The organism is Serratia sp. HNCC26DJ244, from assembly GCF_057180565.1.
Window position 1 is genome coordinate 57,672 of the sequence record NZ_JBXUGO010000016.1, and the last position, 47,746, is coordinate 105,417.

General features: G+C 50.0%; 38 protein-coding genes and 1 pseudogene (1 of these 39 running past the window's edge). 16 read left to right on the top strand and 23 right to left on the bottom strand.

The annotated features are described in order from the left end of the window. A protein-coding gene (locus tag AC2A06_RS13385) for an MdfA family multidrug efflux MFS transporter (protein WP_484380615.1) crosses the window boundary here: on the top strand, positions 1-981 show its 3' portion. 249 nt of this gene lie to the left of the window's left edge; the window shows 981 of its 1,230 coding nt (coding positions 250-1,230); its start codon lies beyond the left edge, outside the window; the stop codon is at positions 979-981. Between the two features lie 37 nt (positions 982-1,018). Here the strand turns inward: AC2A06_RS13385 and exaC are convergent, their stop codons facing one another. The 7 genes from exaC to fdnG all read right to left on the bottom strand — a co-directional run bounded on the left by exaC (position 1,019) and on the right by fdnG (position 11,670). Next, positions 1,019-2,557, bottom strand: coding sequence for an acetaldehyde dehydrogenase ExaC (gene exaC / locus AC2A06_RS13390; RefSeq protein WP_023489568.1), 1,539 nt, complete (start codon positions 2,555-2,557; stop codon positions 1,019-1,021). A 278-nt stretch (positions 2,558-2,835) separates the two neighbouring features. Continuing rightward, the gene (gene selB, locus AC2A06_RS13395; RefSeq protein WP_484380616.1) at positions 2,836-4,677 is read right to left on the bottom strand and encodes a selenocysteine-specific translation elongation factor; all 1,842 of its coding nucleotides are present in this window, start codon (positions 4,675-4,677) and stop codon (positions 2,836-2,838) included. Next, complete coding sequence (selA, locus tag AC2A06_RS13400; protein ID WP_484380617.1) at positions 4,674-6,065, bottom strand: L-seryl-tRNA(Sec) selenium transferase; 1,392 nt, start codon at positions 6,063-6,065, stop codon at positions 4,674-4,676. Before selA ends, selB begins: the two co-directional genes overlap by 4 nt. 84 nt (positions 6,066-6,149) lie before the next feature. Then, positions 6,150-7,079 carry a formate dehydrogenase accessory protein FdhE gene (gene fdhE, locus AC2A06_RS13405; RefSeq protein WP_023489571.1) on the bottom strand — a complete coding sequence of 310 codons (930 nt, stop codon included), beginning with the start codon at positions 7,077-7,079 and terminating at the stop codon, positions 6,150-6,152. Then, a complete protein-coding gene (gene fdoI, locus AC2A06_RS13410; RefSeq protein WP_484380618.1) occupies positions 7,076-7,714 on the bottom strand; it encodes a formate dehydrogenase cytochrome b556 subunit in 639 nt (212 codons plus the stop codon). Before fdoI ends, fdhE begins: the two co-directional genes overlap by 4 nt. Continuing rightward, entirely contained in the window at positions 7,711-8,610 is a 900-nt protein-coding gene (gene fdxH, locus AC2A06_RS13415; protein ID WP_484380619.1) for a formate dehydrogenase subunit beta, read from the bottom strand. Before fdxH ends, fdoI begins: the two co-directional genes overlap by 4 nt. A 12-nt stretch (positions 8,611-8,622) precedes the next feature. Next, positions 8,623-11,670, bottom strand: coding sequence for a formate dehydrogenase-N subunit alpha (gene fdnG / locus AC2A06_RS13420; protein ID WP_484380620.1), 3,048 nt, complete (start codon positions 11,668-11,670; stop codon positions 8,623-8,625). Positions 11,671-11,881: 211 nt separating this feature from the next. On the opposite strand from fdnG, the gene fdhD reads away from it, so the two are divergent. Further along, entirely contained in the window at positions 11,882-12,658 is a 777-nt protein-coding gene (gene fdhD / locus AC2A06_RS13425; protein WP_484380633.1) for a formate dehydrogenase accessory sulfurtransferase FdhD, read from the top strand. Between the two features lie 35 nt (positions 12,659-12,693). Then, the gene (gene yiiM / locus AC2A06_RS13430) at positions 12,694-13,386 is read left to right on the top strand and encodes a 6-hydroxyaminopurine reductase (RefSeq protein ID WP_484380621.1); all 693 of its coding nucleotides are present in this window, start codon (positions 12,694-12,696) and stop codon (positions 13,384-13,386) included. Between the two features lie 37 nt (positions 13,387-13,423). Here yiiM and AC2A06_RS13435 read toward each other — a convergent pair whose 3' ends face one another. After that, the gene (locus tag AC2A06_RS13435) at positions 13,424-13,786 is read right to left on the bottom strand and encodes a YibL family ribosome-associated protein (RefSeq protein WP_484380634.1); all 363 of its coding nucleotides are present in this window, start codon (positions 13,784-13,786) and stop codon (positions 13,424-13,426) included. 54 nt (positions 13,787-13,840) lie between these two features. Continuing rightward, on the bottom strand, positions 13,841-15,568 hold the full coding sequence (gene ligB, locus AC2A06_RS13440) for an NAD-dependent DNA ligase LigB (protein WP_484380622.1): 1,728 nt from the start codon (positions 15,566-15,568) through the stop codon (positions 13,841-13,843). A 358-nt stretch (positions 15,569-15,926) separates the two neighbouring features. Here ligB and gmk point away from each other — a divergent pair, with 358 nt between their 5' ends. The 5 genes from gmk to recG are packed head-to-tail and all read left to right on the top strand — an operon-like array spanning position 15,927 to position 21,792. Next, complete coding sequence (gene gmk / locus AC2A06_RS13445; RefSeq protein ID WP_473196483.1) at positions 15,927-16,550, top strand: guanylate kinase; 624 nt, start codon at positions 15,927-15,929, stop codon at positions 16,548-16,550. A 54-nt stretch (positions 16,551-16,604) separates the two neighbouring features. Beyond that, complete coding sequence (rpoZ, locus tag AC2A06_RS13450; RefSeq protein ID WP_023490388.1) at positions 16,605-16,880, top strand: DNA-directed RNA polymerase subunit omega; 276 nt, start codon at positions 16,605-16,607, stop codon at positions 16,878-16,880. A gap of 18 nt (positions 16,881-16,898) precedes the next feature. Continuing rightward, positions 16,899-19,010: a bifunctional GTP diphosphokinase/guanosine-3',5'-bis pyrophosphate 3'-pyrophosphohydrolase gene (gene spoT, locus AC2A06_RS13455; RefSeq protein ID WP_023490389.1), complete on the top strand. Its 2,112-nt coding sequence runs from the start codon at positions 16,899-16,901 to the stop codon at positions 19,008-19,010. Between the two features lie 5 nt (positions 19,011-19,015). After that, complete coding sequence (gene trmH / locus AC2A06_RS13460; RefSeq protein ID WP_473196482.1) at positions 19,016-19,714, top strand: tRNA (guanosine(18)-2'-O)-methyltransferase TrmH; 699 nt, start codon at positions 19,016-19,018, stop codon at positions 19,712-19,714. Next, positions 19,711-21,792, top strand: a complete 2,082-nt coding sequence (gene recG, locus AC2A06_RS13465; RefSeq protein WP_484380635.1) for an ATP-dependent DNA helicase RecG — start codon at positions 19,711-19,713, stop codon at positions 21,790-21,792. Before trmH ends, recG begins: the two co-directional genes overlap by 4 nt. A gap of 308 nt (positions 21,793-22,100) precedes the next feature. Here the strand turns inward: recG and AC2A06_RS13470 are convergent. Both AC2A06_RS13470 and AC2A06_RS13475 read right to left on the bottom strand, forming a co-directional pair. Further along, positions 22,101-23,762 (bottom strand): annotated as a pseudogene (locus AC2A06_RS13470) (AsmA family protein); the annotation flags it as partial. A 140-nt stretch (positions 23,763-23,902) separates the two neighbouring features. Further along, entirely contained in the window at positions 23,903-25,297 is a 1,395-nt protein-coding gene (locus tag AC2A06_RS13475; RefSeq protein ID WP_023490393.1) for a uracil-xanthine permease family protein, read from the bottom strand. Positions 25,298-25,534: 237 nt separating this feature from the next. On the opposite strand from AC2A06_RS13475, the gene gltS reads away from it, so the two are divergent. Next, a complete protein-coding gene (gene gltS, locus AC2A06_RS13480) occupies positions 25,535-26,746 on the top strand; it encodes a sodium/glutamate symporter (RefSeq protein WP_484380623.1) in 1,212 nt (403 codons plus the stop codon). Between the two features lie 80 nt (positions 26,747-26,826). On the opposite strand, the gene fabY is transcribed toward gltS, so the two are convergent. From fabY to typA, 5 genes are all read right to left on the bottom strand, one after another. Continuing rightward, a complete protein-coding gene (gene fabY, locus AC2A06_RS13485; RefSeq protein ID WP_484380636.1) occupies positions 26,827-27,768 on the bottom strand; it encodes a fatty acid biosynthesis protein FabY in 942 nt (313 codons plus the stop codon). 23 nt (positions 27,769-27,791) lie between these two features. Further along, positions 27,792-28,229: a D-aminoacyl-tRNA deacylase gene (gene dtd / locus AC2A06_RS13490; RefSeq protein ID WP_023490396.1), complete on the bottom strand. Its 438-nt coding sequence runs from the start codon at positions 28,227-28,229 to the stop codon at positions 27,792-27,794. A 17-nt stretch (positions 28,230-28,246) separates the two neighbouring features. Further along, on the bottom strand, positions 28,247-29,119 hold the full coding sequence (locus AC2A06_RS13495; RefSeq protein ID WP_484380624.1) for a virulence factor BrkB family protein: 873 nt from the start codon (positions 29,117-29,119) through the stop codon (positions 28,247-28,249). 190 nt (positions 29,120-29,309) lie between these two features. Then, a complete protein-coding gene (yihX, locus tag AC2A06_RS13500) occupies positions 29,310-29,900 on the bottom strand; it encodes a glucose-1-phosphatase (RefSeq protein ID WP_484380625.1) in 591 nt (196 codons plus the stop codon). Positions 29,901-30,042: 142 nt separating this feature from the next. Beyond that, on the bottom strand, positions 30,043-31,866 hold the full coding sequence (gene typA / locus AC2A06_RS13505) for a ribosome-dependent GTPase TypA (protein ID WP_023492695.1): 1,824 nt from the start codon (positions 31,864-31,866) through the stop codon (positions 30,043-30,045). Between the two features lie 370 nt (positions 31,867-32,236). Here typA and glnA point away from each other — a divergent pair, with 370 nt between their 5' ends. The 4 genes from glnA (at position 32,237) to AC2A06_RS13525 (ending at position 36,725) form a co-directional block, all read left to right on the top strand. Continuing rightward, on the top strand, positions 32,237-33,646 hold the full coding sequence (gene glnA, locus AC2A06_RS13510) for a glutamate--ammonia ligase (RefSeq protein ID WP_037386753.1): 1,410 nt from the start codon (positions 32,237-32,239) through the stop codon (positions 33,644-33,646). Positions 33,647-33,998: 352 nt separating this feature from the next. Beyond that, positions 33,999-35,048, top strand: coding sequence for a nitrogen regulation protein NR(II) (gene glnL / locus AC2A06_RS13515; protein ID WP_484380626.1), 1,050 nt, complete (start codon positions 33,999-34,001; stop codon positions 35,046-35,048). An 8-nt stretch (positions 35,049-35,056) separates the two neighbouring features. Continuing rightward, positions 35,057-36,469 (top strand): nitrogen regulation protein NR(I), encoded by a 1,413-nt coding sequence (gene glnG / locus AC2A06_RS13520; RefSeq protein ID WP_484380627.1) that lies wholly within the window; start codon positions 35,057-35,059, stop codon positions 36,467-36,469. A gap of 133 nt (positions 36,470-36,602) precedes the next feature. Next, positions 36,603-36,725 carry a YshB family small membrane protein gene (locus AC2A06_RS13525; RefSeq protein WP_023489863.1) on the top strand — a complete coding sequence of 41 codons (123 nt, stop codon included), beginning with the start codon at positions 36,603-36,605 and terminating at the stop codon, positions 36,723-36,725. Between the two features lie 93 nt (positions 36,726-36,818). Here AC2A06_RS13525 and hemN read toward each other — a convergent pair whose 3' ends face one another. Then, the gene (gene hemN, locus AC2A06_RS13530) at positions 36,819-38,192 is read right to left on the bottom strand and encodes an oxygen-independent coproporphyrinogen III oxidase (protein ID WP_484380628.1); all 1,374 of its coding nucleotides are present in this window, start codon (positions 38,190-38,192) and stop codon (positions 36,819-36,821) included. Between the two features lie 182 nt (positions 38,193-38,374). After that, positions 38,375-38,899, bottom strand: coding sequence for a Der GTPase-activating protein YihI (gene yihI, locus AC2A06_RS13535; RefSeq protein WP_484380629.1), 525 nt, complete (start codon positions 38,897-38,899; stop codon positions 38,375-38,377). 946 nt (positions 38,900-39,845) lie between these two features. On the opposite strand from yihI, the gene yihA reads away from it, so the two are divergent. Continuing rightward, positions 39,846-40,493 (top strand): ribosome biogenesis GTP-binding protein YihA/YsxC, encoded by a 648-nt coding sequence (gene yihA / locus AC2A06_RS13540; protein ID WP_023492840.1) that lies wholly within the window; start codon positions 39,846-39,848, stop codon positions 40,491-40,493. A gap of 157 nt (positions 40,494-40,650) precedes the next feature. Here the strand turns inward: yihA and spfP are convergent, their stop codons facing one another. From spfP to AC2A06_RS13565, 5 genes are all read right to left on the bottom strand, one after another. Continuing rightward, a complete protein-coding gene (gene spfP / locus AC2A06_RS13545; protein WP_071892919.1) occupies positions 40,651-40,698 on the bottom strand; it encodes a small protein SpfP in 48 nt (15 codons plus the stop codon). A gap of 298 nt (positions 40,699-40,996) precedes the next feature. Beyond that, on the bottom strand, positions 40,997-43,789 hold the full coding sequence (gene polA / locus AC2A06_RS13550) for a DNA polymerase I (RefSeq protein WP_484380630.1): 2,793 nt from the start codon (positions 43,787-43,789) through the stop codon (positions 40,997-40,999). A gap of 594 nt (positions 43,790-44,383) precedes the next feature. After that, positions 44,384-45,007 carry a thiol:disulfide interchange protein DsbA gene (gene dsbA / locus AC2A06_RS13555; protein ID WP_037384400.1) on the bottom strand — a complete coding sequence of 208 codons (624 nt, stop codon included), beginning with the start codon at positions 45,005-45,007 and terminating at the stop codon, positions 44,384-44,386. A 29-nt stretch (positions 45,008-45,036) separates the two neighbouring features. Beyond that, complete coding sequence (locus tag AC2A06_RS13560; RefSeq protein WP_484380631.1) at positions 45,037-46,023, bottom strand: serine/threonine protein kinase; 987 nt, start codon at positions 46,021-46,023, stop codon at positions 45,037-45,039. 193 nt (positions 46,024-46,216) lie between these two features. Continuing rightward, a complete protein-coding gene (locus AC2A06_RS13565; RefSeq protein WP_037384405.1) occupies positions 46,217-46,486 on the bottom strand; it encodes a YihD family protein in 270 nt (89 codons plus the stop codon). A 154-nt stretch (positions 46,487-46,640) separates the two neighbouring features. Here AC2A06_RS13565 and mobA point away from each other — a divergent pair, with 154 nt between their 5' ends. Together mobA and mobB are read left to right on the top strand one after the other, a co-directional pair. Continuing rightward, positions 46,641-47,231 carry a molybdenum cofactor guanylyltransferase MobA gene (gene mobA / locus AC2A06_RS13570; protein WP_484380632.1) on the top strand — a complete coding sequence of 197 codons (591 nt, stop codon included), beginning with the start codon at positions 46,641-46,643 and terminating at the stop codon, positions 47,229-47,231. Further along, on the top strand, positions 47,231-47,746 hold a 516-nt coding region (mobB, locus tag AC2A06_RS13575), incomplete at its 3' end, for a molybdopterin-guanine dinucleotide biosynthesis protein MobB (protein WP_037384391.1). The genes mobA and mobB, both read left to right, overlap by 1 nt.

Consider the following 47,746-nt stretch of genomic DNA (forward strand, 5'->3'; position numbering starts at 1 on the left):
GTAATGTTGGCTGGGATAGCGTTCTTTATCGTTGCCTGCCTGGCTATTTTGCTGGTCACCAACATCGAGCAGTTTCTTATTATGCGCTTCCTGCAAGGGATTGGGCTGTGCTTTATTGGTGCCGTCGGCTATGCCGCCATTCAGGAGTCATTTGAAGAGTCGGTCTGTATCAAAATCACCGCGCTAATGGCCAATGTGGCCTTGATAGCCCCGTTACTTGGGCCGTTAGCCGGTGCAGCATGGATCGATATCGCCCCTTGGCAAAGCATGTTTGTGCTCTTTGCCATCTTGGCGGCCATTGCCTTTGTTGGCTTGTGGAAAGCCATGCCGGAAACCGCCACCCTACGGGGAGAACGCTTTTCTGCCGCCAACCTGTGGCGCGATTATCGCCAAATCCTGGCAAATCGCCGTTTTCTCTGCGGTTCACTGGCGATTGGTTTTGCCAGTTTGCCGCTGTTGACCTGGATTGCGCAGTCGCCAGTGATCCTGATCAGTGGTGAGTCGCTTTCCACCTTAAACTATGCACTATTACAGATCCCGATATTTGGCGCGCTGATCCTCGGTAACCTGACCCTGGCACGGTTGGCAGGCAAATACAGTATTGAACAACCGATTAAACTCGGTGCCTGGCCGATGCTAGTAGGGTTGTTGATTGCCGCATCAGCGACACTGTTTTCTGCTCATAGCTATCTCTGGATGACCGCCGGACTGAGCTTTTATGCATACGGTATTGGCCTGGCTAATGCCGGATTATACCGCCTGACGCTCTTCTCCAGTGATATCAGTAAAGGGGCGGTGTCCGCCGCGATGGGAATGTTGAGTATGGCAATATTCACCATCGGCATCGAACTGGCTAAATTCGCTTATGTCTGGGGAGGGAACGGGCTATTTAACCTGTTTAATCTGCTCAGCGGTTTATGCTGGTTGCTGCTGGTTGTGCTGTTCCTCAAGAAACACCATGGGAGTAGTACCGCTGTCTAAGCGAACACAGGGGCACGCGGTGCCCCTGCCCTCTAGATTAAAACAGACCGAGTGGTTTTTCGGAGTAACTCACTAGCAAACATTTAGTCTGCTGATAGTGTTCCAGCATCATCTTGTGGGTTTCACGGCCAATTCCTGACTGTTTATAACCCCCAAATGCCGCATGTGCCGGATAGGCGTGATAACAGTTAGTCCAGACACGCCCGGCCTGGATATTGCGCCCCATATGGTAGGCAATATTACCATTACGGCTCCATACCCCAGCCCCCAGGCCGTAGTCAGTATCGTTTGCCAGCGCCAGCGCTTCATCCATATCCTTAAACGTGGTCACGGCCAATACCGGGCCAAAAATCTCCTCTTGGAATACCCGCATACTGTTTTTGCCGAACAAAATCGTCGGCTCCAGGTAATAGCCGGCACCCAGCCCGCCATCCAGTACTTTACGGCGGCCACCGGTTAGCACCTTCGCCCCCTCTTGTTTGCCAATATCAATATAATTAAGGATGGTCTTCATCTGCCCTTCAGAGACTTGCGCCCCCATCTGAGTAGCGGCATCCAGCGGGTTACCGGTACGGATGCTCTCTACGCGTTTGATCGCCCGCTCCATAAAGCGCTCATAGATCGATTCCTGCACCAAAGCACGGCTCGGGCAAGTACAAACCTCCCCCTGATTGAAGGCAAACAGCGCGAATCCTTCCAGCGCCTTATCAAAATAGGCATCTTCTTTATCCATCACGTCGGCAAAGAAAATGTTAGGGGATTTGCCCCCCAGCTCTAACGTCACGGGGATGATATTCTGGGTCGCATAGCCCATAATTTGGCGCCCCACCTCCGTGGAACCGGTAAAGGCGACTTTGGCGATACGTTTAGAGGTTGCCAGATACTCGCCGATCTCGCCTCCGGCCCCATTGACCACGTTGATCACGCCCGGCGGTAAAATATCCTGAATCAGTTCCATTAACACCAGCACCGACAGTGGGGTCAGTTTGGCCGGTTTAAGCACAATGCAGTTACCTGCCGCCAACGCCGGGGCCATCTTCCAACAAGCCATCAGCAGCGGGAAGTTCCAAGGGATAATTTGCGCCACTACCCCAAGTGGCTCATGGAAATGGTACGCGACCGTTTCAGAATCTATCTCACTGATGCCGCCCTCCTGCGCACGCACACAGGCAGCAAAATAGCGGAAATGGTCAATCGCCAGCGGCACATCGGCATTCTCGGTTTCGCGAATCGGTTTCCCGTTGTCCCAGGTTTCTGCGGTGGCCAGCAAATGGAGGTTCTGCTCCATACGGTCAGCCACCCGGTTGAGTAAATTAGCGCGCCCCTGTACCGACATTTTACCCCAGGCTGCTTTGGCATCGTGAGCCGCATCCAGTGCCAATTCAATATCTTGCGCAGAAGAGCTTGCCACCTCACACAATGGCTGCCCGGTGACCGGTGTCAGGTTGGTGTAATACTCACCCTGCACGGGTGCTACCCAGGCCCCCCCGATAAAGTTGTCATAACGTTTTTTTAATTTCAGCGGGGAACCGGTATTTTCAGGTGTGATGTGACTTGTCTTCGTGGTATCTGCCATTTCTATCTCCTTAATACGCAGCAATGACCTTACCGCCCACAGACAGTAAGCTCGTTCACGGCCAATTGACCGCTAATTGAATGTGCATACCCAAGCTCATTCCGGTTGCAGGCAGTAAAGGTACCGATACCCTGCAACCTGGATGACGAAGGGAAATATAAAAAGCAGAATTTGGGAGAAGATCTCTATCTTAAGGATAGGTGAAGAGCGCCCAACATGACGAAATTAGCATCAAAGGCGCGAAGAAGGTCACAATTTAAATTCGCTGCCGGATGGGTTCACCCGCCAAACAAACCGCTATCGCGCAGTAAATGCTGATCCCCTTTGCGGCGCGTAAAACCACTGCGATCGAAGAATTCCAACACCTGGATCGCCAGCTTACGCCCCACGCCCAATTGATCACGGAAATCAGCGGCGGTGGCCCCACCTTGAGCAGTATTCAGCTCACGAATCAAGGCGGCAAACTGTTCAATACGTTGGCTTGGATAGTAGCGGTCCACCACCACGGCGGCCACATAGCCAAGCTGGGCCGCTTTACGTAATGTAGTGCGGATCTGGCTCTCATCTTCACCCAATGAGGATGCCAAATCCCGCACCCACCAAGGGTCTTCACCCAGCAGGGGGACAATTCGGGCCCAAAGTGCTTGCTGCTCACTACTGAACGCTAAACCATGCTCAGGGAGATGCAACCAACCACGCGTATTACGCAGCGCACCCGCAGCCAGCAACCGATCAATAATCATAAATACCAGCGCTTCATCCAGCGTCGGTAATGCCATACGGCGCAAGCGGGCACGCCCCAAACCTAATTGGTCACTATGTTGTTGATGGTATTCAGCCAATACCTGCAACAATTTCTGTTCTTTTTCCTGCACAATGGCAGGAGCCAACGCCATTTGACCGGCGATCAACAATTCTGAATTCACCAACAACCCGCGTAAGCCGTCATCAGTCAATTGCCGAGCCCAGGCGAAGGCAGCCAAATCCAACGCCCCACCAGGCAGACACAAACGCAATACTTGCTCATCGCTTGGCGCTTGGGCCAGTTCAGCCAGCCAAGCCAGATACGCGGGCTGGCGTTTGCCCCGTTTAGGGGATGAGAGCAACAACACCCGAGCCGCAGCCAAGGTTTGCCGGGCACCGATATCACGCAGTACCAGACGATCGTTTTCCACCAGCCAGAGTGGACGATCAAGGATCAATTCCGCCAGATTGCCGGTTAACAGCGCAATACGCCCCGTGATATGGCTGGCAGCATGATGAATATGCAGTGGCTGCCAATGTTGTAACGGCACATCAGCGTCAATCTCCACCAGAATACGCTCGGCTGGCATAGTGGGGCGTTGTTCCAGCAACCAATCACCGCGCGTTAGCTGCTCTTTGCTGACATCACCGCTGATATTCAACGCAATACGTTGCCCAGCAAATGCCTGCTCCACCACTTGATTCTGTGCGTGCAACCCGCGCACCCGAACTGGCGCTTCTGCACCGGTCAACCATAAGCTGTCACCTAACGCGACACGCCCCCCCAGTGCAGTACCGGTGACCACCAACCCGGCCCCTTTGACACTGAACGCCCGATCCACCGCCAAACGAAAACGGCGGCTTCGCCAATGTTCGGCGGGTTGTAGTGCCAACAGGTGCTGACGCAAGGCGTCGATACCCTCATTCTGCGTCGCCGCAGTAATAAACAGCGGGGTATCATGCCAGCCCTGTTGTGCCAGCTCAGCCTGCACCTGGGCACGAACTTGTACGACTTGCTGCGGATCTACCCGGTCAGCCTTGGTCAGAACCACCGTTAATTGCACCCTGCCGCTTAAACGCAGGATCGCCAAGTGTTCGCGAGTTTGCGCCATCACGCCATCATCACAAGCCACCACCAGCAGTGCATGATCAATCCCACCAATACCTGCCAACATATTGGCAAGAAACTTCTCATGGCCGGGAACATCAATAAACCCCAGTACCTGACCATCTGGCTGAGGCCAATAGGCGTAGCCAAGGTCAATCGTCATACCTCGGCGTTTTTCTTCCGGCAGGCGGTCGGCATTAATGCCGGTGATCGCCTGTAGCAAGGTGGTTTTGCCATGGTCAACGTGACCAGCGGTAGCAATAATCATCGGTTCAAGGCCTCAAGTAGTGCCTCTTCCTGTTCCAGGCAACGCAGGTCAAGCCATAGCTTGCCATCCTTTAAGCGACCAATCACCGGTTGTGGCAGGCTGCGCCACTGCTGTGCCAGGCTTTCCAAGGTTGCTCCCCGGCCATCAAGTGGGGTAAAGGTCAAGGCATAGCTCGGCAAACGATCCACCGGCAAAGAACCACTGCCAATCTGTGACCAGCAGGGTTCGCAGCGTAATTCAAAACGGCCAGTAAACCGTGGCGCCAATTGCTTCTGCAATCGTTCAGCGATTTGCTGTATCGCCGGTTGTGGGCGGGTAAGCAGACGCAAGGTCGGCAGATGTGCTGCCAATAACTCCGGCTGCAGATAGAGGCGCAGCGTCGCTTCCAATGCCGCCAAGGTTATTTTACCAACGCGCAATGCACGCTTGAGCGGATGCTGCTGTAAACGGTCAATTAATGCCTTCTTACCAATGATAATTCCAGCTTGTGGCCCCCCCAACAGCTTGTCACCAGAAAAAGAGACCAAATCAACGCCGTCGGCAATCAACCTTTGTGGCATCGGCTCGGCGGGCAAGCCATATTGCACCATATCGATCAGCGAACCACTCCCCAGATCCGTGGCAGTAGGAATACCCTGTTCGCGCCCCAACGCCACCAGCTCACTTTCCTCCACCGCTGCAGTAAACCCTTGAATACAGTAATTACTGGTGTGTACCTTCATCAACAAACCGGTTTGCTCATTGATAGCGGCACGATAGTCTTTCAAATGTGTGCGATTGGTGGTGCCCACTTCCACCAGCTGGCAACCCGCCTGACGCATCACATCTGGGATACGGAACGCGCCGCCAATTTCCACCAATTCACCGCGCGACACTATCACCTGTTGCCCTGGTGCCACTGCGGCCAACATCAATAGCACCGCAGCCGCGTTATTATTGACAATACAGGCATCTTCCGCCCCGGTAAGCTGGCAGAGCAAATCAGCAATAGCGCGATCACGATGCCCACGACCGGCATCATCCAAATCATACTCCAGCGTCACCGCGTTCCCCATGGTGCTCACTACCGCATCAATCGCCACCTGAGGGAGCAATGCGCGTCCCAAATTGGTATGCAGTACGGTACCACTGAGATTAAACACCGGTTGCAACGCCAAACGCAGTTGTTGGTTCAGGCGCACCTGCAATGCCTGTGGCCAATCCTGACACCATGCCGGCATCTGCTGTTGTGTCTTGATGGTGTCACGCGCCTGTGCTTGCATCTGGCGCAATAATTCGCTGATCAGCGTCTGGCCATGTTTAGCGACAACAGGCTCAATGGCGGGATCGCGTAATAAGCGATCGATAGCGGGTAACTGGCTATAGAGTTGCTGGGTTTCAGTGCTCATGCTCACTCGGTTGTTAAGTTTGCCAAGAGGGTTTGAATCCTCTTCTCGCCCACACATTTGCTGCATGGGGAGAAGAACCGCCGTTTATTCCCCTGGGAACAGGAATGGATTGATGCTGCTACGTGCAAACCCCTCTTCTTCCATTCTGGCATCCAGCACCAGCGAGGCCAAATCATCAGCTACTGCCTCTACTTTTGGGTCCTTTTCCTGATAGAGAAGTTTCAGGTAGGTTCCACAATCGCCACAGCTTTCGGCTTTCACTGCGGCCTGTTCACTCTCTAATGACCAGTAGTTGAGATCGCGCGTTTGCTCGCAATTACTGCATTTCACCCGCACCACATGCCACTCACTTTCACACAGGTTGCAGTGCAGATAACGCAAACCATTCACAGTACCAATATGCACCATACTGGACACCGGCATACTGCCGCAAACCGGGCAGAACTGACGCTGTTCACCATATTCGGCTCTGGCCTTACCCGGGATCAGGCTGGCCATTTGTGCCCAGTATAACGACAAAGCCGCCCAAAGGAACGGCGCTTTATCACTACCCACTTTGCCAAATTCCCCTTTTAGCAAGTGGTCGGCCATCTGTTCCAACTCATGGGATGAGGATTTTTCCAGGTTCTCCAGCACGGTCAAGACATGATCTTGCGCCTGTGGACGTAACTCGGCAATCAACGAAGTCAGGAGATGGTGCCAGTGTTCACTGCGTGGATAAACGCTGATATCCAATGGCGGCTTGCCGCTGTTGGCGCTCTGCGTCAATGCCTGGTTAAGATCCAGTACCAACGGATTATCGTGGCAAGCATTGTGCTGCGCCTGCGCGATACCGGCGGCAAAGTTAAGATAGTCGCCCAGAGGATGGTCTGTTGCCAGTTGGCGCAAACGCTCCGCTCGGCGAGTATAAAGGCTCTTCAAATTAGCGAAAAGTAACGGCGGAATAGTTTCCGCCGTTTTTGACTTCTCGCATGATGCTCCTAATTGATCTTTAGGAACGATGCGAATACTCATCTGGGTTTATCTTCCTGTTGTTTTTCGCGGACCTCACGGTACCAGCGCGGATGATGTTTCTTGGCCCAGGCGGCAGGTACCCAACCCTCGACCATGGCAGTAATGGTGCCTTTTACCCATAGCGCGGCGTAAATATGCACCATGATGACCATAATCAACGCCACAGCAGACAGCGAATGCACCAACAGTGCAATGCGGATCAACGGGATAGCGAACGATGGGGCAAAGTAAGGCCGCCAGATCACCACTCCCGTGGCCAGCAATAGCACCAGAAAGGTTATCGCTGCCCAGAACACACACTTCTGGCCGAAATTATAGCGCCCGACATCACCCACTTCCTCATTCATCGCGATTTTGTGGATGTTTTTTGCCCAAACGATATCTTCCCGGTTGAACAGGTTATGTCGCCAGTAACGCCGGAACATCAGCAAGAATGCCACGAACATAATCACCCCGACGAAAGGGTGAAGGATCCGTGCCAACTGCGGGGTACCGAAGATATTCATCAGCCAGTTAAAGGAGGGAAACATAAACCCCAACCCGCTGATAGCGGCAAAAATAAAGCAGAACGCCACAATCCAGTGGTTAATCCGCTCCGGCGCACTATAGCGCTGAATTGGCTTTTCCTTCCTCATTTGCGCGTCTCCTCATCATGCGGTTGCTCTGGATCTTCCTCTTCGACGCGGTTTGGCCCTACGCCGACATAGTGGAAGATACTGGCGGCAAAGGTAACAGCAAAGCCGACAGCAGCCAGCGGCTTCCATACCCCTTTCCAGAATTTAACCGCCGAGCTGATACTCGGGTCCTCTGGCAGGCCATGATACAACTGCGGCTTGTCAGCGTGATGCAAAACATACATCACATGCGTGCCGCCAACCCCTTGAGGGTCGTACAGGCCCGCATTCTCGAAGCCGCGAGTTTTCAGCTCCTGAACACGTTCAGCCGCAATATCATGCATCGCCGCTTTGGTGCCGAAGTGAATCGCCCCGGTAGGACAGGTTTTCACACAGGCTGGCTCCTGGCCCACAACAACACGGTCAACACACAGGGTACATTTGTACACCCGGTTGTCTTCCGGATTCATGCGCGGCACATCGAACGGACAACCCGCGATACAATAACCACAACCGATACAGTGTTCAGACTGGAAATCGACGATGCCATTCGCGTACTGGATGATCGCCCCTTCTGCCGGACAGGACTTCAGGCAACCCGGATCGGCACAGTGCATGCAGCCATCCTTACGGATCAACCACTCCAACTTGCCGTGCTCCTCTACTTCAGAGAAGCGCATCACCGTCCAGGATTTAGCCGTCAAATCGGCGGGGTTATCGTAAACCCCGACGTTATGACCGACTTCATCACGAATATCGTTCCATTCAGAACAAGCTACCTGACAGGCTTTACAACCAATACAGGTGGTCACATCAATCAGCTTGCCCACTTCTTCCTGGTAATCACGCACCTGCGGAGCTGGTGTGAGGCCATTGGTCGCGGATTTACGAATGATGTCTTGAGATTGCATTGCCATAATTCGTCTCCGTTACACCTTTTCCACGTTAACCAGGAACGCCTTGAATTCCGGCGTTTGCGTGTTGGCATCACCGACAAACGGCGTCAGTGTGTTGGCAAGGAAGCCCTTCTTCGCCACCCCTTCGTAACCCCAGTGAATAGGGATACCGATGGTGTCCACATCCTGCCCATTCACCTGCAGTGTCCGGATACGTTTGGTCACCACCGCCTTGGCTTTGATATAGCCCCGGTTGGAACTGACTTTTACCGTATCGCCATTCTTGATGCCTTTCTTCCCTGCCAGTTTCTCGCCAATTTCCACAAACTGTTCCGGCTGAGTAATCGCATTAATCAGTGAATGTTTGGTCCAGTAGTGGAAATGCTCGGTCAGACGATAGGTGGTACCGACATACGGGAACTTGTCTGATTTGCCCATGGCCGCCAAGTCATCTTTAAACACCCGCGCAGCAGGGTTAGAGACCACGTTCGGGTGCAGCGGGTTAGTACCCAGTGGTGTTTCAAAGGGTTCATAGTGTTCAGGGAACGGCCCTTCCGCCATTTTGTCGATGGCAAACAGGCGGCCCATCCCTTCCGGCTGCATGATAAATGGCCCAACATCGCTACCCGGTGCCGCAGCACTATAGTCAGGAATATCTATCCCGCTCCATTTGGCACCATCCCACTCGATCAGTTGGCGCTTGGCATCCCACGGTTTACCAGCAGGATCGGCGGAGGCACGGTTATACAGAATGCGACGGTTGAGTGGCCAAGCCCAAGCCCAGCCCAAGGTATTACCGAGACCGGAAGGATCAGCATTATCGCGACGAGCCATCTGGTTACCCGCAGGGGTCCAACTACCGGTAAAGATCCAGCAACCACTGGCAGTAGAACCATCATCACGCAAGTGTGCGAAGGTGCTTAGTTGCTCACCCTTCTTCGCTAACACTTTACCATCAGGATCGAGCACATCGGCCAACGCACGGCCATTGCTCTCCATTGCCACTTCTTCCGGCTCTGGATTTTCTGGCGTGAGATAATCCCAGCTCATGTTCAGCACTTGCTCTGGTACGGCCCCGCCCTCACTCTGGTACATTTCGCGCAGGCGTGTAAACAACCCAGCCAAAATTTGACCATCGTTCAGTGCTTGCCCCGGGGCATCAGCCCCTTTCCAGTGCCACTGTAACCAGCGACCGGAGTTAACAATCGAACCTCTTTCCTCTGCAAAGCAGGTTGATGGCAAGCGGAACACCTCGGTCTGAATCTTGGACGGATCTACATCATTAAATTCGCCGTGATTCTGCCAGAAGTTGGCGGTTTCAGTATTCAGCGGATCAATGGTGACCAGGTACTTCAATTTAGCCAGCGAAGAGACGATTTTGTTCTTATTCGGGAAGGACGCCACCGGGTTGAAGCCTTGGCAAATATAACCGTTGACTAACCCTTTCGACATCATTTCAAAGTATTGCAGTACGTCGTAGCCTTTGTCCCATTTAGGCAACCAGTCAAAGCCCCAGTTGTTCTCCTTCTGCGCTTTATCGCCATAGAAGCTCTTCATCAGGCTGACAAAGAATTTGGGATAGTTGCCCCAATAGTTTACTTGACCAGGCAGCAGCGCCTTCGGCGTGTTGGCTTTCAGATAGCTGTCGAGGTCAGTGTGTTTTTCAGAAGGCAGGCTCAAATAACCCGGTAGGCTTTGTGACAACAGGCCCAGATCCGTCAACCCCTGAATATTGGAGTGACCACGCAGTGCGTTCACACCGCCACCCGCCATACCCATATTGCCGAGCAGCAATTGGATCATCGCCATGGTACGGATGTTCTGCGCACCCACCGAGTGCTGTGTCCAACCCAAGGCGTACAGGAACGAAGCGGTTTTATTCGGGCTGCTGGTTTCCGCGATATATTCACAAACCTTGAGGAAATCCTCGGTTGGCGTTCCGCAGATATTGGTCACCACCTCAGGCGTATAACGGCTGACGTGCTGTTTCAGCATATTCCACACGCAACGTGGATCTTGCAACGTGATATCACGCTTGGCAAAACCGTTCTCGTCGAGTTGGTAGTTCCAGGTGGTTTTATCGTACTTGCGATGTTCTGCGTCATAACCACTAAACAAACCGTCGTCAAAGCTGAAATCTTCCCGCACCAGCAAGCTGGCATTGGTATAAGCATTAACGTATTCACGGTTAATTTTGTTGTTATTGATCAGGTACAACAACACCCCTGACAAAAAGGCAATGTCAGTACCAGAACGAATCGGCGTGTAAAAATCCGCTACGGATGCGGTACGGGTAAAGCGCGGATCGATGACGATCAGCTTGGCTTTATTATGAATCTTGGCTTCCATCGCCCAGCGGAACCCCACTGGATGCGCTTCTGCCGCGTTCCCCCCCATAACGATAATTAAGTCGGCGTTCTTGATATCAACCCAGTGGTTGGTCATCGCACCGCGACCAAATGTTGGAGCAAGACTTGCTACCGTTGGTCCGTGTCAAACACGCGCTTGATTATCTACGGCAAGCATGCCGAGAGAGCGACTAAATTTTTGTGTCAGGTATCCGGTTTCATTGCTGGAAGCCGAAGCGCACAGCATGCCCGTGGTCAACCAGCGGTTAACCGTTACCCCTTGGTCATTGGTTTTGACGAAGTTGGCGTCCCGGTCTGCTTTCATCAATTTGGCGATGCGGGTGAAGGCATCATCCCAACTGATACGTTGCCATTTATCAGAGCCAGCAGCGCGATATTCCGGGTATTGGAGACGGCTTTCGCTGTGGATAAAATCCACCAGCCCTGCACCTTTCGGGCAAAGTGCCCCACGGTTTACCGGGTGGTCCGGATCCCCTTCGATATGGAAGATACTCTCTTTGGCGTTTTTAGCGCCATCACCTAGGCTGTACATCAACAGCCCGCAGCCGACGGAACAATACGTACAGGTATTACGGGTTTCACGGGCTCGCAGCAGTTTGTACTGCCGAGTCTCCGCTAACGCCGCTGCCGGGCTAAAGCCCAACGCAGCAACCGTCGTTCCTGCCATACCGCCAGCGCAGATCTTAAAGAACTGCCTTCTGCTGACCTGCATGGGGGTCTCCTTTCACTCGTGTTGTCACATTGTTTCAAATGGCGCTTCCTCTCCCAAAGCGGGAAGCGCTAGAATCACTACTTGTTATGTTTGGCTTGGCCTGAAACGCTGGGATAATACCATAGCGTTCATCGGGTTGTTACAAGCAGGTGCTAATTAAGTGAACAATTTAGAACAAGAACAACCCACAAATGAGAGCACTCTCACAGGCTTGACCCAAGTCCCGATCTATCAACGGGGGCAACTCAGCACAATGCAGCAAGATTGGCTGGCGGAAGAGGTGCCGGTTGCACTGGTCTATAACGGTATTTCTCACGTAGTCATGATGTGCACCCCAAAAGATCTGGACGCATTCGCTCTGGGATTTTCCCTGTCAGAAGGCATTATCGATTCACCACGGGATATCTACAGTATAGAGATTAATCCCACCTGCAATGGCCTGGAAGTGCAAATAGAGCTCTCCAGCCGCCGTTTTGCCGGCTTGAAAGAACGGCGGCGCGCCATGGCAGGTCGTACCGGTTGCGGGGTTTGTGGCATCGAGCAGTTAGCGGACATCTTCCGCCCCGTCACACCGCTGCCCTTCACGCAAACCTTCTCCTTGGCCAATCTCGACCATGCCCTTGGGCAACTGCGCCAGGTGCAAAACGTTGGGCAAGTGACCGGTTGTACCCATGCCGCCAGTTGGATCTCGCCACAGGGTGAGTTATTGGGAGGGTGCGAAGACGTTGGCCGCCATGTGGCGCTGGACAAGATGCTCGGCATGCGCGCCAGACAAGGGTGGCAACAAGGGGCGATCCTGGTTTCCAGCCGAGCAAGCTATGAAATGGTGCAAAAATCTGCCATGTGTGGCGCCGAGATTTTATTTGTCGTCTCTGCCGCCACGTCACTGGCGGTGGAAATAGCAGAACGCAGCAATCTAACGCTGGTTGGCTTTAGTAAGCCTGGTCGGGCCACGGTGTTTACTCATCCGCAGCGCCTCACCGATTAATTGGAAGACTTTTCACGACGATGACGGAGGCCATCATGCATAACCCAGATGTTTACCTTGGTCCTATCCAACCCTATGAAGGTCGAACCAGTGCCATTGCTAAACGGCTGGTGGAAGGCGTAATAAACCTCACGCCATTAGGCCTGGAAGGGGATGAACAGGCAGAAAAAATTCACCATGGTGGCCCTGATCGTGCGCTATGCCACTACCCAAGAGAGCATTACGCCCATTGGCGTGATCAGTTCCCCACTCAGGCGGAGCAGTTCTGCGCCCCCGCCTTTGGCGAAAATATTTCTACTCTCGGTTTAACCGAACAAAACGTATTTATGGGGGATATTTTCCGGTGGGGTAAAGCATTGATTCAGGTAACGCAGCCACGTTCGCCTTGCTTCAAGCTCAACGACCATTTGGCTATCAATGATATCTCAGTATTAATGCAGCAAACTGGCCGCTGTGGTTGGCTATACCGCGTGGTTTCTGCTGGTACCGTCAGTGGTGATCAGCCGCTGGAACTGGTCGTGCGCAATAGCGATGTTTCCGTCGCGCAAGCCATCGGCATTGCCTGGCATATGCCATTTGACGAAGAGCAGTATCGTCGCCTACTGGCAGTCTCGGGGCTTTCCGCCAGTTGGAGCAAAACCCTAGTGGCTCGCATCACCCACGGAGCAATAGAAGATTTTAACTACCGTCTATTAGGTCACTCAGCAAACCAAAATATTGCCGTCTGATGAAGAACCTGGCTCTGCTACGCAGAGCCAGTCAAATTCAAAACGCTTTTTTGGCGTAGCCAGTAACCACTTTCAGCCCCATCTCACGGCCTAATGCCGTCATGGGATGCACCACGATCAGGCCTCGGGCACTTTTCTTCAATGCCCCCATATCAGCTTGCTCTTTCTTGGTAATTTCGCGGCTGAATGGTAATTGGCTCAACTTCTGTGCTTCTGTGCTCAGTTTTTCAACACGCACATTTTTCAAGCGCTCAATCTCTGCCGCCAGTTTCTCTTTTTCTTTGCTGTGTTGTGCAATCAGCTCTGGATTACCTCGTTGGATCACCAGAGTGTCTTTATGGTTCAAAGCATCCAGTTGGTCACTCAGGCGCTTAATCTCTGCCTTTTCTTTCTCTTTCATCTCGTTGGCCTGTTTTGTGTTATACCCAGGTTCATTCAAGTTGCTGGCCAGCATCTACTCCAAAGATTCTGAGTAGAATGCGGGATCACCAGCAACAGTCTCGAAGCCATTTATATTATGCTGTTGCAATAGTAGCACGAGTGCCAAAAATGCCGAAGAGTGGAGAAAACTCTCTATATCCTGGGCCTTTTTAGCCCCAATGCCGGCCAGTTTCTGCCATTGTGTCAGGGTCATCTGTTGCACCTGAGACCAACTTTGCAAATGCGTTAATTGGGATGAGGAAACGGGCATACCCAGCGCTATTAACCAACGGTGAAAAGGTTGCTGCCGAGCCAGACGGAATTGCTGGTAAAGAGCCTGTGCACGTTTCTCCCCCCAGCCGGGAACCTGATTGAGCGATTCGGGGGTTAAATCGAGCCAACTCAGCAAGCCATCCACCCGCCCCTGATCGATTAACGCCTGCCACCCCGCTTTACTCATCCCCCTGATATTCAGCCCATTTTCACTCCCTAGCCACACCAGGCGTGCCAGAAATTGCTGGTGACAACCGGGCTGCAAGCTAAAGCAACTCAATAGATGGTAATCCTGCTGCTTTGGCACCACCAAGGTGGCCCTTTCTACCGTGCGCCAGACCACACGGTTCACATGAGGGATACCATGCCCCATTAAACTGATAGCAACCTGATCGCCCGGCACAATATGCCACTTTTGCCACAGGGATAGAGAACCGACATTAACCCGCCGGATCAATTTATCGTCCATACGTAGCGGTTCTAACTGCAATACCACCGCGATTTTACCGGTGCGCCCCACCGCAAACTCCACGCCCTTAACCCTGGCCACTTGCTGTAGCGGAGGATATTTCCAGGCCGCGGCCCAATGACCGGGTTTGGCCTGCCAATAACGGCCCTGCGGTACTTTCCCCTGATGAATAACCACGCCATCAGTCACAAAGGGTAACGGGGCTTGATGCCAGAATGCCCGCCAGTGTTCTACTTCCTCGAATGAATTAACGGGTTTTGAATATTGTTGTGGGAGTACAAACCCCAGAGCAGCAAGTTGCTGTAAACGTTCTGCCATGGTTGCTGGGCCATCTGGCCACGCCCAAACGAACAAACCGAGCTGCTTCAATTGCTCATCAGGTGCGTTACGCATCAGCATCGCCGCCACCTTGGTGCGAGCATTGATCCCCCCTTGTGAATGCTGGCGATGCGCATTCACCTTTAAAAACAGCTCCCCTTGTAGTACCAGATCAACAGGAGCACCCGGTAAAACAGTGGGAACAGCAGGGATCGCCTTGACCTTTTCCAGCCAGTTTTCTCCCTTTTCGCCATTCCCTCGGCTAATGGCGCTAACCAGCCTACCTTGCTGATAGACTAGCGTAACCGCCACACCATCAATTTTGGGTTGTACCCAGACATCATGACGATCTTGCAGCCACTCCCTGACCGCCAAAGGATCAGATAATTTGCGCAGACCGGTTTGCGCCACCGGATGCCCTATTTTGCCTTCGGGTAACGGGAGTTTATGGTCTTCGGGTATGACCAAACCAGCGCAGTGCTGCCAATTTTTCCATTGCTGTTGTAAACCATCGTAGATTTCATCGTCGATAAGGCTATAGCCTTGTTGGTAATAAGCCTCATCCCAGAGTGCAAGTTGGTTATCCAACGCCTTTATTTCCAACTGCAACCGCTCTGGCGGCCATTCTGGACAGGGAGTTGCCCAGGCAATGGGGCACCCAACCGCCATCACTAGTAACATCCGGGTAATATAACGCCACATCCTGCACCTCCCGACGCCATTCAAGCCATGGTTGAACCTGCATCACTTTGAGTAAAGAGGGGAGTAAATACTCAATCATCTGTGTTAGCGAATCAGGAAAGTTCAGGATGCAAAGTGGTATCCAAAGAGAAGGGGTCCTTGCTGAAAACGGCGAAAATTTCTCGATCCCGCACGCGACTCGGTCATTTTCCCCTGTTTTCATCAGAAAGCTGTCGTCAAAATGACGACTGGCACTGCACAGGGCACATTAGCCGTGTATACTAAGCAGATAATTTATACTCATCGCACTCAAGTGAGTGAATCTGAGTATGCACATCCGCTGTAACTGGCTTATCAACCGCAATCAACGAACATCATCATGGCTCAAGGCATGCTTTATATTGTCTCTGCCCCCAGTGGCGCAGGGAAATCAAGTCTGATTCAGGCTTTGTTAAAAACGCAACCGCTCTATGACACGCAGGTTTCGGTTTCACACACTACGCGCGATAGTCGCCCGGGTGAAAATCACGGTGAACATTACTTTTTCGTCTCTAAAGACGAATTCCACCGTATGATTGAGCAGGATGAGTTTCTTGAACACGCACAAGTGTTCGGCAACTATTATGGCACCTCTCGTGCGGCCATTGAGCAAGTGTTGTCAACAGGGGTGGATGTCTTTCTGGATATTGACTGGCAAGGTGCTCAGCAGGTTCGCGCCAAAATGCCCCAGGCACGCAGCATCTTTATTCTGCCTCCATCCAAGGAGGAGTTGGGGAGACGTCTGCGCGGGCGCGGGCAGGATGCCGATGATGTCATCGCCAGGCGGATGGCACAAGCCGTTGCAGAAATGACGCATTATGCAGAGTATGATTATTTAATTGTGAATGACGATTTCGATCTGGCGCTATCGGATCTGAAAAACATTATTCGCGCCGAACGTCTGCGTTTAGGCCGCCAAATACTGCGGCATGACGCTTTAATCAGCAAATTATTGGCAGACTGAAGACAGTTTCAGTATTATGCCCAATCTTTTCGTCACCTGTGGAGTAGCACAAATATGGCACGCGTAACTGTTCAAGACGCTGTAGAGAAAATTGGTAACCGTTTTGACCTGGTGTTGGTCGCTGCTCGTCGGGCGCGTCAAATCCAGACCGGTGGTAAAGATGCTCTGGTACCTGAAGAGAATGATAAGTACACCGTTATCGCTCTGCGCGAAATCGAAGAAGGTCTGATCAACAATAAGATCCTTGATGTCCGTGAGCGCCAGGAGCAGCAAGAACAAGAAGCCGCAGAGATCCAAGCGGTGACCGCAATTGCTGAAGGTCGTCGTTAATTAGACTGCGAGTCTGCCTTGTATCTGTTTGAAAGCCTGAATCAACTGATTCAACGTTACTTGCCTGAGGAGCAGATTAAGCAGCTCGGGCAGGCCTATCTAGTTGCACGTGATGCTCACGAGGGGCAGACACGCTCCAGTGGTGAGCCCTATATCACCCACCCCGTTGCTGTGGCCTGTATTCTGGCAGAAATGCGCCTCGACCATGAGACGCTAATGGCCGCGCTATTGCACGATGTCATTGAAGATACCTCTGCCACTTATCAGGACATGGAACAACTGTTCGGCAAAAGCGTTGCCGAACTGGTTGAAGGGGTGTCCAAACTGGATAAGTTAAAATTCCAGAACAAGAAAGAAGCGCAGGCGGAAAACTTCCGCAAAATGATCATGGCGATGGTGCAGGATATTCGTGTCGTGCTGATCAAACTGGCAGACCGTACCCACAACATGCGCACCCTAGGTTCACTACGCCCAGACAAACGGCGGCGCATCGCCCGTGAAACACTGGAAATTTATAGTCCTCTGGCTCACCGCCTGGGGATCCACCACCTGAAAACCGAACTGGAAGAGTTGGGTTTTGAAGCGCTGTACCCGAACCGCTATCGGGTCATCAAAGAAGTGGTGAAATCCGCCCGGGGTAACCGTAAAGAGATGATCCAGAAAATCCTCTCTGAAATCGAAGGGCGTTTGACCGAAGCTGGTATTCCCTGCCGGGTTAGTGGGCGGGAAAAACACCTCTACTCCATCTACTGCAAGATGCACCTGAAAGAGCAGCGGTTCCATTCCATTATGGATATCTATGCTTTCCGGGTGATCGTGAAAGAAGTAGACACCTGTTACCGGGTGCTAGGACAGGCACACAGCCTGTATAAACCGCGCCCTGGTCGGGTCAAAGACTATATCGCCATCCCCAAGGCTAACGGCTATCAATCACTGCATACTTCATTAATCGGCCCACATGGTGTGCCGGTTGAGGTGCAAATCCGTACCGAAGATATGGAGCAGATGGCTGAGATGGGGGTTGCTGCGCACTGGGCTTATAAGGAAAAAGGCGAATCTACCGGCACGACGGCACAAATCCGTGCCCAACGCTGGATGCAGAGCTTACTTGAGCTACAACAGAGTGCAGGCAGTTCGTTTGAATTTATTGAAAGTGTAAAATCCGATCTTTTCCCAGATGAAATTTACGTTTTCACGCCAGAAGGCCGTATTGTTGAATTACCCGCCGGAGCGACCCCGGTAGACTTCGCCTACGCAGTGCATACCGATATCGGTCATGCTTGTGTCGGTGCACGGGTTGATCGCCAGCCCTATCCATTATCGCAATCCCTGCACAGTGGTCAGACCGTCGAGGTGATTACCGCGCCCGGTGCTCGGCCTAATGCCGCTTGGTTGAATTTTGTTGTCAGTTCAAAAGCGCGGGCGAAAATCCGCCAGATGCTGAAAAACCTCAAGCGCGATGATTCCGTCAGTCTGGGGCGTCGTTTGCTTAACCATGCGCTCGGTGGCAGTCGCAAACTGGCTGAAGTGCCACAAGAAAATATCCAGCATGAACTGGAGCGCATGAAACTGGCTACCCTGGACGATCTCCTGGCTGAAATTGGCCTCGGTAATGCAATGAGCGTGGTAGTGGCAAAGAATCTGCAAGGGGATCACTCCAGCTTGGGCATTTTTTCCAACAACGTGCGCAATCTATCCATTAAAGGTGCCGATGGCGTCTTGATCACCTTTGCCAAATGCTGCCGACCGATTCCTGGTGATCCAATTATTGCTCATGTCAGCCCAGGCAAAGGTTTGGTGATCCACCATGAATCCTGCCGCAATATCCGTGGCTACCAGAAAGAACCGGAAAAGTTCATGGCGGTCGAGTGGGATATGAAGGCTGAGCAGGAGTTTATTGCAGAAATCAAGGTAGACATGTTCAACCATCAAGGTGCATTGGCCAGCCTGACCGCCGCTATCAATGCTGCCGGCTCGAACATTCAAAGCCTGAATACTGAAGAGCGAGATGGCCGGGTCTACAGCGCTTTTATCCGTTTAACCACGCGTGATCGCGTCCATTTGGCAAATATTATGCGCAAGATCCGTATTATGCCGGATGTGATTAAAGTTACCCGTAATAGAAACTAGCGCTTATGAGCCCTGAACGCTATGCGCGGATTCGTCAAATGCTGGCTACTCGGCAGCCTGATCTGACCATCTGCCTGGAACAGGTTCACAAACCCCATAACGTCTCCGCGATTATACGGACTGCCGATGCCGTTGGCGTGCACCAGTTGCATGCCATCTGGCCTACCCCGCGCATGCGAACCCTGGTTTCCTCAGCCGCTGGCAGTAACAGTTGGGTCAATATAAAAACTCACCCCTCGATTAATCAGGCCGTTTCACAGCTAAAAGGTCAGGGGATGCAAATCCTGGCAACTCACCTGTCAGACCGTGCTGTTGATTTCCGTGAAATAGACTATACACGCCCAACCTGCATACTGCTGGGGCAGGAAAAAACCGGCATTACTGAACAGGCGCTGGCCTTGGCTGATCAGGACATCATCATCCCCATGATCGGTATGGTGCAGTCTTTAAATGTCTCTGTGGCTGCAGCATTGATTCTGTATGAAGCGCAGCGACAACGGCAAAATGCCGGTTTGTATCACCGTGAACAGAGTGCATTGGATGCGCAAGAGCAACAACGCTTGCTGTTTGAGGGTGGGTATCCCGTGTTGGCCAATGTGGCTAAACGCAAAGGGCTACCGCGCCCACATATTGACGAACAGGGCCAGGTGGTTGCCAGCGCTGAATGGTGGGCAACCATGCAGGCGACAACGGTACGCCGATGAAAGGCCAACTGCTGGATACCATCCCTATTACCACCCTCTCTGGTGTGGGGGCCAGTCAGGCAAAAAAGCTCGCCAAAATTGGCTTGCACACCCTTCAGGACTTACTACTCCATCTGCCATTGCGCTATGAAGACCGTACCCGACTCTATCTGATTAACGCGCTGCTACCGGGTCTTTTTGCCACGGTGGAAGGGGAGATCCTGCGTTGTGATATCAGTTTTGGTCGACGCCGTATGTTGGTTTGCCAGATCAGTGATGGCAGCGGCATCCTGACCATGCGCTTTTTCAATTTCAATGCGGCAATGAAGAACAGCCTGGCGATTGGTCGCCGCATAACCGCCTACGGTGAAGTAAAACGCGGCGCTCATGGGGCAGAAATCATTCATCCGGAATACCGTATTCAGGGTGAAAAAAGTGACGTTGAACTGCAAGAGGCACTGACACCGGTTTATTCCACTACGGAAGGTGTTCGCCAGGCCACACTACGGAAGTTAACTGATCAGGCATTGGAACAACTGGATACCTGCGCCATTGCTGAGCTATTACCGGCAGAATTGAGTCACGGTTTAGTCAGTCTGCCGCAGGCGCTACATACTCTGCACCGCCCACCACCTGATATTCAACTAATTGATTTGGAACAGGGTAAACACCCCGCACAAAAACGCCTGATCCTCGAAGAGTTATTGGCACACAACCTTAGCATGCTGGCAGTACGTGCCGGGGCACAAAGTTACCTGGCCCCTTCACTGGCACCAGATGACCGGTTGAAACAAGCGTTCCTCGCCCAACTCCCCTTTTCACCGACCAATGCACAAAACAGAGTCGTGGCAGATATCGAAGCCGATATGCAAAAAGGCTTTCCGATGATGCGTTTGGTACAAGGTGATGTCGGTTCAGGTAAAACGCTGGTTGCCGCGCTGGCTGCCTTGCGAGCCATCGTCCATGGTAAACAAGTGGCACTGATGGCACCGACGGAATTGCTGGCTGAACAACATGCCAATAATTTTCGCCAATGGTTTGAACCATTAGGCATCGAAGTCGGCTGGCTGGCAGGAAAGCAGAAAGGCAAGGCACGTCTTGCTCAACAACAAGCCATTGCCAGCGGTCAGGTAATGATGGTGGTCGGTACCCATGCCATTTTTCAGCAGCAGGTGCAGTTTAATGGCCTAGCCTTGGTGATTATTGATGAACAACACCGCTTTGGTGTACACCAGCGGCTGGCATTGTGGGAAAAGGGCGAAGAGCAAGGGTTCCACGCCCATCAGTTGATTATGACGGCCACCCCCATCCCACGCACGCTGGCGATGACGGCCTATGCCGACCTCGATACCTCAATCATTGATGAACTCCCCCCAGGCCGTACCCCGGTAACCACCGTGGCCATCCCTGATACGCGCCGCGCTGATATTATCGAGCGGGTAAAAAACGCCTGTATCAAGGAAGGCCGCCAAGCCTATTGGGTCTGTACACTGATTGAAGAGTCAGACTTACTGGAAGCCCAGGCGGCAGAGGCCACTTGGCAAGAGTTGCAAACTGCCCTGCCAGAACTGAAAGTTGCACTGGTACATGGCCGGATGAAAGCCCAAGAAAAGCAAGCGGTGATGCAGGCATTCAAACAGGGTGAATTACAGCTATTAGTGGCCACCACCGTGATTGAAGTTGGTGTCGATGTTCCCAACGCCAGTTTGATGATTATTGAAAACCCGGAAAGGCTGGGTTTGGCACAGCTTCACCAATTACGTGGCCGTGTTGGTCGTGGCGCTATCGCCTCACACTGTGTGCTGCTTTATAAAACCCCACTGAGCAAAACTGCCCAGAAACGCCTACAAGTCCTGCGTGACAGTAATGATGGGTTTGTCATTGCTCAGCAAGATTTAGAGATTCGCGGGCCTGGTGAATTACTCGGCACCCGTCAAACCGGGAGTATGGCGTTCAAAGTCGCCGAGTTGTTGCGTGATCAGCACATAATCCCGGAAGTTCAACGCGTTGCACGCCATATTCACCAACACTATCCACAACATGCTCTCGCCCTGATTGAACGCTGGCTACCGGAAACCACCCGTTATTCCAATGCCTAGTAATAACAGGATGCCGTGGTCCAACGGCAACTTGAGCACATTTAGGCGCTGTTATGACAGGCGTTACCATAACAGCGTAACTAGGGTTATGGCTGTGCCGGCAATGGCTGTTCCGGTAATGGCTGTTCCGGTAATGGTTGTTCCGGTAATGGCTGTCCCGGTAATGGCTGTCCCGGCAATGGTTGTTCCGGTAATGGCTGTCCCGGTAATGGCTGTTCCGGCGATGGCTGTTCCGGCAATGGCTGTCCCGGCAATGGCTGTTCCGGCGATGGCTGTCCCGGCAATGGCTGTTCCGGTAATGATTTTTCCGGCAATGATTGCTCCAGGGTTTGCCCTTCTTTATTGAGCGCCTGTAAATGCCCCTGTAATGAAGCCTTGAATGGCCCATCGCCGTTAAGTAACCCTTTCAACTCTAATTGCAGATTACCATCACCTTCCAATGGAACCGGTTGCCATCCCCATTGCTGTAACGTATTTAAAGGCACTGAACGGCCATTAAAGGAGAGGGTAAACGGCTTACCAGGGAGCTGACTGATGCTGGCCTTAGCCTCTAACAAACCCTCCGGCATAAAGGCGCTCAACTCAGTCACATTGATTTGTTGAGCATCAGCCTGCAGCGTCAAAGAGGGGCGTCGAATATCGACCTTATTGAAAGTGGCATCACTCCCATTGAGTTGTAACGAGCCAGACCAGATTCCCCACTGGTGATCACGGGCTAATAGCAAGTTGTTACCAGAACCATCCAATGCCGTGATCTGGAAAGGAAAATCAGGATTGATATCAATGAGCAGATTACGATTAGTGGTCATCTTGCCGACATAGACTTCAGCTAACCAATCGGGTAATGGCCGCAACCACAACCCACGCCAGTTAATCGGCAAAGTATATTCTAGTGCCGCTACCGCCAACTCATCCAACTGCAAACGTTTATTCGCCCGTAACCAGTTGCCGGAGGTACGCAATAATCCCCCCTCCCAACGGGTGGTGAATTGTTGAATGGTAATACCCGCCGTAGAGAGAGTCATGCTCATAATCGGGTCGATTAAATGAAACTTGCCATTAATAATATCCCCCGCATTAAAGTTGAGCGAACCCTCTTGGCTACTCCAGTCACCTTGCTTAAAAGTGATATTTTGTAACGATAGGTCGAGATCGTTAACCGCCCACTCTTTCCCTTCCAAACGTGCATCGATTAAATCAAAGCGCTTCACTGTCACCGGAGGCAGCACCTTGAAATGCTCGCCGAACTGTTTCAATGTTAACGGGACTTGCAGGCGTACATTGCTTAGGCGCAAACTCTCCACCAACCAACTGCCATCGGCGGCACGGCTAGCCACCCCGGTGAGGTCGCCTTGGGACAGATCGGCACCAAAATTATTCAGCATCAACTGATTTTGCCTGATTTCACCCTGTACCAATACCCGTGAGGCAGGAATACCGTTCAATACCATTGAACCCGCGCTAACCTGAAATTGGTTATTTTCACCGAATAAATAGCCGGTTTTAGGTTGCCATGGATTGATACCGCCATTGACCGCCTGGGCGTTAAACTGCCAGCTATTATGGTTGAATTGCAGTGCCATATTGCTTAATTGCAATACCTCCGCCTGAATGGGTAATGAGACCCCCTGTTGCGGCAGTACATTGAGGGAACCATCCCGTAGTGTCACACTGGCAAAAAAACCAGGCTCAGTGATTTGTCGTGAGCTAAATACCAGATCTACCTGCTTGGCCGCCAGCGTCTGTGGTTGGTTGGCTTGAGCGAAGGTCACACCTTCCAAGCTGATTTGCCCCGGATGATTCCAGGAGTGCGAGATTTTCTCTACCGACAGGCGATACCCACTGTTATCACTGACCCAACGGCTCAACCAGCCTGCAGCCCAATGAGTTTGGCCCAAAAGGTAAATCACTACCACGGCAAGCACAATCAGTAGCAGGAAAGTCAGCAACAGTTTTCTGATAAATTTCATCGTGCGGATCCGTAGAGGTGAGAAAAGATACCCTGTTTATGCCGCAATTAGCTCGTCAGCTCAAGAGTCGTGATGAAAAGGGTAATAAAAAACGGCCGCAAGTAAAGTACTTGCGGCCGTTTTATACCAGATTGCCGTATTTATTTCTCTGGTGGGAACAGCAAATTCAGCGTAATCGCCGTTAGACCACCGGCGGCAATACCGGAAGAAAGTAGGGTTTTCAACCAGTCAGGTGCAAATTGCAGAATCAATGGCTGTTGGGAAACCCCCATACCGACGGCGAGTGATAGCGCCATAATCATCACCGCCCGACGATTCAGGGGTTCACGAGAAACGATACGAACACCGGAAGCAGCAATGGTGCCAAACATCACAATGGTCGCGCCACCCAGCACAGGTTCAGGAATATTCTGCACAAAACCGGCAACGGCCGGGAATAACCCCAAGCCAATCAGCATCAGTGCCACAAAAAAGCCGACATAGCGGCTGGCGACACCCGTCAGTTGGATCACGCCATTATTCTGACCAAAACAGGAATTAGGGAAAGTATTGAATACCGCCGATAACATTGAATTCAAGCCATTGGCCAACACGCCCCCTTTCAGGCGCTTCATATAAAGTGGGCCACTAACCGGTTGTTCAGAAACGTCAGAGGTGGCGGTAATATCCCCAATGGTTTCCAGTGACGTCACCATAAAAATCAACATCAATGGTAACAGCAGGTTCCAGTCAAATCCCAAACCGTAATAGAGCGGTGTCGGAATGGAAATGACGGCGGTTTGAGCGACCGGCTGAGTTTCCGGTAGCATACCCATGGCCCAGGCCAGCAGATAACCTACCACCATCGCAATCACCAAAGCAGCGATACGCAGATAAGCATTACGTTGACGGTTAAGTAGAATAATCACCGCCAGTACCGAACCCGCCAGCAACAGATTCTTTGGCTCACCGAAGGTATTCGCTTCCATCGCTGCGTAGCCACCGCCAATAGAGGTTAAACCGACCTGAATCAACGATAGGCCGATGATCATCACCACAATGCCAGAAACTAACGGGGTAATGATACGGCGCGCCAAATGCAGCACCCGGGACAGTAGGATTTCGGTACATGATGCCACCATCAAGGTACCAAACAGGGCTGCCATCATGGTAGGGATATCTGCCCCACCATTTTTCAACGCCAAGCCACCCATAATCAGTGGCGAGACAAAGTTAAAGCTGGTGCCCTGAATAGATAACAAGCCAGAACCGATTGGCCCCCAGGTTTTGATTTGTAAAATAGAAGCCAACCCGGAAGCAAACAGTGACATGCTGACAATATGCTGAGTATCTTGTGCTGGCAGGCCAAGTGCCTGGCAGATCAACAACGCTGGGGTGATCACCGCCACAAACATGGCTAGCAGATGTTGGCCGGCAGCAAACAACGTTTGTGGCAGGGGGGGACGATCTTCCAGGTGATAAATCAGCTCACTAGTGCGTGGGCCGTTTGTCGATGCGGTTGCTGTAGCATCAAGTTCGGCAGAGTGGGTGGTCATGGTGTCGCATTCCAAGAAACAGAAAAGAACGTATTTTAATGATCCTTGTCACAAAAGCAAACGGTTGCGCACTTCTGTTTTTATACCAATAATTTTATTGATGTCGCATTTTTATTCATTTTTCCTTGTATTATTAGGCGTTTTTACTTCTAATCCTGCACTCGTTAAGTTAAAAAGCTGTTCGAATTTTATAACTTATTATTTTATTGTATCTATTTTATTACACGGGGTACCTAGATGTTTCATCTCGATACTTATGGCACATTAGTCGCGGCCACGTTGGTTCTGCTCCTAGGTGGCAAATGCGTACGCTCTATTCCTCTACTTAGACAATACACGATACCTGCCCCCGTCGCTGGTGGTCTGCTGGTAGCAGTAGCGCTACTGGTGATGAAGAAAGTAGCCAACTGGGAAATCAGCTTTGACATGTCGCTGAAAGACCCCCTGATGCTGGCCTTTTTTGCCACTATCGGTTTGAATGCCAACCTGGCTCGATTGCGAGCGGGGGGCAAGGCGTTAGTCATATTCTTGTTCGTCGTGATTGGGTTGCTAGTGGTACAAAATGCCATCGGTATCGGTATGGCGACAATGTTGGGCTTGGATCCATTGATGGGTCTGATTGCTGGTTCAATTACCCTTTCTGGTGGCCATGGTACCGGTGCAGCCTGGAGTAAAGTGTTCATTGAACGCTATGGGTTTGAGAATGCGACTGAAGTAGCGATGGCTTGCGCCACCTTCGGTTTGGTTCTCGGCGGGCTGATTGGTGGCCCAGTGGCCCGTTATCTGGTGAAGAACTCCGCAACCCCAGAGGGAACGCCAGAAGACAGTACACAGCCGAGTGGGTTTGAAAAGCCGGAAAGTGCTCGCTTGATTACCTCACTGGTGATGGTGGAAACCATCGCCATGATTGCTATCTGTTTAACCGCCGGGAATTTTGTCGCTGGTTTATTGAAAGGTACCGCGTTTGAACTTCCCATCTTCGTTTGTGTCCTGTTTATTGGTGTGATCCTCAGTAACACCCTGTCAGCCACCGGCTTCTACACCGTCTTTGAGCGGGCAGTGTCGGTATTGGGCAACGTCAGCCTGTCGTTGTTCCTGGCGATGGCGCTGATGAGTCTACGTCTCTGGGAATTGGCCTCATTGGCCTTACCGATGCTGGCCATTCTGGCAGTACAGACGTTGGTGATGGCGCTGTATGCCATCTTTGTCACCTACCGCGTGATGGGTAAAAACTACGATGCTGCGGTGCTGGCTGCCGGTCACTGTGGTTTTGGTATGGGGGCGACCCCAACGGCCATCGCCAACATGCAGGCGATTACTGACCGTTTCGGTCCTTCACATCTGGCATTCTTAGTGGTACCGATGGTTGGAGCGTTCTTTATCGATATCGTCAATGCCATCATGATTAAGCTGTATCTGACGTTGCCGATGTTCTCTGCAGTTAGCTAAATCCCCTTGGTCGGTTACCCGTCGTCCCTTGATTGGCGACGGGTAAATATCAGCAAGTCCTTGGCTGTTAACTTATTTCTTCAATCTTCTGCCAAAACATCTTTATCCAAGATAACGTTTGATTCTGCAGGCAATACCATAAAAGTCCCTTCGAACACCGCCCCCTTATCATCGCCACCGAATAAGTGTACCTCTGCCTGCACCCGCGCCCGACGGCCTTGTGCCAAACGAGCCAGGTCACCGCTCAGCGAACTGAGATCAGCCACTGCCCGGGGCCGACCAGTGACAGGTTTGCTATAACGAATATGGGCATCTGCCAGAATAATGGTTCCACCCAGTTGGCGTTCACGCAGTAGCAACCAGATTAGCCCCCAGCCAGTCAAGGTTGCCAAAGAAAATAAGCTCCCGGCAAACAGGGTATGGTGCGGATTCTGATTGCCAATCTCTGGCATCGTGGTGACAAAACGTTGACCCGTATACTGGCTGATACGCACACCCATTTTTTCACTGAGAGGAATATGTTGATACCAGGCTTGTTGTAACTGCCCGCACCAATCGGGGCGATGTAAAATATCATCCAGTGTCGCCACGGGCTTAATCATCAGGTAATGGCGGAGAGGCGTGGTTTGTGGCGTGGTAATTTCACCTTGATTAACAAACCCCAATTTGGCAAAAAAGTCGACGGCATCTTCGCGAGCACTACAAACCACCCGCTTAACCCCTTCCTGACGCGCTACCGACTCCAGCGTCATCGCCACCAAGGTCCCCAGCCCCTTATCTCGCACCGTGGAATCCACCGCCAGGAAACGAATCGCCGCTTCATTATCAGCATTGATAGATAAACGCCCTATCGCCACAATACGGTCATTCTCGTCCACCACCATTTGGTGATGTGCCATCGCATCGTAGGCATCCTTTTCTGACCCCATTGGCTGGTGCAATGGCTTACGCAACATTTCCCAACGAAACTGGTAATAGTCTTTCAGTTCTTGCTCTGTCACAGGAACGCGCAAGTGATACATAGCGGTCTTCTCTCTCATCATGCTTAAACTTGCAACCAGAACGTCACCGGCCCATCGTTTACCAACGCCACTTTCATATCGGCGGCAAACTCGCCAGTCTGTGTGTCCACACCACGTTCACGGCACAGACCAACAAAATAGTGATATAACTGCTCGGCATCGCCAGGTGCTGCGCCACGGGAGAAGCTGGGGCGCATACCTTTTTGAGTATCTGCCGCCAAAGTAAACTGCGATACCACCAGCACACTGCCTCCCACTTGCTGCACATTGAGATTCATCTTGTCATTCTCATCAGCAAAAATACGGTATCCCAACACCCGCTCACACAAACGCTGTGCTTTCTGTGGGTTATCATCTTGCTCAACCCCTAGCAACACCAACAAACCGCCATCGATCTTAGCGATAACTTCCCCTTCTACCGTAACACTGGCATTTAATACTCGTTGAATTAACGCAATCATACAGCCCCTTCCTGCTGTTATTTTGGCTCTAGTTCTACTCTTTGCTGGCGGTATTGACGATACTCACCCAAGGTTACGGTGATTTCAGCACCGAGTAAAACGATACACCAGCTCCAATAAACCCACAGGAATAAAATCGGGATCACGGCCAACACGCCATAGATCAGTTGGTATGAGGGAAACATCGTGACATAAAACGCAAACCCTTTTTTGCCCAGTTCAAACAACACCCCAGCGACCAGCGCCCCAACCAGTGCATCTCTAGGGGGGACGCGCAAGGTGGGCACGATACTGTATAGCAACCAGAAAGAGACCCATGACAGAAGCAAGGGGAAAACACGCAGTACTTCATCCACCAAGCTATTGACCCCGGTTTGCACTAACCAGGTCTGCGAAAGCAGATAAGAGCTGATGGCCATACTGGCCCCCACCAGCAGCGGCCCCAACGTCAGCACCATCCAGTAAACCGCAAAAGAAAACACCATTGAACGTTTGTTCTTACTGCGCCATATGGTATTTAACACCGTATCTACCGAAGAGATCAGCAATAACGCAGTGATAATCAGACCACAAATCCCCACTGCGGTCATCTTGTTGGAGTTGGCAACAAACTGTTCAAGGTAACGCTGAATGACATGACCGGCAGCAGGCATAAAATTGGAAAAAATAAAATTTTTCAGTTGAATACTGATATCAGCAAACATGGGGAAAACAGCAAACAAAGCGAACACCACGGTAATAAGTGGTACCAATGAAAGCAGAGAAACAAAGGCCAGATGTCCCGCCAACATGCTCAGGCCATCAGCATCAATACGCTTAATCAGTAATCGCCCAAAGGTCACACTTGGTTTAAGCGCCGATGGGAGCTTTTTGCGGCGGAAAAATGACATATACACTCCTGATGTCAGCGTCTACCCTATGGGTTTCAAGTTGCAGCCAGACAGGCAGCCAACTCATCACCTAGAGTTTACTACCAAAAATAGGGGACATAGTGGCTTCGCAGGGAGAACCTCACCCATAGGCAGGCAATCTCTGCGCATAAAAGACGGTTAGGTATACCTTGAGCTTAACCGATGGCCATCATTGCGCAAAATACGCTGGAATAATCTGACGATCTGTCACTTGCACCCCCTCAATACCCAGTGCTTTGGCTGCCGCCACATTGGCCGCGACATCATCAAAAAAGACCGCCTGATCCGCTGGGGTATTTTCCGCCTTGAGCACATATTGATAGATATTGGCATCAGGTTTACGCATACCGATATCCTGCGAAAGGTAAAGATGGTCAGCCGCTTCTGCCACCTGAGGGTAGTGTTGTGGCCAGTAATCACAGTGTAGGCGATTGGTGTTCGATAACACCACCACGCGGTGCCCTTCACTACGCAAACGGTGCATGATGTCGATCACTTCTGGTCGCAAGGAAACAAATACTGCCTGCCAACCCGCAGCAAACTGCTCGAAACTGAGTCCAATGCCCATTTCTGCGCACAGTTTTTCCGCAAACTCTTCATCACTGACTTCACCACGTTCGTGCTGCTGAAATATTTCACCCATGCTAAAACGATCAGACAACGTGGCCAAGGGTACGCCACTTAAGTTGCTCCATACGCCCAGTACACGCTTGAAATCGATATCGACAATCACATTACCTAAATCAAAGATATACAGCATAGTCCTCTCCTGGTGAGTGGGTAATATTTTACTCTAACGGGAAAAGTTGAAGCTGAACAGGGAGAAAAAAGGAAAAGCACAGATCATGCGGCAGAAATAGGAAAATAACTCAGGGCGCAATATGCGCCCTAAGCATCGGAGGTTAAACCTCTTTAGAAGTACGGCTCGCGCGTCTGCGATCGTTTTCCGTCAAGTGACGCTTACGGATACGAATTGAGGTAGGTGTCACTTCGACCAGTTCATCATCATCAATGAACTCCAGTGCTTGCTCCAGAGACATCTTGATAGCAGGAACCAGTGTCGTCGCTTCATCCGTACCAGAAGCACGCATGTTGGTCAGTTTTTTACCGGTCAGGCAGTTAACCGTCAAGTCGTTAGAGCGTGAGTGAATACCGATGATCTGGCCTTCGTACACTTCAGCACCATGACCCAGGAACAGCTTGCCACGATCTTGCAGGCTGTACAGGGCAAAGGCGACGGCTTTACCTTGACCATTGGAAATCAATACACCGTTCTGGCGCTGGCCCACTTCACCTGGGCGCACATCGTCGTAGTGGCTGAAGGTGGAATACAGCAGACCGGTACCGGAGGTCATGGTCATAAACTCGTTACGGAAACCGATCAAACCACGGCTTGGGATCACATAGTCCAGACGTACACGGCCTTTACCATCGGGATCCATATTTTTCAGGTCAGCTTTACGCTCACCCATCGCCTGCATCACCGAACCTTGATGCTGCTCTTCAATATCCAGTGTGACGTTTTCGAACGGCTCTTGTTTGCGACCATCGATTTCACGGAAGATAACTTTCGGACGTGAAACCGCCAGTTCAAAACCTTCACGACGCATATTTTCGATCAACACCGATAAGTGCAGCTCACCACGGCCTGAAACACGGAATGCATCCGCATCTTCAGTTTCTTCAACACGCAGCGCAACGTTATGTACCAGCTCTTTCTGCAGGCGCTCAAGGATTTGACGAGAAGTAACGTACTTACCTTCTTTACCACAGAATGGAGAGGTGTTGACGTTAAAGAACATGGTGACGGTAGGCTCATCAACTGACAATGCTGGCAACGCTTCAACCGCATTCACATCACAAATGGTGTCGGAGATATTCAACTCACCCAGACCGGTGATCGCAATAATGTCACCTGCTTCAGCAACACTCGCTTCGATACGCTCCAAGCCCATATGAGTCAGCACTTTACCAACTTTACCACTACGGGTTTTGCCATCACTGTCGATAACGGTGATTTGCTGGTTAGGCTTCACTTTGCCGCGCTTGATACGGCCGATGCCGATAACACCCACGTAGTTGTTATAATCCAGTTGAGAGATTTGCATCTGGAATGGGGCATCCTGCTCAACCTGAGGAGCAGCTACGTGATCAACAATGGCCTGATACAACGGGGTCATATCTTCAGACATCTCGTTATAGTCAGTACCTGCGATCCCCAGCAATGCTGATGCATAGATAATCGGGAAATCGAGTTGTTCGTCGGTTGCATCCAGATTAACGAACAGATCAAAAACCTGATCCACCACCCAATCAGGGCGCGCACCAGGACGATCGACCTTATTAATCACCACGATCGGTTTCAGACCATTGGCGAAGGCTTTCTTGGTCACAAAACGGGTTTGCGGCATTGGGCCATCCATTGCATCCACAACCAGCAGCACCGAGTCAACCATCGACATCACACGCTCAACCTCACCGCCAAAGTCGGCGTGCCCTGGGGTATCGACGATATTGATACGATAGTCTTTCCAATTAATGGCGGTATTTTTTGCGAGAATGGTAATCCCACGCTCTTTCTCCAAATCGTTGGAGTCCATTACTCGTTCAGTTGCTTCCTCACGCTCTCCGAAGGTACCGGATTGTTGTAGCAGCTTGTCAACCAGGGTAGTTTTCCCATGGTCAACGTGGGCAATAATGGCGATATTACGCAAATTTTCGATCACAGCTTTGCCTCAGGCATTAGAAATAGCGCGCTATTGTACACGTATTAAGCGAGGGACTAAACAAGATCACAACACTCTCTTATAAACAACTGTGTCTAGACTGGTTTGTGATCACATTCACGATGAAAAATTCAACAATTGGATACATTTCGCCCCGTTGTAGTGCCCCATTTCACCTTTTTTGCACCACATTAGTGCATCCCATCACTAATGGTGCATACTGCAGAGAGGCAAAAACCGCGCTAACAGGCGATTATTGCGCCATTAAAAAGTTGGCACGGTTTTCGCTTAATCTAGATCATCGAGCGAAATCCGTCAGGTTACACAGATTCGTTCCACCACGACAATGATAAATCCGGGAGAGTTAAGTATGTCCGCTGAACACGTTTTGACGATGCTGAATGAGCATGAAGTGAAATTCGTAGACCTGCGTTTCACTGATACCAAAGGTAAAGAACAGCACGTTACCATCCCTGCTCATCAGGTAAATGCCGACTTCTTCGAAGAAGGTAAAATGTTTGACGGCTCCTCAATCGGTGGTTGGAAAGGTATCAACGAATCTGACATGGTGCTGATGCCGGATGCCAGCACCGCCGTTTTAGATCCTTTCTTTGAGGAGTCCACGCTGATTATTCGCTGTGACATCCTTGAACCTGGCACCATGCAAGGCTACGACCGCGACCCACGTTCCATTTCTAAGCGTGCAGAAGACTTCCTGCGCTCTTCTGGTATTGCTGATACCGTGCTCTTTGGGCCAGAACCAGAGTTCTTCCTGTTCGATGATGTTCGTTTCGGTAGCAGCATCCGCGGTTCCCATGTCAGCATCGACGACATTGAAGGTGCCTGGAACACCAGCACCAAATACGAAGGCGGCAACAAAGGTCATCGCCCAGCAGTTAAAGGCGGTTACTTCCCAGTGCCCCCAGTTGACTCGTCACAGGACATCCGTTCTACCATGTGTTTGACCATGGAGGAGATGGGGCTGGTAGTTGAAGCGCATCACCACGAAGTGGCAACCGCCGGTCAGAATGAAGTGGCTACCCGCTTCAACACCATGACCAAGAAAGCTGACGAAATCCAAATCTACAAATATGTCGTACACAACGTGGCTCACGCCTTCGGCAAAACCGCGACATTTATGCCAAAACCGATGTTCGGCGATAACGGCTCTGGGATGCACTGCCACATGTCGTTGGCCAAGAACGGCAATAACCTGTTCGCTGGCGACAAATACGGCGGTTTGTCTGAAATTGCACTGTTCTATATTGGTGGCATTATCAAGCATGCTAAAGCGATTAACGCCTTGGCTAACCCAACCACCAACTCTTACAAGCGTCTGGTCCCTGGCTATGAAGCACCGGTGATGCTGGCTTACTCTGCCCGTAACCGTTCTGCCTCCATCCGTATCCCGGTGGTAGCCAGCCCGAAAGCACGCCGTATCGAAGCGCGTTTCCCAGATCCAGCGGCTAACCCTTACCTGTGCTTTGCCGCACTGCTGATGGCCGGCCTGGATGGCATTATCAACAAGATCCATCCTGGCGATGCCATGGACAAAAACCTGTATGACCTGCCACCAGAAGAAGAAGCTGAAATTCCAAAAGTTGCAGGTTCACTGGATGAAGCCATGGCTGCACTGAATGAAGACCGTGAATTCCTGACCCGTGGTGGGGTATTCACTGACGACGCTATCGATGCCTACATCGAACTGCGTAAAGAAGAGATGGATCGTGTTCGTATGACGCCACACCCAGTTGAATTTGAACTGTACTACAGCGTTTAAGTCATACACGCGCGGTCTATTGATCGCGCGTCTTACTCTATTTTTCCGTTTTTTTGTTGCCGTGGAAACTTTTCGCCCATCTTCTGATGGGCTTTTTTCGCCACGCTATGTTCTGCAAAACGGTTTCATACCCCAACAGTCAGAAATAATGTAGGATTAAGTGCACTAAAAAAGTGCAGAAAAGTGCTTTACCCGATAGATTCTAAGCTGCAACTCAATAGTAATCAGACAACAGATTGACTAACTGCTGATTTAAACAGCACTTGCGCTAGCCCCAAGGGTGAGCATCAATAATCAGATTCACCATCCTCTGGAATTTGCTCTGCCAGGTAACAGAGGGGCAAGGATATGTATGGCAACTGATAAGCTACCCGATGCAGGGCAAATCCTTAACTCTCTTATCAACAGTATTCTGCTGTTGGATGACCGATTAGCCATTCGTTACGCCAATCCCGCAGCACAACAGTTACTGGCGCAAAGTTCTCGTAAACTGTTCGGTACCCCATTACCGGATTTACTGAGCTATTTCTCACTAAACATCGAGATGATGCGTGAGAACCTCAATAGTGGCCAGGGTTTTACCGATAACGAAGTCACCCTGGTTATCGACAGTCGCGCACATATTCTCTCCTTAACGGCGCAGGTTTTACCTGAGGGTTTTATCCTGATGGAGCTGGCACCCATGGATAATCAACGCCGCCTAAGCCAGGAGCAATTGCAGCATGCCCAACAGGTCGCCGCGCGTGATTTAGTCCGCGGGTTGGCCCATGAAATCAAAAATCCATTGGGTGGCCTGCGCGGTGCAGCACAGTTGCTAGCCAAGGCTCTGCCCGACCCAGTATTGACGGAATACACCAAGGTGATCATTGAACAAGCTGACCGGCTGCGTAACCTGGTGGATCGCCTGCTTGGGCCACAACGCCCAGGGCAATACGTTACCCAAAGTATTCACCAGGTGGTGGAGAGAGTTTGTCAGTTGGTGTCATTGGAAAAGCCAGATAATGTCGCATTGGTACGGGATTACGACCCCAGTCTGCCAGAACTGGCACATGACCCAGAACAAATTGAGCAAGTACTGCTCAATATCACCCGTAATGCCCTGCAGGCGCTAAGTGAACGCGGTGGCACCATTACGCTGCGCACCCGTACTGGATTTCAAACAACGCTGCATGGCAACCGCCACCGATTAGTGGCTCGCATCGATATTGAAGATAACGGCCCCGGTGTCCCGGCACAACTGCAGGATACCCTGTTCTATCCCATGGTGAGTGGTCGTGAAGGGGGTACCGGCCTGGGACTCTCCATTGCCCGTAGTCTTATCGATCAACATGGCGGGAAAATTGAATTTAACAGTTGGCCAGGGCATACCGAATTCTCGGTTTACCTGCCTATTTGTAAGTAGAGGTCTGTATGCAACAAGGGATAGCCTGGATTGTCGATGATGATAGCGCCATCCGCTGGGTGCTTGAACGGGCGCTAACAGGAACCGGTATCAGTTGTACCACTTTCGACAATGGCAACGCAGTGTTGAGCGCATTGGCAACACAAACCCCAGATGTGTTGTTGTCGGATATCCGCATGCCAGGGATGAATGGCCTGGCCCTGCTCAAGCAGATAAAACTGCACCATCCCCTGCTTCCTGTCATCATCATGACAGCGCATTCAGATCTGGATGCAGCAGTCAGTGCCTATCAGGAAGGCGCGTTTGATTATCTGCCAAAACCCTTTGATATTGATGAAGCGGTAGCGTTGGTAGAACGAGCCATCAGCCACTATCAGGAACAACAACAGCCTGTCCGCCCGCCACCCACCAGCGATCCCGTGGCGGATATTATTGGTGAAGCACCTGCCATGCAGGATGTATTCCGTATTATTGGCCGCCTATCACGCTCATCCATCAGTGTCCTGATTAATGGTGAGTCAGGTACCGGTAAAGAGCTGGTTGCCCATGCGTTGCATCGCCATAGTCCGCGAGCTAAGTTGCCCTTTATCGCCCTCAATATGGCCGCCATCCCGAAAGATCTCATTGAGTCAGAGCTATTCGGTCACGAAAAAGGGGCATTTACCGGTGCCAATCAGATCCGTCAGGGGCGTTTTGAGCAGGCGGATGGCGGGACGCTATTCCTGGATGAGATTGGTGATATGCCACTGGATGTGCAAACTCGCCTGTTACGCGTATTAGCTGATGGCCAATTTTACCGTGTAGGTGGTTATGCACCGGTAAAGGTGGATGTTCGTATCATTGCCGCGACCCACCAAAACCTGGAACTGCGCGTGCAGGAAGGTCGGTTTCGCGAGGATCTGTTTCACCGCCTGAATGTGATCCGCGTACATCTGCCACCATTACGGGAACGCCGTGAAGATATCCCACGCCTGGCTCGCTATTTTCTGCAAGTTGCCGCGAAGGAGTTGGGGGTTGAGGTAAAAAACCTGCACCCGGAAACTGAAGCCGCTCTCACTCGCCTGCCTTGGCCAGGTAATGTTCGTCAGCTAGAAAACACCTGCCGCTGGCTAACGGTGATGGCCGCTGGGCAAGAGGTATTGGTTCAGGATCTGCCCAGTGAACTCTTTGACACCACGCCCGCTGAATCCGCTAATCATAACCAGTCGGTCAACTGGGTAACGCTGTTGGCGCAATGGGCCGACCACGCGCTACGTTCGGGTCATCAAAACCTGTTATCTGAAGCACAACCAGAAATGGAACGTGCGCTACTCACTACCGCCCTGCGATACACCCAAGGACATAAGCAGGAAGCAGCTCGCTTACTGGGATGGGGTAGAAATACCTTAACGCGTAAGCTGAAAGAGTTGGGAATGGAATAAGGGCCCACGATGCATGATTAAAAACACCATAGATGATTAAAAACGCAATCAAGCGCACAAAAAATCGGCAAAAATAGTCTTTACAGGACCAGTGACAGCAGTATGATCGGGTCACAAATTCCGGAGGCTTGTGATGCTGGATTCATTTATCGTTTTTATTACTCAAGGGGCAGACGTCAGTTCTGCCGTCAGCCATACACCGCTGACCGCCGTGGCCGCCTTACTGTGTGCCACCCTGATCAATTTCTTCAGTTAAAAAACAGCCACCATGGCAGCGGTTGTTTTATACCTGTAGCCATTCAAGCGGCAGAAAGATTAACTGCAGCTTGAATAAGCTTGGGTTGAAACATTAGATAACGCGTGAAAACTGTTGAGCACGCGCCTGTTTGCGCAGATAAATATCAAAGCACATGCAAATATTTCGGATCAACAAGCGCCCACGTGGTGTTACCCGAATTCCTTGATCATTGCGCTCCACCAGGCCATCACGTTCAAAGGGGGCCAGTAATAACAAGTCAGGCGCAAAATAATCAGCAAACTCGATGCCATGTAATTGCTCAATGGGTTGATAATCGAGCTGGAAATTACAGATCAGTGTTTTAATCACATCACGGCGCAAACAGTCGTCCGGTGTCATTGTCAGGCCGCGCCATAAAGCATTACCGCTCTCTTCCACCTGCGCATAATACGTTTTCAGCTCTTTTTGGTTCTGCGCGTAACTATCGCCCAGCATACTGATGGCGGAAACCCCCAACCCCAGGAGATCGCTTTCTCCTTGTGTGGTGTATCCCTGGAAATTACGATGCAATTTGCCTTCACGTTGGGCGATAGCCAGCTCATCATTGGGTCGAGCAAAGTGATCCATACCAATAAACTGGTAGCCTGACTCGGTCAGTGAAGTGATAGTTTGTTGCAGAATATCCAGCTTTTGTTGCGCACTCGGCAAGTCAGCATCTTTTATTTTGCGTTGAGCAGGGAACAGATTAGGTAAATGGGCGTAATTAAACACACTCAAACGATCCGGATTCAACTCTGCTACGCGCTGTAAAGTAAAGGCAAAACTCTCTGGGGTCTGCTTTGGCAGGCCATAGATCAGATCGATATTGGTGGAATTGAACCCTAGCGACTTGGCCCGAGCGATCAGGGCAAAAATAAACGCTTCATCCTGCTCACGGTTAACCAGACGTTGCACTTCCTTGTTAAAATCCTGTACCCCCATACTCAAACGGTTAAAACCTTCATCACGCAGGTGGTCCAGCACATCCAGTTCAATCTCTCGCGGATCTATCTCAATCGACATTTCCGCATCCGGCTGAACATCAAAGTGCTGACGCAGCATGGCCACCAGCCGGCTGATTTGCCGCTTATCAAGATAAGTGGGCGTACCGCCACCCCAATGTATCTGGCTCACTTTGCGGCCATTAAACAGCGGGGCACGAGCAATAATCTCCTGCTCCAGCACCGTCAGATATTCATCCGCTTTATGGGTTTGGCGTGTCACCAGTTTGTTACAGCCACAGAAGTAACAGAGCTTATGGCAAAATGGAATATGCACATAAAGCGAAAGCGGGCGCTCAGGATAACGCACAGCAGCATGTTGGAACGCAGTTTCATCATAGCTCTGATTAAACTCCAACGCTGTAGGGTAGGAGGTGTAACGGGGGCCTGAATAGTTATATTTTTGTATTAAGGCTAAATCCCAGACTATTGTCTGTTCTGACATGCTTACTCCTTTCGATATTTTTTTCTACCGAGCCGGGAAATGGGCAACTGCGTGCATTGTCTGACCGCAGAAGCACGGCGAAAGCGCGCCTGACGTTTCGATAGCCGCCACAGTTTACCGGATAACCACAGTAGATAACATGTCAATAACAAGGCTATCACTGGGATCAGCCACATACAGGATTAACTACCCTTCAATAGTTTCAGGATATCTTCCTGTTTCTCGTCATCTTCGTCTTCATCACCCAATTCAATGCCCAACTGTTGCATCAGTTCATCAATACGATCCAGAGTCTGATCGACATACTGCTGATCTTCAGCGCTTAGGGTTGCACCAATATCGAGACGATCAAGCAATGCATCCAGACGCTCATCATTTTCCAGTTTGCTGAGTTCTTCCTCGGGAGAGAGACGGGGTTTGTCTTCTACTTTCTGCTTGGGTTGAGGTTTTACCTTCGCTTTAGCTTCAACCACTAACGCTACTGGCACTTTACTGCCAATACGGGGATCTTTGGGTTGGGCCCCAGTCTTATTTTTTTGGTTAGCAGACTCAACCTGAGTCCGCGAACCAGAAGCATTGCCACGACGTTTTTTCACATGCTTACGCTCACGAGCTTCTTGATCAAGCTCCATACGGCTTTTCTTTTTACTTTTTGACGTCGCCACACTGCTACGTGGAACGCGAGGGGCTTTTGATGGCTGATTCATGGTTTATGCTCTCAGGGGATCTGGATTCAGTATATACCCAAGTTTACTGTTGCCGGCTACGGCTACTTGAATGAACCTGAATAAAGTAATGCGATACGATTGTGGCGGAATCTAGCAGAAAGCCAACAAAGAAAAAAGGCAGCAGGTATAACCTGCTGCCTTTTCCCCACCTTCAACTGAAGGATATACTGATTATGCACTCCATGCATACACTCAACATCCCGGTCTTTCCATTTGCAAAAACGCATTCCCTGCAACAATGTTCTTCATCCTGAAGAAAGAATCGTCCATAGCGAAATCCGTTTACAACCACTCGTCCTGAGTGCGCTTCCTGCGGGCATCCTGATTGCCGTTACTGAGTTATCCCTAAGCTATTCATACCTCTGGTACAAACAATCGCACTCCTTGCGACAATGTTCTTCATCCTGAAGAAATAACGTCCATGACAAAATCCGTTTACAACCACTCGTCCTGAGTGTGCTTCCTGCGGGCATCCTGATTGCCGTTACTGGATTATCCCTATCCCCTTAGTACAAAACTCCCTCTAACATCATCCTGTCACTCATTGCACACCTTGTGCACTCCCTGAGATTTATCACCCTTCCTGGATGTTCCTGTTTCCTTCGCGTCCTGCGATGAAAGCTACTTTACGCTTTTATGGATTACGCTCAAGCCACCTACCATTGGCTTACAGTGATATTTTTTCCATAATAAATACAATATATTGTTTTTTAACAAAAAAATAAAAAATCACCATCAGATAAAGCGATATTGCCGCCTCTTCTAATGGCAAATGTCTTACACAACCGATACCGTTTTATACCGAAGTTGATGCAAGCAAATAAAGAGACCTGGCAAGGTTGCTTGAATGATCCCCCCTTTTTATCGCCGATACAGTTATAATCACCCACCAGATAGCCATCTATCCTCACGGAGACGAAAAATTTTGACCAGCAAGAATTACAATTATCATGTGACCCATTTCGTCACCAGTGCACCCGATATTCGCCACCTTCCCGCTGATGAAGGTATTGAAGTTGCATTCGCTGGTCGTTCCAATGCGGGTAAATCCAGCGCACTCAATACCCTGACCAATCAAAAAAGCCTGGCACGTACCAGTAAAACCCCGGGCCGAACCCAACTCATTAATCTGTTCGAGGTTGAAGAAGGTATCCGCTTGGTAGACCTACCAGGCTATGGTTATGCGGAAGTACCGGAAGAGATGAAGCGCAAATGGCAACGCGCACTAGGTGAATACCTGCAGATGCGTAACTGCCTGAAAGGCTTGGTGGTGCTGATGGATATTCGCCATCCACTGAAAGACTTGGATCAACAAATGATTCAATGGGCTATCGATGTTGGCACCCCGGTACTGATATTACTGACCAAAGCGGACAAGCTAGCCTCTGGCGCGCGTAAAGCGCAACTGAATATGGTACGCGAAGCGGTATTACCGTTAATGGGGGATATCCAAGTAGAAGTTTTCTCCTCCCTGAAAAAAATCGGCGTCGACAAACTGAGTCAAAAGTTGAATACCTGGTTTAATACTATCCCCCCTGAAGTGTTACCCGAGGAAGATATTGCTGGGGAATAATCACATAGTAAAAACAATGCATAGACACTAGTTATCAATCTAGGCACACAGATCTACGCGCTACGTTATTTGGTTATCCAATTACACTTCCGACAACCACACGTCAAAAAACAATAAAAAAACGCCCCAGTCAATACTGACTGGGGCGGCTAAATATTCAGCCAAATCCGATTACGTGAAGTAAAAGGTCTGAAAGATAGAACATCTTACCTCTGTACCCTACGTCTGTAACTTTACCTCATTTTTTTAAGCTGTAAAAGATTTTTTGTAGTTTGCTTACAGGATTTGAAGCGTAAGGGGAGTTGTTTTGCAGGAAAACCAACAAAAAATGTAACTAAATAACAAAAAACAGTTAAATTATCACCTGTTAGCAAAAGATATTGATTCCTGGCTCAGCTTATCAGCCCATTCACTGACTGTTATTCACTGACTATTGTATACCCGTCACATTCAAGCTGCAGGAGTGAGCTGCAACTTGAACAGTTCCCCTATGATGCCGACAATCAGTGGGCCTCATCCCAATTTTTGCCAATACCGATTTCCACTTTAAGCGGCACCGCCAACTTCATACTTCCTTCCATCAGCTCATGAATACGTTGGCTGGCTGCTTCAATCGCCGATTGATGGACTTCAAACACCAGTTCATCATGTACCTGCATAATCATACGTACCAGCGGCGTCTCTTGCCCTTGTAACCAAGCATCCACCTCGATCATCGCGCGCTTGATGATATCTGCAGCAGTACCTTGCATCGGAGCATTAATCGCCGCCCTTTCAGCCGCCTTGCGGCGCATACCGTTGCTGGAGCGCACATCTGGCAGATAGAGCCTGCGACCATCAAGGGTACTCACATACCCCTGTTCCTCCGCTTGTTGCCGTGTTTGTTCCATATATCTCAGCACGCCAGGATAACGCTCGAAATACAGGTCCATATAGCGCTGGGCATCACTACGCGAAATCCCCAACTGACGGGCCAAGCCAAAAGCACTCATCCCGTAGATCAAGCCAAAATTGATGGCCTTGGCACTACGACGTTGCTCATTGGTCACTTTATCCAACGCCAAGCCAAATACCTCTGCCGCCGTTGCCCGGTGAATATCTTTACCGTCGGCAAACGCTTTCAACAACCCCTCGTCCTGAGACAAATGGGCCATGATACGCAATTCAATCTGCGAGTAGTCGGCAGCAACAATGCAATAACCTTCTGGCGCAATAAATGCCTGACGAATACGGCGACCTTCATCATTACGTACCGGGATATTCTGCAAATTTGGATCACTGGAAGAAAGGCGACCTGTAGCAGTAACAGCCTGATGATAAGAGGTATGTACTCGACCGCTGACCGGATTGATCATTAGTGGCAGTTTGTCGGTATAAGTGGTTTTAAGTTTCGCTAAACCACGATATTCCAGGATCACTTTAGGTAATGGGTAATCCAGAGCCAGTTCAGCCAACACCTCCTCATTGGTAGAAGGTGCACCACCAGGAGTTTTTTTCAGAATCGGTAACTTTTGTTTTTCATACAAAATAGCCTGTAATTGCTTGGTGGAAGCCAGGTTAAACGGTTCCTCTGCCAACTCATGCGCCTGTACCTCAAGCTCGGCCAAACGTTTGGTCAGTTCTTTTGAGTGGGCCGCCAGAATATTGGGGTCAATCAGAACACCGGTTCGCTCTATATGAGAAAGCACTGGCAACAGTGGCATTTCAATCTCATTGAATACTTTTAGCAAATCTGCCTGTTCTTTTATCTGTGGCCACATCACTAAATGCAGTTGCAGCGTGACATCGGCATCTTCCGCAGCATAAGGAGCCGCCTGTTCAAGGGCGATTTGATTGAAAGTCAGCTGATTTTTACCCTTACCCGCGATCTCTTCAAAAGTAATGGTTTTATGACCCAAATAGCGATCAGCCAGGCTATCCATATCGTGTCGACCACTGACACTATTGAGTACATAAGATTCGAGCATGGTATCGTAAGCAATACCACGCAAGTCGATGTCATAACGTGCCAATAAACTCTTATCAAACTTCAGGTTCTGCCCAACCTTGAACGCTTTTTCATCTTCTAATAGCGGTTTCAACGTTGCCAGTACATAGTCCCGATCCAGCTGTGGTGGGGCATCCAGATAATCATGTGCAACGGGCAAATAGGCAGCCACTCCGGGCTCAATAGCAAAGGAGAGACCAATCAGATTGGCAGTCAGCGTATCCAGACCGTCTGTTTCGGTATCAAAGGCAAAAACATCCGCTTTTCTTAGGCGTTGCAACCAATCAGCAAACGTTTCCTCATCAAGGATTGTGACATAGCCATCCTGTGATAAGGTTGCTTCCACGGTTGCTCTTGGCTCCTCCACAAGAGCGGCAGCTTTTACTGCACTTTTTGCCTTGTGACTGGATTTATTGTCTAACCAGGAACCCGCTTCAACATCAGCCATCCAGCGCTTAAATTCGTAGCGTTTAAACAGCGCCTGCAGTTGATCGACATCTGGTGAACGAACCGTAAGCTCATTACAGTGAATATCCAGCTCTACATCAGTTTTTATCGTTGCCAGTTTGTAAGAGAGATAAGCCAACTCTTTATTCTGTTCCAACTTGGCCGCCATGGTCTTGGCACCACGAAAACTTAGCGTAGCAATACTGTCAAGGTTGGCATAGAGCACATCCAGCCCGCCTAGCTCTTGTAGCAATGCCTGTGCGGTTTTTTCCCCGACACCGGGTACACCAGGAATGTTATCTGACGAGTCACCCATTAGCGCCAAGAAGTCGATAATCAACTCAGGGGGAATACCGTATTTATCACACACCCCCTGAGGGCCAAGAATGGTGTTATTCATGGTATTGATCAACGTGATATTAGGCGTTACCAATTGCGCCATATCTTTATCGCCAGTGCTGATCAGCACGGAGTGTCCCGCTTTTTCTGCCTCTTGAGCCAAAGTACCAATAACATCATCAGCTTCCACACCTGGCGTAACTAATAGTGGTAACCCCATGGCTTTAACCATCTGGTGCAGCGGTTCTACCTGTGCACGAAGATCATCTGGCATTGGTGGCCGATGTGACTTGTATTCGCTAAACAACTCATCACGGAAGGTTTTCCCTTTGGCATCAAACACCACCGCAACATGGCTCGGCGTATACTGCAGCAGCAGACTACGCAGCATATTCAGCACCCCGTACATCGCCCCGGTAGGCTCACCGGATGAATTGGTCAACGGTGGGAAAGCATGATAGGCGCGGTAAAGGTAAGAGGAACCATCTACTAATATCAGTGGGTTTTCTGCAATCTGGGCCATAGTATTTCTTTTTCGTTAAAAGGACTGGGGTAAGCATGCCATAGCTGGCCGCTGCTGACGAATCTTAGCGTACATTATGCGTAAATTAACCAGGATTATGTGATAAAACTCGCAAGCTGAAATCTGTGGATAAGTTTGTGAATAAATTAAATAATAATTTATAACACTCAGCCTATCATTATCACCTTAAATAAAAAAACCAATACAAATCAAAGTAGTGTGATTTTGCTCTTTATTATTTAATGTACTCATTCCTTTTGAGATATTTGTGGATATATCACCAGGTTTATTCAGAAAGTAAATCAATTGAACGTAATAAGCTGACAGAAAATAAGTGAATTATTCACGCAGCTATTTACTTAAGATAACCAGCAGCCACCATTTAGAGATAGGCTGTGTCGGCGCTGAAACGCATTGCCGTTGTAGAGGCTTGGTTGTTATAGAGGCTTAGTTGTCAGGATTGAATATTAGGCAGGAATTCCAATTTTGGCTGAATGCATTACGGCAGGAAAAAGATCATCTACTTGATAAACCCGAACGTCAATAAAGTTAAAAAAAACGCCGGATTAACCGGCGTGATAAAAATCATTCAGTTTACTGTTGCGCAAGCAAGAATTTAACAACATCAGCAAATTGCTGCCCTAAAGTATCCGTAGAGCTAGCATCAAGACCTTCGGTTCTCACCATGTATTTGCCATTAACAAATATCGCCGGAACACCTCGTAGTTGTAAATCATCTGCCGCCTTTTGTTGCTGAACGACCAACGCTTTTACCACAAAGCTATTTAATGCAGAATCATACTGCTCTGCAGATACGCCAGCATTGATAAAGACATTACGGATATCATCTGGCGTTTTTAAGGTTTGCTTCTTATGGATAGCATCAAACATTGGCTGGGTAATTTTATCTTCAACCCCTAAAGCCATGGCTACCGCCCAAGCTTGGGTCACTTCTTTACCTAATGGACCCAGAAACTCGACATGATACTTGGTCATCTTTGTTCCTTCTGGCAGTGATTTTTTCACTGTGTCAGAAACATGATAAACCTCTTCAAACTGATAGCAGTGTGGGCAGTAAAAAGAGAAAAACTCCAGCACCTTCGGCTCACCCGGCACTGGATTTTTCAAGGTGATATATTGCTGACCATCACTGAATTGCGCAGCAGAAACACTGAATGCCATCAGCATGCCAACAAGTGCCAAGTAAATTTTTTTCATAAGACCAAATTCTCCATCATGTTAATACGTCAATACATTGGCATTAGCTGCAAAGGAGGTTCCTGCAACAGCTTCACCTGTTCTGTAAATGTTTTCACCTGAGTTAACCAAAAATCAGGCTCAATCATCCACGGAAAATTTTTAGGAAACGCGGGATCCTGCCAGCGACGAACCACCCATGCCAGATAATACACCATCCGCATGGCCCGTAATGGCTCAATCAATGCCAACTGACGGCGATCAAACTCGGCAAATTCCTCATAAGCTTCCAGCAAAATATTTAACTGTAGTTGTTGTTCCTGACGATTACCATGCAACAACATCCATAAATCCTGTACTGCGGGCCCATTTCGCGCATCGTCAAGATCGACAAACAACGGCCCATCGCGCCACAATATGTTGCCCGGATGGCAGTCACCATGCAAACGCAACGGTTGCCAGTCTAACTGCCAATGCGGTTTAATCGCCGCAATCAGAGTATCTGTGGCCTGTAAAAAAATATCGCGCTGCGATTTGGGTAGCAAATCACAGGCTGCAAGAACCTGCTGCGGTGCCGTGAGATATTCTTCAACCCCAATGGTAGGCCGCTCGACAAACAGATTTTCACTACCTACCAGATGAATATGGCCAAGATATCGCCCGACCCACTCTAACTGTTCAAGATTATCTATCTCATACTGCCGGCCACCTACACTGGGAAACAGCGTAAAAAAGAATCCTGCATGAGTATGTAAGGTCTTCCCTCTTAACATAAGTGGTGTTACCACCGGTATGTCGTTTTGAGATAAATCACAAGAAAATTGGTGTTCTTCCTCTATTTGCTCCTTACTCCAACGTTCTGGCCGATAAAATTTCACTACATAACGTTTACGGTCTTCATCCATAAACTGATAAACGCGGTTTTCATAACTATTCAGTGCTGTTAGCCCGGAATCGATACGCAAACCTATCCCCTCTAAGGCATCCATAATCAAATCAGGAGAAAGCGTTTCAAAATTAAATACAGCGTTGTTCATAACAACCATTCAGTTTATTAGATAACAACAACAGGCCAAGCATGAAAACCCTCGTACTTGGGTATATACCCATCACCATTCAAGCGGCAAGGGGCTGGCATTCCCAACGCATCCAAGTCAATGGATAAGCAAGCTTCAAGAACTTCACTGCGTTGCCACCTATCTGCATCTTAAACGGTCTTAGGTGTAAATTTTAATCTTTTATCACACCACGAGCGCGTAGCAGTGCCGTTTTGAAATCGTCTTCATAATCCTTTTTCAAACCTGGGATCTGCTCACTACCCGCACTACCGCGCATTTTAAGATGATAGATTAAAATATCATCACTTAAATCAGCCAGATCACCATGAAAACCCGCTTCTTGTGCCAACTTTTGTAAAAACTGTATCAGATTGAGGTCTGGATCCTGTTGCCAGGCTGGCTGCAATAGCTCAATCAACTCATTTAGGCGGTGCGTTTTCATATCAATATCATCCAATGAAACTGTTAGACCCACAAAGTAGCAGGCTTGTACGCACAGTGAAAGATCCTGCGTGTCAATAAAGGTAAATCCTGCTGTCAGCAAGGCTTTAGCGTTACAATCAAGACATGAGTAATAAGGTAGGATGATGATAACTATGTATGCAGAAATAACCGGTGTACTTCTCGCTGGCGGTCGCTCTACACGAATGGGTGGACAAGACAAAGGCTTGATTCAACTTGGTGATAAAGCCTTATACCAGCATGTATTGTGTCGGTTAACCCCACAGGTTAATCAGATTATCATCAGTGCAAACCGTAATCTGCAATCTTATAAGAAAAGTGGATGCCCAATAGTCAGTGATCTAACTACAGACTATCCGGGCCCTTTAGCGGGGATCTTAGCGGGTCTCATCAACGCCAGTACCGAATGGATTGTATCAGTACCTTGCGATGTGCCAGATTTCCCTCTCAATTTGGTGGAGCACTTATGGCTGAATAAAGGGAGTTCCTTGGCAGCCTATGCCCATGATGGCGAACGCAATCACCCTACCTTCGCCTTATTACATACCAGTCTGGCAGCAGATTTAAATCATTATCTGGCACACAATGAACGTAAGTTGATGCTGTTTATGGCTAGCGTTAATGCACGACAGGTGGTGTTTAACGGGCAACAAAGTGCATTCCGTAATTTGAATACGCCTGGGGATTGCCAGCAATGGTTACAGGAATCCGGGAGACAACAATAATGGGTACATTACCACCTTTGTTGGCTATTGCTGCCTACAGCGGTACCGGCAAAACAACGTTACTTAAACAACTAATCCCATTACTGGGACAACAACAGATCCGTGTTGGCCTTATAAAACATACACATCATGATATGGACGTGGATACACCAGGTAAGGACAGCTACGAATTACGTAAAGCGGGTGCCGCTCAAACACTAGTGGCCAGTGATCGGCGTTGGGCATTGATGACTGAGATGCCGGAAGGACAGAGTTTAGATTTAAACTATCTAGCGGGCAGGTTCGATAGTAATAAAGTTGATTTAATCCTGGTTGAGGGATTTAAGCATGAACAACTGAGTAAAATTATTCTCTACCGCGAAGCGGTTGGTAAGCCACTTTCAGATATGCTGGATAAATATGTTATTGCTGTAGCCAGTGACACAAGGATTGAAGGCATCGCACCATGGCTAGATATCAATCAACCGGCAATGATCGCCTTATTTATTGCCCAATGGCTTGAATCAGAGAAGCGA

Coding starts and splice junctions, on each gene's coding strand:
- yiiM (WP_484380621.1), top strand. CDS start 12,694: ATGCATAACCCAGATGTTTACCTTGGTCCTATCCAACCCTATGAAGGT.
- hemN (WP_484380628.1), bottom strand. CDS start 38,192: ATGTCAGAACAGACAATAGTCTGGGATTTAGCCTTAATACAAAAATAT.
- dsbA (WP_037384400.1), bottom strand. CDS start 45,007: ATGAAAAAAATTTACTTGGCACTTGTTGGCATGCTGATGGCATTCAGT.
- yihX (WP_484380625.1), bottom strand. CDS start 29,900: ATGCTGTATATCTTTGATTTAGGTAATGTGATTGTCGATATCGATTTC.
- glnA (WP_037386753.1), top strand. CDS start 32,237: ATGTCCGCTGAACACGTTTTGACGATGCTGAATGAGCATGAAGTGAAA.
- exaC (WP_023489568.1), bottom strand. CDS start 2,557: ATGGCAGATACCACGAAGACAAGTCACATCACACCTGAAAATACCGGT.
- gltS (WP_484380623.1), top strand. CDS start 25,535: ATGTTTCATCTCGATACTTATGGCACATTAGTCGCGGCCACGTTGGTT.
- AC2A06_RS13565 (WP_037384405.1), bottom strand. CDS start 46,486: ATGAAAACGCACCGCCTAAATGAGTTGATTGAGCTATTGCAGCCAGCC.
- selB (WP_484380616.1), bottom strand. CDS start 4,677: ATGATTATTGCTACCGCTGGTCACGTTGACCATGGCAAAACCACCTTG.
- fdhE (WP_023489571.1), bottom strand. CDS start 7,079: ATGAGTATTCGCATCGTTCCTAAAGATCAATTAGGAGCATCATGCGAG.
- fabY (WP_484380636.1), bottom strand. CDS start 27,768: ATGTATCACTTGCGCGTTCCTGTGACAGAGCAAGAACTGAAAGACTAT.
- yihI (WP_484380629.1), bottom strand. CDS start 38,899: ATGAATCAGCCATCAAAAGCCCCTCGCGTTCCACGTAGCAGTGTGGCG.
- mobA (WP_484380632.1), top strand. CDS start 46,641: ATGTATGCAGAAATAACCGGTGTACTTCTCGCTGGCGGTCGCTCTACA.
- AC2A06_RS13495 (WP_484380624.1), bottom strand. CDS start 29,119: ATGTCATTTTTCCGCCGCAAAAAGCTCCCATCGGCGCTTAAACCAAGT.
- fdxH (WP_484380619.1), bottom strand. CDS start 8,610: ATGGCAATGCAATCTCAAGACATCATTCGTAAATCCGCGACCAATGGC.
- trmH (WP_473196482.1), top strand. CDS start 19,016: ATGAGCCCTGAACGCTATGCGCGGATTCGTCAAATGCTGGCTACTCGG.
- AC2A06_RS13475 (WP_023490393.1), bottom strand. CDS start 25,297: ATGACCACCCACTCTGCCGAACTTGATGCTACAGCAACCGCATCGACA.
- AC2A06_RS13560 (WP_484380631.1), bottom strand. CDS start 46,023: ATGAACAACGCTGTATTTAATTTTGAAACGCTTTCTCCTGATTTGATT.
- AC2A06_RS13435 (WP_484380634.1), bottom strand. CDS start 13,786: ATGAAAGAGAAAGAAAAGGCAGAGATTAAGCGCCTGAGTGACCAACTG.
- selA (WP_484380617.1), bottom strand. CDS start 6,065: ATGAGCACTGAAACCCAGCAACTCTATAGCCAGTTACCCGCTATCGAT.
- glnG (WP_484380627.1), top strand. CDS start 35,057: ATGCAACAAGGGATAGCCTGGATTGTCGATGATGATAGCGCCATCCGC.
- rpoZ (WP_023490388.1), top strand. CDS start 16,605: ATGGCACGCGTAACTGTTCAAGACGCTGTAGAGAAAATTGGTAACCGT.
- ligB (WP_484380622.1), bottom strand. CDS start 15,568: ATGTGGCGTTATATTACCCGGATGTTACTAGTGATGGCGGTTGGGTGC.
- glnL (WP_484380626.1), top strand. CDS start 33,999: ATGGCAACTGATAAGCTACCCGATGCAGGGCAAATCCTTAACTCTCTT.
- gmk (WP_473196483.1), top strand. CDS start 15,927: ATGGCTCAAGGCATGCTTTATATTGTCTCTGCCCCCAGTGGCGCAGGG.
- fdoI (WP_484380618.1), bottom strand. CDS start 7,714: ATGAGGAAGGAAAAGCCAATTCAGCGCTATAGTGCGCCGGAGCGGATT.
- recG (WP_484380635.1), top strand. CDS start 19,711: ATGAAAGGCCAACTGCTGGATACCATCCCTATTACCACCCTCTCTGGT.
- polA (WP_484380630.1), bottom strand. CDS start 43,789: ATGGCCCAGATTGCAGAAAACCCACTGATATTAGTAGATGGTTCCTCT.
- AC2A06_RS13525 (WP_023489863.1), top strand. CDS start 36,603: ATGCTGGATTCATTTATCGTTTTTATTACTCAAGGGGCAGACGTCAGT.
- dtd (WP_023490396.1), bottom strand. CDS start 28,229: ATGATTGCGTTAATTCAACGAGTATTAAATGCCAGTGTTACGGTAGAA.